Consider the following 54,214-nt stretch of genomic DNA (forward strand, 5'->3'; position numbering starts at 1 on the left):
TCGGCGTCCACACCAGGTGGTATTTGCAACGCCAGAACACATGTGATGAACTCCTGTATAAACCCATGTTGGTGATTTCCTTCTTACTTGTGGTGAGTAAGCTGGAATATTCCGGCATGTGTTTCCTTCAGGCTAGAGCCTCACAGGTTCAATCACCACCTCCTTAGGAGGTGGTTTAAGGCTTACAATAAAAAAGCACCCCGAAGGGTGCTTTTTTTGTGCCGAACATTTAAGTATCCGGCGTTAGCTTGTTGCCGACAAACAGGGTCAGCTTCAGACCTGGCTGCAGGTTGCCTTTGGCGAGCGTTGAATTCCAACGCATCACGTCGTTAATATCGACGCCGTGACGACGTGCGATACTGGCGAGCGAATCACCTTTACGAACCTGGTAGGTGATACTGCTGTTACTGCCAGTATTGCTGGCCACTTGCAGGGTTTGCCCAACTTTTATGGCGCTCTTGGCGCGTAAGTTGTTCCAACTCTGCAAATCGCTGGTCTTAACGTTCAGCCGCTTGGCAATGCCCGATAAGGTGTCGCCGGAGCGCACTTTATACGAACTGCCACCGGTCAAACCGCTGTTCTTCGCCAACTGCGTCGTTGGCTGAGTCACGGCGATCTGGCCATCGGCCAGCGAGTCTTTCAGTTGCTCGGCATGTCCTTTGGGAACCATGATGTAATGGGGCCCGTTGGGTGCCGTAACGCCTTTTTTGTAGCCTGGGTTATACGCTTTCATCTTGGTGACTGAAAGCCCTGCCATCTCAGCCGCCTGAGTCAGCTGGATCTGCTGTCCGACATCGATACGCGCCAGCGCACGGGTTTCATCCGTTTTCGGGAGTTTCACGCCGTACTTCTTACTGTTCTTGATGATGTCGCTCAGCGCCAGCATTTTCGGGACATAGATTGACGTTTCACGCGGAAGCGACAATGCCCAGAAATTGGTTGGCTTACCCTGGCGTTTGTTTGCCTTCACCGCTTGCATCACGCGGCCTTCACCACTGTTATAGGCGGCTACGGTCAGTAACCAGTCGCCGTTAAACATGCGGTTCAAGCGCTGCATCATGTTAAGCGCAGCGGTTGTCGAGGCGACGACATCGCGTCGGCCGTCATACCACTGATTGTTTTTCAAACCATAATTGCGACCCGTTTGCGGCACGATTTGCCATAGCCCTGCGGCGTTGGCACTTGACGTGGCGTGTGGGTCAAAAGCGCTCTCCACTATGGGTAGCAGTACCAGTTCCATCGGCATATTACGTTTCTTAATCTGCCCGACTATCCAGTACATGTACGGCTCTGCCCGTAATGTTACATCGTGGAGATAGCTCTTACTTTTTAAGTACTTTCTTTTCTGATCACGGATCCGGGAATTTTCCGGAACCTCCATCTTCAGCTCGTCGCTAATGAAGTTCCACAGGTCCTGTTGCGCGGCGGGACTGTTGTTATCCAACCACCGCGCCGAGCTCGCTCGGCCATTTGCTGTGTACTCTCCTGCTTCACCATCTTGACCAGCCGAAGACAAACTCTGTGCATGCTGTTCTGGCGCCGGTGCGTCCTGCCTGGACGACTGGCAACCCACTAGCAAGACCGAGGCGAGAAATATCGCTTTAGCCTTCATGTGTGTGTCAATGTAGTTGCTTAAAAGACGAGCAATAATACTTTGCTTCGCCAAATAACACAACTAAAAGCTTAGAAGTTATCTTTCCGCAGGCGTAATTCGGAAAAAACTGAATGAAGGCTTTTCGCTGGTGAATTAAAGCCTAATTTCTTTTGTAAATCAGTGTCATGGCAACGTAAAAACAGGTTAATTTTGCGCTCTAATTGCAATGTAGTCGGCACGCTGGCTTGGCCTTTTGCCCTTAACGCTTCAACATGTTGTTGATATGTTTCAATCTCTCGATCTTCCGGCAAAATAGCCCGCGCAAACTTAAGATTTGAAAGAGTATATTCATGCGCGCAGCAAATTAAGGTGTTATCGGGAAGTTGCGCGAGTTGTTGAAATGAGTCGTACATTTGTTTGGCGGTACCTTCAAACAGCCTGCCGCAGCCAGCGGAGAAAATGGTGTCGCCGCAGAACAGATAAGGGGCACTATAGAATGCCACATGGCCCAGCGTATGGCCGGGAACGGCGATAGTCCTGTATTGGCGGCCATCGATATCAAAGGTATCGCCGTCATGGACGATGTGGTTGGCGCCTTTGTCCGCGGTTTCCTGCGGCCCATAGACGGCCAGGCCAGGGTACTGCGCGACAATCTGCGCCACGCCACCGACGTGATCGTGGTGGTGGTGGGTCAGCAGGATCGCCGACGGCGCCAGTTGCAGGCGCTGCAGCGCCTCGAGCACCGGCCGCGCTTCACCCGGATCGACGATAATGCAGCGCCCCTGCCGGTCATCCAATAACCAAATGTAATTGTCCTGGAAGGCGGGAATGCTGATAAGATTCATGGTGTACCTCTCGTTGGCAACGGCTTGAAAGAAGATAATAAATCATGAAACCAGCCCATACTCTACAAAAGCTCACCGGCCCGCAGTCCTGGGCTGAGCTGCCGTGGGGGGAGTATTATCGTGAAGCGCTCGAGCGGCAGTTGCAACCCTGGTGGCCCAAGCTGTTCGGTTTCCATCTGTTGAAGATGGGCATGCTCAGCGCCGAGCTAGCCACGGATAAATGCGCAATCTCCCATCAGGTTAACGTAGGGCTGGAGGGGGAGGGGCTGCAGGTGGTCGCCGACGCTTATCAACTGCCGTTTGCCGCCAAGTCGGTAGATGCCTGCCTGTTGGCGCATACGCTGTCCTATGCGGACGATCCGCACCGCATGCTGCGTGAGGTGGACAGGGTGTTGATCGACGACGGCTGGTTGGTCATCAGCAGTTTCAATCCGTTCAGCCTGCTGGGGTTGGGCAAGCTGGCGCCCGGGTTGCGTCGTCGCCAGCCCTATGTCAGCCGCATGTTTACCCAGATGCGGCTGCTGGATTGGCTCAGCCTGCTGAATTACGAGGTGTTGCACCAGGCGCGTTTTCACGTACTGCCGTGGCACCGCAAGGGCGGCAAATTTTTATGCACCCATTTGCCGGCGCTGGGCTGCATGAGCGTGATTGTGGCGCGTAAGCGCACCTTGCCGCTGACGCCTACGCCGATGAAACTGGGGGCGAGAAAGCCGTCTCTCAGCCGCGCGGTGGGCGCGACCAAGAGCTATCGCAAGCTGCCTTAGGCTTCCGGTTGGTAACCGACGTCTTCCTGCGTCGGTTTACCGGCCGCTTCGCGCGCCAGCACGTCACAACGTTCGTTCTCCGGATGGCCGGCGTGGCCCTTGACCCATTCCCATTTCACCTCGTGGCGCTGAATGGCCTGATCCAGCCGCTGCCACAGATCGACATTTTTGACCGGTTTTTTGTCGGCGGTTTTCCAACCGCGTTTCTTCCAGTTATGGATCCAACTGGTGATGCCCTGGCGCACGTACTGGCTGTCGGTGCTGAGCGTCACGGCGCAGGGCACGGTCAGCGCTTCCAGCGCCACGATCGCCGCCATCATTTCCATGCGGTTATTGGTGGTCAGACGGAATCCTTCGCTGAAGGTTTTTTCCGTCTGCTTATAGCGCAGTATCGCGCCGTAGCCACCGGGGCCGGGGTTGCCAAGGCAGGAGCCGTCGGTGAAAATTTCTACCTGTTTGAGCATCTCTGGTAGACTCTTCCTATCAGTTTTATAAAAGCCAAGTCTGACATAAACGAGCGCTGTGAGCACTGCAATATGATCTCTACAACCACCAGACAGATTGTCCTCGATACCGAAACTACCGGTATGAACAAGCTTGGGGTGCACTACGAAGGGCACCGCATCATCGAAATCGGTGCGGTGGAGGTGATTAACCGCCGCCTGACCGGGCGCAACTTCCACGTATACATCAAGCCGGATCGGCTGGTGGATCCGGAAGCCTACGGCGTACACGGCATCAGCGACGACTTCCTGGCCGACAAGCCGACCTTCGATCAGGTTGCCGAGGAATTCCTCGACTTTATCCGCGGCGGCGAGCTGGTGATCCATAACGCGGCGTTCGATATCGGCTTTATGGATCACGAATTCCGCATGTTGCAGCAGGGCATCCCGAAGACCGAGACCTTCTGCACCATCACCGACAGCCTGTTGATGGCGCGTCGCCTGTTCCCGGGCAAGCGCAACAACCTCGATGCCTTGTGCAGCCGTTATGAGATAGACAACAGCAAGCGTACGCTGCACGGCGCATTGCTCGATGCCGAGATCCTGGCGGAAGTTTATCTGGCGATGACCGGCGGTCAGACCTCGATAGCGTTCCAGATGGAGGGGGATACCCAGCAAAATGACGCCGCGCAAGAAATACAGCGCATTGTCCGCCCGGCGACGGCGATGAAAGTGGTCTACGCCAGCGACGAAGAAGTGAAGGCGCATGAGGCGCGTCTGGATCTGGTGGCGAAGAAGGGCGGTAGCTGCCTGTGGCGCGGAGCGCCGGCGGAATAACGGCGTTTTTGCGTGAAAAAACCTCACCGGATGAATCTTCGTTGAAAAACTGTGCAAACGGTTCATTTGCGGAGAAAAAGGCGTTGACGGAACCGAGAGGCGTCCGTAATATGCGCCTCGTTCCCCCGCAAGAGGGAATGGCGCGGAGCGGTAGTTCAGTTGGTTAGAATACCTGCCTGTCACGCAGGGGGTCGCGGGTTCGAGCCCCGTCCGTTCCGCCACTATTCAGAAGCCCTGAGTTAGCGATAACTCAGGGCTTCGTCGTTTCCGTTCTCTGAAAAACGGCGCGGCCCAATGAACGGGGCCGGCAGACCGGCCCCTTATTCTCAGAATAACACCGAATAGTTCAAGCCGAAGGTGCGTCCGCGGCCTTTATAGCTGTACAGCTCAGGCGATCCGTAGGTCGGGCTGTACAGGATCGGCGCGCGTTGGCCCCAAACGGTGGTGTATTCCTTGTCCAGCAAGTTTTCCACGCTGAAGCTGATTTTCCCTACCGGCAGGGTATAGCTGCCGAGGAAATCGAGGGTGTTGTAGCCATCGATTTTGCGGCCCTGGGTGGAATTGGCCTTGGTGTAATCGCCATCGTCCGACACGTCGAAGGTTTGCTGCGACTGTAAACGCAGATTCCAGTCGCCCGGCGCCCAGCCGACATAAGCGGTGACTTTCGAAGGGCTGGCGGTATCGACCACCAGCTTCTTCCATTCGCCATTGACCTTGGTTTCGGAGCGGATAACGTTGAAGTTGGTGCCGGCGCTCCAGTCGCTGTCTTCAAAGAAGTAGTCCACCGCCCCTTCCAGTCCATAGATGCGCCGCTTATCCGCATTGACGTTAATGGTCATGTCGGTTTTGTTGATGGCGATGCTCTTGTCGGACAGCGAGTAGTAGGCGGCGATTTGCGTGCGCAGGTTATCGTCGGTATAGCGCCAGCCCAGCTCGTAGGCATTGACCTTGATGCCTTCCAGCTTGGAGTCGCCGACGTTGACACTCTTCAGCAACTGGTAATGTCCGCCGTTCAACGCGTAGGTGCCGTTACCGTAATATTTGCCCGGATCCGGGATCTCAAAGCCCTGAGAGAAGTTGAACCAGGTTTGCTGGCGCTCGGTCAGGTGCGCCAGCAGGCCGGCATTGAACAGCGCGTTGTTGTAGTCGGTTTTCCCGCCCGGTATAGCGTCGGCGGACGTCGCGGCGCCGGTGGCGATTGCCTGCTGCTGGTTATAACCGACGAAGTCATCAATCTTGTTTTCGGTGTACTGATAACGCACGCCGCCGCTCAGGGTGAAGATCGGGTTGATGTCGTAGCTGGCCTGCAGGAACGACGCCAGGTTGCTGGTGGTATAGCTCGGGTAGCGGCCGGTGCTGTAAGCGTTCTCCAGCGTCATGCCGCCCGACTGCTGAGCCTTCGCCAGGTTGAAGAACTGCTGGTTGGCGTTGAAGCTTTCATGCTCGGCGTCAATGCCGTAAGTCAGCGTCAGTGCGTCGACAGGTTTGCTGTTTAACGTCAGCTTGCCACCGTAGAAATCGGTTTTTTGCTGCGAAGCGCCAATGCTGCTGACGTAATAGTTCGGCGCTTTGCCCGCCAGCGTCGGGAACGGGTAGAAGGTCAACGTTTCGTCGCGGTAGTAGACCTGCGCCACCAAATCCTGGCCGAGGAAATCAGTGTTGGAATACTGCAGGTTGATGAGATGTCGTTCGGTGCCGGGGATGCGATCGGAGTTTAAGTTACCGCTGTTATATGCCTTGGCATTGCCGGTCACCGCCGCAAAGTTCTCTCCCAGGAACAGGCCGTGATCGCCGTCGGATTGGCTTTTGTAGTATTGGGTGGTCAGCTGCAGCTGTTGATGATCGTCGATGTTGAGGGTGCCGGTGCCCATCACGTCGAGGCGATCGGAATACTGCAGGCCGGTTTGGGTATTGTCGATCAATACCTCATTGCCTTTGCCGTCATACCAGTCGCCATAGCGCTGGTAAGAAACGGACAGGCGCCCAGAGGCATTGTCGTTGCCGCCGCTGACCGCCGCCGCCACGTTCTCGTCGTGATCGTTATGGCCGCCAAAGCCGGTTTTACCGCCGACCTGCAACTCGACCTGCTGTTCCTGTTGTCCTTTTTTGGTGACGATATTGATCAGGCCGCCGGTGCTGCCGCCGCCGTACAGCGAGGTCGCGCCGGAAATCACCTCGATATGATCGATATTGAACGGATCGATCGAATCCAACTGGCGGCTGTCGCTGCGCGATGAATTCAGGCGCACGCCGTCAATCATCACCATCATCGAGCGGCCGCGCATATTCATGCCATAGTTGGTGCGGCCCTGGCCGCTGACGTCCATGCCGGGGATCAGCTGCGCCAACATGTCCTTGATCTCTTTGCCGCCCTGAACCTGCTGTTCGATCTCCTGGCTTTCGATCACCCAGGTGGTCTGCGCCATTTCCGCCGTGCTGCGGTGTGAACGGCTGGCGGAGACCACCATCTGCTCTTCGGCGCCGGCTTTCTGATCTTCTGCCCAAGCCGTTGGCGCAAGCATCGCCAGCAGACAAGGATTCAAAACCCAAAGGTGTTTGCGTTTCATCGTTATTTATTTCCCAGGTGATATTGTTATTGCGTTATTTTTTGAGAATGATTCTTTTATCAATAACGTTTCTTGTTATCAATAAAATCATGATATGATTTTTTGCGATACATTAACGTAATTAATTAGTTTTATTAACATTTTACCCGCTGCGCGATCGAGCAACCCACGCCGTCAACACGGCAGCCGATCGGCCATACGTTCAAGCGACAGCCGTTGCCGGAGAATCGAGAACATGTCCGCCAGCTACAGAATTTTTGATATCACCTTGAAAAGCAAAACGCTGATTTCACCTTCGCTGGTGCGCTGCGTGTTTGAAGGTGCGGATATTCATCGGATGAAGTTGGAAGCGCCGGATCAGCGCATCAAACTGTTGTTCCCGGCGGCGGACGGCCAGATCCCGCAGTTGGCCAATAGCCCGGACTGGTATGGCGATTACATGGCGATCCCCAAAGAGCGACGCCCGGTGATGCGCACTTATACGCTGCGTGCGCTGCGCCGTGAGCAGAATCAGATGGACGTCGAGTTCGTGCTGCATGGCGTGAACGGCCCGGCCTCCGCCTGGGCGACTCACGCCGAGCCGGGTGATGCCATCCAGACCGTCGCCCCCAACGCTGACTTCGACGGCGACAGCGGCGGCTACGAATGGGCGCCGCCGGCGCAGTTGCAGCAGGCGCTGTTGATCGCCGATGAAACGGCCGTGCCGGCGGCGATGGGCATTCTGGAGCAATTGGCGCAGCAGACCAATCCGCCGCGCGTGCAGGCGTTCTTCGAAGTGCCGCAGGCGGGGGATTGCCTGGATTTGACCCGCTTCCCGTTCGCCGAGGTTTACTGGCTGCCGCGCGATGTGGGCCGCCAGTTGGCGCACGGCACGTTGCTGGTGGAAGCGGTGCGCCAGCGGGTGGATATTCCCGCTTCGGCGTGCGCGCAAGCGCAGTCTCTGGCGGAAAGCAGCCTGAGCGATGAGGTGTTGTGGGAGCGGGCGGCGGGCGGCAACGCTTTCTATGCCTGGGTGGCGGCCGAGTCTTCGGCGGTGAAAACCCTGCGCCGTTATCTGATCGGCGAACGCGATCTGGACCGCGCTACCGTTAACTTTATGGCCTACTGGTGCTGAGTCGGCCGCTGTCGCCGCGCGATTGCATCATGGGTTCTACCGCCTGGAGCCCTGTGAAGGCTAAGGCGCGTCGAGCAGGCTGACGTGCGCCGCTACGATGCGCCAGCCACAGGGCAGTTTGACCCAGGTTTGCATTTGCCGCCCCCTGCGATTGCTGCCCGGCCGATGAAATTCCGTGCTGGCCACCGCCATATCTTCACCAAAAGTCGTGATTTGGGTGTTTTCCAACAGCCGCTCCAGTCCGTTGGCCGGGCGCCGTTGACGAAAATCGCGGATCTCGTCGATACCGTAGAGGCTTTCGGTGGCGCCATAGCGCACCGTGCGCGCGTCGTGCCAGAACAACTCGTCCAGCACATCGATGTCATTGCTGATTAACGCCTGCTCATAGCGGTAAAAGGCGGCGTTGACCTCCGCCAGCACCGCCGGCCGATCGATATGTTCATTGTTCATTGATTACTCCTGTTTGCAGACGCAAGTGGCGATGCCGGCGCATTCCAGCGCATAGGCGGCGCGCAGCGCCAAATCTTCGCGCCACGGCGGGGCGATCAGTTGCAGGCCGATCGGCAGACCGGACGCGCTTTTCAAAGGAACCGTCACGACCGGCAGGCCAAGGAAGGAAATCGGCTGCGTCAGCAGGCCCATACTGGCGCGGATCGGCAGATCGACGCCGTTGATGCGCATCGTTTCCTGGCCGATCGGCGTGGCGCTGCATGGCGTCGCCGGGGCGATCAAAATGTCCCAGTGCTTGAACAGCGGCGCGGCTTGCCGGCGAAACGCGTGACGAAAGCGCTGTGCCTGCAAATACCAGGTGGCGGGGAGCATGGCGCCGGCCAGCAGTCGTTCTCGCGACAGTGGCTCGAAGCGTTCGGGTTGGCTGCGCAACTGCGGCAGATAGCGATGGCCGCCCTCTGAGGCGCTGAGGATAAAGGCCGCCGATCGAGCCAGCTCGGCCTGCGGCAGCTCGACTTCGGCGCTGGCTGCCAGCGCTTGCGCCACCTGGTTGACTGCGGCTTTGGCGTCATCATTGCACCATTGCAGGAAATAGCCGCCTAACACGGCGCAGCGCAGGTTCTGGCTGCCCTGCGTCAGCAACGTTTCGGTGCGGGTAATCGGCCGATCGCTCTGGAACGGATCTCCGGCGTCGATGCCCTGCATCGCGTCATACACCGTCGCGAGATCGTGCACCCGGCGGGCGAACGGGCCGATGTGATCCAGGCTGTCGACAAACGGCTGGCTGCCGCTGCGCGAAAGACGGCCGAAGGTCGGTTTCAGACCATAAATGCCGCACAGCGAGGCGGGCACGCGTATTGAGCCATTGGTGTCGCTGCCGAGCGAAAAGGTCACCAGGCCGGCAGCCACCGCTGCGGCCGAGCCGCCCGAAGAGCCGCCGGCGATGCGTCCGAGGTCATGCGGGTTTCGGGTGGCGCCGTAATGGCTGTTCTCGGTGGTGAAACCGTAGGCGTAGGCGTCCATGTTCAACATGCCGCAAAGCAACGCGCCTTGATCCGCCAGCCGGGAGACGCCCCAGGCGTCGCGGCCGGCCGGTGGCCGCTCGCTGAACAAGCGGGCGCCGGCCAGCGTGGTTTCACCGGCGACGTCGAACAGGTTTTTTACCGCATAGGGAATGCCGGCCAAAGCGGGCAGCGTTTGCCCAAGCGCGCGCGAACGGTCGAGGCGATCGGCTTCTTTTTGCATGCGTTCCCGGGTGATGTGCGTAAAGGCGTTCAGCGCGGGATTCTGACGGTCGATGTGATCGAGCGTATGCCGGACGATCTCGCGCGCCGAGAGCGCGCCGCGTTCAAGGGCCGTACGGATCTCGGCGAGCGACAGGGCGCTTAAGGGGTTCATGGGCGATATACCCCTGCGATTTCCTGGCGCGGATCCAGCGGTAAGGCCATCAGCGGTTCGGCCAGCGCGGCGATGCGTTCGATCTGTTTCAACAGTTCCCGGCGGCGGACATCGTCCAGTTCAACGGCCAGCACGGTTTCCATCTGGTGGATATAGGCCGCCCAATCGGCGGCGTGTTGATTGTTCATAAGCGATCCCGATAAACAAGAGAGTCAGAAGCCGGCGGCGCTGCCGTTGCTTCGTGGATCGAAAGCGCCTTCGAACATGCCGTTGGTGTGGCGTACGATGGCGCCGGCATGGCCGACCGTTTCGCTGAACGCCGGCAGCAGTTCAACGGCGTGGCCGCGCTGTCGCAGATAGTCGAGGGTCGCCGCGTTAAAGCGCCCCTCCAGCTTCAACGAGTCCGAACTTTCGCCCCAGGTTCGCCCCAGCAGCCAGCGCGGCGCGCTGATCGCCTGCTGCAGCGGCAGCCCTTGCACCACATGCCGCACGAATAACGCCGCTTGAGTCTGTGGCTGGCCGTCACCGCCCATCGAGCCGTAGATCAGCGTGCGTCCGTCATACAGCCGGGCGGCGGCCGGGTTCAGCGTATGGAACGGCTGCTTGCCCGGCGCCAGCGCCAGCAGATGATCGGCGTCCAGGCTGAAAGAGGCGCCGCGGTTTTGCCACAGGACGCCGCTGTTCGGCAGAACCACGCCGCTGCCGAATTCATGGTAGATGCTCTGAATGAAGGAGACCGCCAGCCCGCTGCTGTCCATCACCCCCATCCAGACCGTATCGCCGGGGCCTTTGCCCTGGCCCCAGTCGGCCGCTTTTTGGCCGTCGATGCGCCCGGCCAGCCTATCCAAATGGTCGGCCGCCAGCAGCGCTTGCGGATCCTGCGTCATGTGGCGCGGATCGGTGATGAAACGGTCGCGCAGATCGAACGCCAGCTTGGTGGCCTCGACCACGGCGTGCACCACGGCGCCTTCGCTCTGTCCGACCAGCGGCAGGCGGTCGGTCAGCCCGAGAATGGCAAGCGACACCAGCCCTTGGGTCGGGGGAGCCAGATTGAATATTTCACCTTTTTGGTGTTCCAGGCGCAGCGGAGGACGGCGGCATGGCCGATAACTCGCCAGATCCTGAGCGGTAAGCGGCATGCCCAACATCGCCATGTCCGCCGCCATGCTTTCAGCCAGCGGGCCGCGATAAAAACTGTCGAGCCCGTCCTCACTCAGTGCGATCAGCGTATCGGCCAGCTGCGGTTGGCAGAATCGTTGGCCGGCAAGCGGGATCTTTCCCTGCGGCAGGTAAATGCGGGCGAAGGGGGCGAACTCCTCCAGCTCGTGGCGTTTGCTGCGCGTCGCCGCCTCTTGGGAGGCGGTGACCGGAATGCCGTCGGCGGCGTAGCGTATGGCGTCGGCGAGCAGCCGCGACAGCGGCAGCGGCGTTTCGCCCAGTTCGGCCGAATAGGCCAACGCCTCCTGCCAGCCGCCGACGGTGCCGGCCACGGTCAACGCCGCTTTTGGGCCGCGCTGCGGGATGCGGCTTTCTCCGGCGTACAGCGCCGGCGTCGCCAGCGAGCCGGCGGCGCCGCTGGCGTCGATGGTCAGCGGCTCGCCCTGCGGCGGCACGATCAGCCAGAAACCGTCACCGCCGATGCCGTTCATGTGCGGATAGACCACGGCGATGGTCGCGGCGGCGGCCACCATCGCCTCAATGGCGTTGCCGCCTTCGCGCAGCACCGCCAGCGCGCTTTCGCTGGCGAGATGGTGTGGCGTGACCGCCATGCCCTGTGGCGCGGTATTGCTGTTAATCATGTTTCTGCCCTTGTCTGAGGTGAGCGTTTGGATAACAGAAGCAAGAGGCGTTCCACTTTTAATCAGGACGATTAATTGCTTGTCAGTGAGGGGCCGGGGCGTGCTATGTTCCGGTGAAACAAAAGTTACAGCGAGAGTGATGATGCAGCCCTTCGATGAACGCCTGCGCAACGAATATCCGCAATTGGCGCCGCAGGAACAGCGCGTCGCCGACTTTATCCTCGATCATTTCGATGACCTGATCAGTTACAACAGCGCCGAGCTGGCGCGCTTGAGCGGGGTTTCTAAAGCCACGGTCAGCAGGCTGTTCAAGCGGTTGGGGTATCGCAGCTACAAGGACATGCGCGCTGAGCTGCGCACCCTGCGCCAGAGCGGCATGCCGGTGACCGACGAGAGGCATGCGGTGCAGGGCAATACGCTGCTGGCGCGGCATTACAAGCAGGAAATGGCTAACCTCTCGCACTGGGTGAGCCATCTCGATGTGGAGCAATTCGGCGCGGTGATCGCCGCGCTGGCGCGGGCGCGGCGGGTCGCGCTGCTGGGATTTCGCAACAGCTATCCGATAGCCATGCATCTGCGTCAGCAGCTGATGCAGGTGCGGGAGCGGGTGCTGCTGATGCCGCAGCCCGGCCAGACGCTGGCGGAGGAGCTGGTCGATCTCGCGCCGCAGGATATGGCGGTGGTGGTGGCGTTTCGGCGCCGGCCGCGTCAGCTCAAGGCGATACTGACGCAGCTGCAAACTCGCCGGGTGCCGACGCTGTTGATCTGCGAACCGCAGGCGCAGGCGCTGATCCCGCTGGCGGACTGGCATTTGGCCGCCTCGCTGGACAGCGTCTCCGCCTTCGACAGCTATTCAGCCGCCATGAGCTTATGTAACCTGCTCAGCAACGCCCTGCTGCATGAGATGTTGGAGCAGGGGCGATCGCGTATTCATCATATTGCCGGTCTGTATCAGGATTTGGACGAACTGGAACCGCGCTAACCGGCGCTTTTTTGGTGCTGATGCACATTTTTGGTGCAGCTCTGGCCTGCCTGCCTTCCCTTTCTCCGTCGCCGGCCCGCTGAGGCCGGCAGGTTTTTTCTCGTTAATCAGCGCCAGTTAAGGCATGGGTTCGACGTATTTTCGATTGGCACATTAGTTGCAGAGGTTGTGGTGTAAGAATCTTTTGTTTCATCTTTTCACCATCGGGGATACGCTATGAACATCAAAAAAACGCTGTGGACGGTTTTCACCGGGATCGCCTTGCTGGCGCAGGCCGCGCCGACCATGGCGGATCAATTGCAGGAGATCCGGCAGCGCGGCGTCCTGCGCGTGGCGGTGCCGCAGGATTTCCCGCCATTCGGCTCGGTGGGCACCGATCTGCAGCCCCAGGGTTATGACATCGATATGGCGCGTTATCTGGCCGATAAGATGAAACTTAAGTTGCAGTTGGTGCCGGTCACCAGCGCCAACCGGGTGCCTTATCTGCAGACCAATAAAGTGGATCTGGTGATCTCCAGCCTGGGCAAAAATCCGGAGCGTGAAAAGACCATCGCCTTCAGCCGCGCCTATGCGCCGTTCTTCCTGGGGGTCTTTGGTCCGAAAGACGGCGCGTTGGCGAACATGGCGCAGCTCGATGGCAAGACCGTCGGCGTCACGCGCGGCGCGGTGGAGGATATGGTGCTGAGCGACGGCGCGCCTAAAGGGGCGCAGATCAAGCGTTATGAGGATAACAACACGACGCTGTCGGCCTATCTCTCCGGGCAGGTGCAGTACATCGCCACCGGTAACATGGTGGTGAGCGCCCTTGCGCGCCAGAATCCGGGCAAGGCGCCGGCCGCCAAGTTCATGTTGAAAGATTCGCCGTGCTTCGTGGGGTTGCGCCAGGGAGAACCGGCCTTGAAAGCCACAGTGGATGCGCTGATTGGACAGGCGCTGGCGGACAAGACGCTGAATGGCCTGTCGGAGAAATGGTTGAAGGCGCCGCTGCCCGATGGTTTTGGCGCATAACGGGAGCGGCGGATGACCTATCAGCTGAATTTCTCCGCGCTCTGGCCCTACATGCCTGAGCTGTTGGCGGGGTTACTGACGACGATGGCGCTGACGGCGCTGGCGACGTTGATGGGGGTTGCGTTGGGCATTTGCGGCGCGGCGATCCGCAGCGGCCGGGCCGGCGCGCTGAGCCGCCTCTGGGGCGTTTACGTCGAAGTGGTGCGCAACACGCCGTTCGTCGTGCAGTTGTTCTTCATCGTGTTCGGCCTGCCGAGCCTGGGCTGGAAACTGACGGCCGGGCAGGCGGCGCTGCTGGCGATGGTGATCAACCTTGGCGCCTACAGCACCGAAATTATTCGCGCCGGCATTCAGGTCACGCCGAAGGGGCAGTGGGAAGCGGGACGCGTGTTGGGGCTCAGCCGCAGCCAGACCTTTTTACGCATCGTACTGCCGCCGTCGCTGCAGCGTATTTATCCGGCGTTGGTGAGCCAGTGCATCATCGTGATGCTGGGATCCTCGGTGGTGTCGCAGGTCTCGTTCGAAGAGCTGACCTTCGCCGCCAACCTGATCCAGTCGCGCACCTTCCTCAGCTTTGAAGTCTATCTGGTGACGGCGCTGCTTTATCTGTTGTTGTCGCTGTTGATGCGTCAACTGTTGCTGGCCGCCGGGCGGCGTTTTTTAGGGAGCCGAAACTGATGCTGACGTTTACCGATTGGGACATCGTGCGCAATCTGCTGTTGGCGGCTCGCTGGACGCTGCTGCTGTCGTTGACGGCGTTCTTCGGCGGCACGCTGGTGGCGCTGCCGCTGGTGCTGATGCGCCTGAGCAAGCGCCGCTGGGCAATGCGTTTTGTCCGCGTTTACGCGGAACTGTTTCAGGGCACGCCGCTGCTGATGCAGCTGTTTTTAGCGTTTTTCGGTCTGGCGCTGTTCGGCGTCGACGTCAGCCCATGGACCTCGGCCGCGCTGGCGCTGACGCTATTCACCAGCGCTTTTCTGGTGGATATCTGGTCCGGCAGCATCGCCGCCTTGCCGAAAGGTCAGTGGGAGGCAGCCCGTTGTCTCGGGCTGAGTTTCGCGCAGACGCTGATGCGCGTCATCACGCCGCAGGCGGTGCGTATCGCCATTGCGCCGACCGTCGGTTTCTCGGTTCAGGTGATCAAGGGCACCGCCTTGGCGTCGATCATTGGCTTCGTCGAGCTGACCAAGGCCGGCACCATGCTGAACAATGTGACTTATCAGCCCTTCAAGGTGTTTGGTCTGGTCGCGTTGGGCTATTTCCTGATGTGCTATCCCTTGTCGCGTTACAGCCATTATCTGGAGAAGAAATGCCATGCCGATCATCACCATTAATCAGGTTCAAAAATATTACGGTCAGAATCATGTGTTGAAGGGCGTGGATCTGGATATCGACATGGGACAGGTGGTCTCGATCATCGGCCGCAGCGGGTCTGGTAAAAGCACGCTATTGCGCTGTATCAACGGGCTGGAAGGGTATCAGGAAGGGAGCATCAAACTGGGCGGCATGACCATCACCGAACGCGATTCGCAGGCGCGTGAAATCAGCCGCTCGATTGGCATGGTGTTTCAGAACTTTAACCTGTTCCCGCATATGACGGCGCTGGAAAACGTGATGCTGGCGCCGCGCCGGGTGCTGAAAAAAAGCGCTGCCGAGTGCCGCGAGTTGGCCGAACAGATGCTGAACAAGGTGGGATTGGGTGAGCGCATGCATTACGCGCCGGCCAACCTTTCCGGCGGGCAACAGCAGCGGGTGGCGATCGCTCGGGCGCTGGCGATGAAACCGAAGGTGTTGCTGTGCGATGAGATCACCTCGGCGCTGGATCCCGAGCTGGTGGGTGAAGTCCTGAAGGTGCTGGAACAGTTGGCGCGAGAGGGCATGACGCTGATTCTGGTCACTCATGAAATGAGCTTCGCCCGCGAGGTGGGCGACCGGGTGGTATTCATGCACCAGGGCAAGGTGTGGGAGCAGGGAAATAGCCGCACGCTGTTCGCCAATCCGCAAACGCAGGAATTGAAACAGTTTATCGCTTCTGTGCGCGGGTTGTCAGAAGCCTGATCTCGGCAAATAAAATGACAAGTTATTAAGCTGGTAAGGAAATAACATGCTAACTACTCCGCAGTTCGAACAGATTAACCCGCCGGCGCGCCTGTTGATGGGGCCGGGGCCGATCAACGCCGATCCGCGCGTGCTGCGCGCCATGTCGAGCCAACTGATCGGCCAGTACGATCCGGCAATGACCGGTTACATGAATCAGGTCATGGCGCTGTATCGCGCGCTGTTCCGCACCGAAAACCGCTGGACGATGCTGGTGGACGGCACCTCGCGCGCCGGCATCGAGGCGCTGCTGGTTTCTGCCATTCGTCCGGGCGATAAGGTGCTGGTGCCGGTATTCGGCCGCTTCGGACATCTGCTGTGCGAAATTGCCCGCCGTTGTCGCGCCGAGGTACACACGATCGACGCGCCGTGGGGCGAGGTGTTCAGCGCCGATCGCATCGAAGACGCGATTAAGCGGGTGCGCCCGCGTCTGCTGCTGACGGTGCAGGGCGACACGTCCACCACCATGCTGCAGCCGCTGCATGAGCTGGGCGATATCTGTCGCCGCCACGGCGTGCTGTTCTATACCGATGCGACGGCGTCCTTTGGCGGCAACCCGCTGGAGACCGACGCCTGGGGGCTGGATGCGGTCTCCGCCGGGCTGCAGAAGTGCCTGGGCGGCCCTTCCGGCAGTTCGCCGGTCACCCTCAGCCCGCAGTTTGAAGAGATCGTGCGCCGTCGCAAATGCGTGGAGGAGGGGATCCGCACCGCCGAACATGCCGACGGCGACGACGAGATGATCTACTCCAACTATTTCGACCTCGGCATGATCATGGATTATTGGGGGCCGGAACGCCTGAATCACCATACCGAAGCCACCAGCATGTTGTTCGCGGCGCGAGAATGCGCGCGGGTGATCCTCGAGGAAGGGCTGGATCAGGCCATTGCCCGCCACCGGCTGCATGGCGCGGCGATGCTGGCGGGCATCCAAGGCATGGGGCTGGCGGTGTTCGGCGATCTCGAGCACCGCATGAATAACGTGCTCGGCGTGATGATCCCGCCGCAGGTGCACGGCGAGCAGGTGCGGCAGATGATGCTGAACGATTTCGCCATCGAAATCGGCACCTCGTTCGGCCCGCTGCAGGGCAAGATCTGGCGCATCGGCACCATGGGCTACAACGCGCGCAAAGATTGCGTGCTGCAAACGCTGGCGGCGCTGGAGGCGGTGTTGAACCGGTTGGGCTTCGCCACGCAACAGGGGGAGGCCCTCCAGGCGGCCTGGAAGCTGTACGATGCAGGACGGCCAGAATGACGCCGCAGGAGGCGCAGCAAGCCGCCGCGCGGGTGATGGCGCGCTGTGACGAGCTGGCGGCGATCAGCGCGGAGCCCGGTAAACTGACGCGTCTTTATTTGTCTGCGGAACATCGGCGCGCCAACGTTCTGGTGGGCGAATGGATGCGCGAGAGCGGCATGCGGGTGTGGCAAGACAGCGTCGGCAATATCTGTGGCCGTTATGAAGGGCTAACGCCCGGCGCCCCCGCGCTGCTGCTCGGTTCGCATCTGGACACGGTGCGCAACGCCGGGCGTTATGACGGCATGCTCGGCGTGCTCACGGCGCTGGAAACGGTGGCGCAATACCACCGCCAGGGGCGCCGTTTGCCGCTGGCGCTGGAGGTGATCGGCTTTGCCGACGAAGAGGGCGCTCGCTTTGGCGTGACGTTGCTGGGCAGCCGCGGCTTGACCGGCCAATGGCCGCAGGAATGGCTGGCGCAGACTGACGCGGATGGGGTGAGCATCGCGCAGGCCATGCGCGACTTTGGGCTGGAGCCGACGGCGATCGCGCAGGCGCGCCGCGCGCCGCAGGAAATCCGCGCTTATCTGGAATTGCATATCGAACAAGGCCCATGTCTGGAGGCGGCCGACCTGGCGCTGGGCGTGGTGACGGCGATCAACGGCGCACGTCGGCTTAACTGTGTCTTTAGCGGGGATGCGGGGCATGCCGGTACGGTGCCGATGGGGCAGCGCAAAGACGCGCTGGCGGCCGCGGCGGAATGGATAACGGCGGTTGAAACGTTGACCCGCGCCGCCGATCCGCATCTGGTGGCCACCGTCGGCTGCATCGAGAGCCTGCCGGGCGCGGCCAACGTGATCCCGGGCGAAGTGCGATTGACGCTCGACGTGCGCGGCCCGCAGGATGCGCCGCTGGCGGCGCTGTTGGAGATGTTGCTGGCGCAGGCGCAGACGATCTGCGCACGCCGCGGAGCGCGCTTCGCCAGCGAGGAGTTTTACCGCATTGACGCCACCGCCTGCGATAGCGATCTGCAGCGCCGCTGGCAGGCTGCCGTCGAGCAGGTTCAGGGGCAGAGTCTGGCGCTGCCGAGCGGCGCCGGTCATGACGCCATCGCCGTGGCGGCGCAATGGCCGGTCGGCATGCTGTTTGTGCGTTGCGCCGGCGGCGTCAGCCATCATCCGGCCGAAGCGGTGCGGCAGGCGGACGTAGCGCTGGCGATCCAGGCCTATTGCCTGACGATCGCCGGCTGGGACCGCGTTTAATCAGTCAAGACGCAGAAAGCTGTCGGCGTCGCGCCAGGCCGGGAAGGCGCTGCGGTAACTTTGCAGGTTTTCCAGCGACAGCTCGGCGTCTAGCCGCGCGGCCGCGCCGGGCTCGGCATCCGCCAGGATCTCGCCCTGCGGGCTGATGATCAGGCTGTCTCCGCTGTAGTTCAGGCCGTTAGGGTCTTCGCCCACCCGGTTGCAGCCCGCCACATACACCTGATTTTCAATCGCCCGCGCCGCCAGCAGCGTTTGCCAATGGCGGCTGCGCGGCGCCGGCCAGTTGGCGACGTACAGCGCCAGATCGTAATCCTGCTGATAGCGCGCCCAGACCGGGAAGCGCAGGTCGTAGCAGATCTGCGGCAGGATGCGCCAGCCGCGCCACTCGAAGATTTCACGCCGGTTGCCGGCCTGGTAGTGCAGGTGTTCGCCGGCCATGCGGAACAGATGGCGTTTGTCATAGGCATGCACCTGGCCGCCCGGCTCCACCAGCAGGAAGCGATTGACCGCGCCTTCGGCGGTTTTCAGCGCCACGCTGCCGCCGATCAACGCGTGGCTTTTCACCGCCCAGCCGTGCAGCCAGTCGATCACCTGCTGTTCGGGCAGGGCGCTCTCGCCGGCATCCATGGCAAAACCGGTGGTGAACATTTCCGGCAAGACGATGAGATCGCGCCCGACGATCGGCGCCAGCAACGCGTCGAAGGCGGCCAGGTTAGCGAGGCCGTCGCGCCAGACCAGCGGTTGCTGCAACAGGGTAATTTTTAAAGTCGACATAACCGCTCCGCAGCTGCATCCAGCGTGGCGTCCTGTTTAGCGAAGCACAGCCGGATCAATTTATGAGGGAAAGGATCGGCACAGAAGACCGACAGCGGAATGGCCGCCACGCCCACGTGCTCAGTTAACCAATGGCAGAACGCCACATCGTCCAGATCGGAGATGGCGCTGTAGTCCGCCAGCAAGAAGTATGTACCGGCGCAGGGTAAAATTTCCAGTCGGCTGCTCGCCAGCGCCTGCACAAAGCGATCGCGCTTGGCGCGATAGAACGCCGGCAGCTGTCGCCAGTGCTCCGGTTCGGTGCGCAGGCTATCCGCCAGCGCCAACTGCGCCGGAGTATTGACCGAAAAGGTCAGGTATTGATGCACCTTGCGCACCTCGGCGCTCAGCGCGGCGGGCGCCACGCAGTAACCCACTTTCCAGCCGGTCATGTGGAAGGTTTTGCCGAAAGAGGAGACCGCGATCGCGCGTTGGCGCAGCTGCGGGTGGGCCAACACGCTGGCGTGGCCGCCTTTGGCGAAGCAGATATGTTCGTAAACCTCGTCGCTGAGTACGTAGATTTCGCGTTCGGCGATGGCGTGCCACAGCTGCTGCATGTCTTCCGCCTGCCAGGCGGTGGCGGACGGGTTGTGCGGCGTGTTGACGATCACCAGGCGGGTGCGCGGCGACAGCGCGGCGGCGAACCGTTGCCAATCCACGGCAAACGCGGGCGGCTGCAGGGCGAGGCGTTTGAGTACGCCGCCGGCCAGCGTCACCGCCGGCGCGTAGCTGTCGTAGCTCGGATCGAAACAGACCACCTCATCGCCGGGGCGCACCAGCGCCGTGATGGCGGCGAACAGCGCTTCGGTAGCGCCGGCGGTGACGGTCACTTCGGCGGTGGCGTCCGGCTGCCAGCCATACAGCTCGGCAGTTTTGTCGGCGATGGCTTCGCGCAGCGCCGCCACGCCGGTCATCGGTGCATACTGGTTGGCGCCCTGGGCGACATGCCAGGCCAGGCGTGCTTTCAGGTAGTCCGGCCCGTCGAAATCGGGGAAGCCCTGCGACAGGTTGATCGCCTGATGCTGCTGCGCCAGCGCGCTCATCTGGGTGAAGATGGTGGTGCCCAGGGCAGGCAGTTTACTTTCGGGAATCAATGCGGAAGTGCTCATAGCAGGTGAATACTCCAGGCGCTTATATTGCCGTCAATATAACACGATGCTAGTATTTGGCAATCAAGACGCTTAGATGGCTAAATGAGAAAAAGTGCTTAGCCTGTCGCGCAGCCGGCTAAGCCTCACCTGCTGACCGCTATACCGAACGGGAAACGATAACAATGACGGAGAATCCGCAACTTACCGCATTACTGGCGGTCTGCCACTGGATTGGCGACAAAGGCTGGTGTCCGGCGACCGGCGGCAACATGTCGTTGCGCCTCGACGAACGCCAGTGCCTGGTCACCGAATCCGGCAAAGACAAAGGCAGCCTGAGCGCCGCCGATTTTCTGCGGGTGGATATTGCTGACAATCACGTGCCGAGCGGCCGTACGCCATCGGCGGAAACCGGGCTGCATACGCTGCTCTATCGCTTGTACCCGCACCTTGGCGCGGTGCTGCATACCCATTCCGTCAACGCCACCGTGTTGTCGCGGGTGGAACGCGGCGATGCGTTGGTGCTGCAGGGGTACGAAATGCAAAAGTCGCTCGCTGGCCAGCGCAGCCACCTGGACAGCGTGGCGATTCCCATTTTCGATAACGATCAGGACATCCCCCGGCTGGCGGCGCGCGTGGCGGCCTATGCCGAGGTCACGCCGCTGCAGTACGGTTTTCTGGTGCGCGGCCACGGTCTCTATTGCTGGGGAAGCCAGGTGGCGGAAGCCCGCCGCCATCTCGAAGGGCTGGAATTCCTGTTCCAGTGTGAACTGCAACGTCGTTTGCTGGAGGCGAAATGATCCGCGCTATCGTGACCGATATTGAAGGCACCACCAGCGATATTCGCTTCGTGCATCAGGTGCTGTTTCCCTATGCCCGTGAACGGCTGGCGGATTTTGTTCGCCGTCACGCCACGGAGAGCGAAGTCGCCGCGCCGCTGGCGGCGCTGCGCGCTGAAATTGACCAGCCACAGGCGGATCTCGACGCTCTGATCGCCGCGCTGTACCGCTTTATGGATGAAGACCGCAAATCCACCGCGCTCAAGGCGTTGCAGGGCATCATCTGGCGTAGCGGCTATCGCGAAGGGGATTTCCGCGGGCATCTGTACCCGGAGGTCGCGGGGCAGCTGGCCGCCTGGCAGCGTCAGGGGCTGCAGCTTTACGTCTATTCCTCCGGTTCGGTGGAGGCGCAGAAGCTGCTGTTCGGCCACAGCGACGCCGGCGATCTGCAGCCGCTGTTTAGCGGCTATTTCGACACGCACGTCGGCGCCAAGCGTGAAACCGCGTCGTACCGCAACATTGCGCAGGCTATCGGCATCGCGCCCGACGAACTGCTGTTCCTGTCCGATATCCACCAGGAGCTGGACGCGGCGCAGGCCGCCGGCTGGCATACCTGCCAGCTGATCCGCGATGAGGCGGACGCACAAAGCCGGCATCCACAGGTCAGCCGTTTTGATCACATCGATTTAGGGGAGTTTGTCTCATGAGTGGATTGACCATTTTCAGTGATACAGCGCCGCAGCAGCTGCTGTGGCAGAGCCGCGACGCGCAGGAAATCCAGCGCCAGCTGGCGCAGATCGGCGTGCGCTTTGAGCGTTGGCAGGCGGATCGCGAGCTGGGCGACAATCCGCAGCCGGAGGCGGTGATCGCCGCCTACCAGCATGAGATCGACCGGCTGGTGGCGGAAAAGGGCTACCAGAGCTGGGACGTGATCAGCATGCGACCGGACCACGAACAGCGCCAGGCGCTGCGTGAAAAATTCCTGTCCGAACATACGCACGGCGAAGATGAAGTGCGCTTTTTCGTTGAAGGGGCGGGGCTGTTTTGCCTGCATCTGGACGGCAAGATCTTCCAGATCCTGTGCGAAAAGAACGATCTGATCTCAGTGCCGGCCAACACCCGCCACTGGTTCGATATGGGCTCGGCGCCGCACTTTACCGCGATCCGGGTGTTCGACAACCCGGAAGGCTGGGTGGCGCATTTCACCGGCGACAAGATCGCCGATGCCTATCCGCGTCTGGACTGATCGTTAACCGGCGGGCGTTAACCCAGCGTCCGCCGGAAAATCCCCGCTTCAACCTGTTGCGGCGTGATCACGCCGCTGTCGAACACCCACCCGCTGATGAGTTTTGCCGGCGTGACGTCGAACGCCGGATTGTAGACCGGCGCCTCGGCCGGCGCCCACTGGCAGGCGCCGAAGCTGCCTGAAACGCCGGTGACTTCGGCTGCTGCTCGCTGCTCGATCGGGATGGCGGCGCCGTCCGGACAGTGCGGATCGTGGGTGGTGTGCGGGGCGGCCACGTAGAATGGAATGCCATGGTAGTGCGCCAGCACCGCCAGGCTGTAAGTGCCAATCTTGTTGGCGACGTCGCCGTTGGCGGCGATGCGATCCGCGCCGACCCACACCGCATCGACCTGGCCCTGCGCCATCAGGCTGGCGGCCATCGAATCGCAGATCAGGCGATAGGGAATGCCCAGCTCGCCCAGTTCCCAGGCGGTCAGACGGCCGCCCTGCAGCAGCGGCCGGGTTTCATCGACCCATACCTGTTGCACCTTGCCCTGCTGGTGGGCGCGCAGCAGCACGCCAATGGCGGTGCCGACGCCGGCGGTGGCCAACCCGCCGGTATTGCAGTGGGTCAGCAGGCGGCTGCCGGGCTTGACCAGACCAGCGCCGCGATCGGCGATGCGATCGCACAGCAGGCGATCTTCCTCCACCAACCGCAGCGCTTCGTTCACCATCGCCGGCGCCCAGTCAGGCTCCGCCAGCGCCAGCTTCATGCGATCCAGATTGTTCATCAGGTTAACCGCCGTCGGGCGGGCGGCGCGCAGCGTGTGCAGCGCCTGCTCCAGCTCGGCGCGCGTCAGACCGCGTTCCGCCAGCAGCGCCAACAACAGGCTGGCGGACAGCCCGATCAGCGGTGCGCCGCGCACCCGCAGGCTGTGAATGTGCCCGACCAACTCCTCCACACTGTCGCAAGCGCGCCACCGCTTTTCCTGCGGCAGGGCTTGCTGATCGAGGATCCAAAGGCGGTTGTCCTGCAGGGTCAAACTGGTGGTGTTAAGCGCTTGCATCGGCGGTTAATTCCTTGTTGCGAGGTTATTGCATCTGAAACGCTATTCTGCCAACATGACTTCCAGATGTATAGACGTCCAAATGCTTTTACGTCTAAATAAACAGAATCGCTGGGGGCAGCGAGAGAGAACAGAGGGGTTGGGGAATGTCGCTTTATCGTACGTTTACGGCTGCCGATGCCGTTGAATACGCCCGCCAATACGGGCAGGTGGCCGATCCGCAGGCGCTGGTCAGCGCCGACGAGATCGGCGACGGCAACCTGAACCTGGTGTTCAAGATCCGCGATCGCGAAGGCGTGAGCCGGGTGATCGTCAAACAGGCGCTGCCCTACGTGCGCTGCGTGGGCGAATCCTGGCCGCTGACGTTGGATCGGGCGCGCATCGAAGCGGAAACGCTGTTGATCCACGGCGGTTTCTGCCCGCGGCATACGGTAAAAGTCTTGCATCACGATCCCGAGTTGGCGGTGATGGTGCAGGAAGATCTCTCCGATCATCGCATCTGGCGCAGTGAACTGGTGCAGGGGAACTATCATCCGCTGGCGGCCGGGCAGCTGGCGGAATACCTGGCGCAGACGTTGTTTCACACCTCCGATTTTTATCAGCCGGCGCAGCAGAAAAAGGCGGAAGTCAGCCGCTTCACCAACCCCGAGCTGTGCCAGATCACCGAAGATCTGTTCTTTACCGATCCCTATATCGACCATGAGCGCAATCAGTTCGAGGCGGCGCTGTTGCCGCAGGTGCAGGCGCTGCGTGAGGATGCGCCGCTGAAGCTGGCGGTCGCCGGCCTGAAACACCGCTTCCTCAGCAAGGCGGAGGCGTTGTTGCATGGGGATATCCACAGCGGTTCAATTTTCGTGGCGGAAGGGCGATTGAAAGCGATCGACGCTGAATTCGGTTTCTACGGCCCGATCGGTTTTGATGTCGGCACTGCGTTAGGCAATCTGCTGCTCAACTATTGCGGCCAGCCTGGGCTGTTCGGGCCGCGCGACGCCGCCGCCGGGCGCGAGCAGCGTCTGCAGGATGTGCGCGAGCTGTGGCTGATCTTTGCCGATCGTTTCCTGGCGCTGTGCCATCAGCAAAGCCGCGATGCGGCGCTGGCGACGCCGGGTTACGCCGAGCAGTTCCTGCTGCAGGTCTGGACTGATGCGATAGGGTACTGCGGTACCGAGCTGATTCGGCGCACTATCGGCCTGGCGCACGTCGCCGATCTGGACAGCATCGCCGACGCCGACATGCGCCTCGGCTGTCAGCGTCATGCGCTGGGCTTGGGGCGCACGCTGATCGTCAATGCGCCGCAGATCGAGCATATCGATGCGCTGTTGGCGCGTATTCGTCAGCAAGGCTGAAAAGGCGGGTGCTCGTGGATCCTGCCTGACATCATCAGCCAACGGGCGGGGCGAACCCCGCCGTTGGGTTGCCTTACCGTTCGGATTCGTAAGCCAAAGTGGCCGCAACCTCCGAGTCTCCCAACCTGATGCGCAGTTCGCACAGCGAACCGCGGGTGAGCCAGATGAACGCGATCAGCGTCATACAGACGATCACCAGTTTAAGCACGACCCGTTTTTGCTGCATTTTTGACCTCCCTATCCTTGCCTTGCGGCGGGTAAGAGGCTAACCTGATGTTGCTAGGCATCAGAGTGGCCTCGGGTTGATAATATCGACTCGGGGCCTTTCTCTTTCTCTCCTTTGCCAAGGCGCCGGACAGAAAGATCCAGAGCACCCGCGGCGCAGTCTACCCGAACTTCCTTCCCGTTAAATCCGCCGTTGCGCCAACCTGCGGCGCGGTGCGCAGTTTGTCATGAAAGCAAAAGAAAAAGGGGCGATGATGATCGCCCCTTGGATACGTGAAGTGAACCTTAAGCCGCTTCGGTCTGCTGCTGGCGCTTAGACTGCGCCGCCGGCTTTTCCGGCTTGGCGGCCGCCAGCGCATCCGGCGCAAAGTCGTCCACGTTGATGGAGCGCAGGCGGCTCTCTTCGGCTTTCACCAGGATCTTCGCTTCGTCGGCGCTGATCTTGCCTTCTTCCAGCGCGCGTTCCGCCAAACGATCCAGACGGGTGAACGGCAGGTTTTTGCCGACCGCCTTGCACAGGCGTTCGTGAATCGGCTCGGCGGCCATCACGTCGGCCAGCGCCGCTTCCAGCAGGCCGATTGGGTTATGCTCGCTCGGCGTCAGGTACTGGCCGCGCCCCAGACGGCTGCGGGTGGCGGAAGGCACCTGCAGGATCTTGGCCAACTGATGATCCAGGCGATCGGACGGTGCGGTATGCACGCGGCCGAACGGGAAGACCACGAAGCGCAGCGCGCCGGCGATAAAGCGGTTCGGGAAGTTGCGCAGCAGATCATCCAGCGCCTGTTCGGCTTTATGCAGGCTGTCTTGCACGCCCCAATGCACCAGCGGCAGATCTTCTTTCTGACGGCCTTCGTCGTCAAAGCGTTTCAGCACGGCGGAAGCCAGGTACATCTGGCTGAGGATATCCCCCAGGCGAGCGGAGATGCGCTCACGGCGCTTCAGGCTGCCGCCCAGCACGCCCATGGAAACGTCCGACAGCAGCGCCAGGTTGGCGCTCAGGCGGTTCAACTGTTGATAGTAACGGCGGGTCGCGTCCTTGGTTGGCGTGGCGCTGGTGCGGCCGTTGGTCAGGCCCAGCCAGAAGCTGCGTACCTTGTTGCTGCCGACGTGGCCCAGGTGACCGAACAGCGATTTATCGAAGGCGTTCAGATCGTTGTTCTGCGCCGCCGCCATTTCATCCAGCACATAAGGATGGCAGCGGATCGCGCCCTGGCCGAAGATCATCATGGTCCGAGTCAGGATGTTCGCGCCTTCCACCGTGATGGCGATTGGTGCGCCCTGATAGGCGCGAGCCAGGAAGTTGGATTCGCCCAGCATGATGCCTTTACCGCCGGCGATGTCCATGGCGTCAACGATCGACTGCTGGCCGCGGTGCGTACAGTGGTATTTGACGATGGCCGACAGCACGGCCGGTTTCTCGCCCTGCACCAGCGCATAGGTGATCAGCGAAGCGGCGGCGTCCATCACATAGGTGTTGCCGGCGATGCGCGCCAACGGTTCTTCGATCCCTTCCATCTTGCCGATGGAGATCTTGAACTGACGGCGAATGTGCGCGTAGGCGCCGGTCGCCAGGGCGATGGATTTCAGGCTGCCGGTGGAGTTGGACGGCAGGGTGATGCCGCGACCGACCGACAGACATTCAACCAGCATGCGCCAGCCCTGGCCGGCCATTTTCGGCCCGCCGATGATGTAATCGATCGGCACGAACACGTCGGTGCCGCGGGTCGGGCCGTTCTGGAACGGCACGTTCAGCGGGAAGTGGCGGTTGCCGATTTCCACGCCCGGCGTGCTGGTCGGGATCAGCGCACAGGTGATGCCCGGGGATTCGTTGTCGCTCAGCAGGCGGTTCGGGTCATGCAGTTTGAACGCCAGGCCCAGTACGGTGGCGACCGGCGCCAGCGTGATGTAGCGCTTGTTCCAGGTCAGGCGCATGCCCAGCACCTGCTTGCCTTGCCATTCGCCCATGCACACGGTGCCCACGTCCGGGATCGCGCCGGCATCGGAACCCGCTTCCGGGCTGGTCAGCGCGAAGCAAGGGATCTCGTCGCCGCGCGCCAGGCCCGGCAGGTAGTGGTTTTTCTGTTCTTCGGTACCGTAGTGCTGCAGCAGTTCGCCCGGGCCGAGGGAGTTTGGCACGCCGACGGTGATCGCCAGGATGCCGGAAACGCCGGCCAGTTTTTGCAGCACCATCGCCTGAGCGTAAGGGGAGAATTCCAGGCCGCCGTACTCTTTCTTGATGATCATCGCGAAGAAACGGTGTTCTTTCAGGTACGCCCAGAGTTCAGGCGGCAGATCGGCCAGTTCATGGGTGATCTGGAAGTCGTTGGCCATGCGGCAGGCTTCTTCCACCGGGCCGTCGATAAACGCCTGCTCTTCTTCCGTCAGGCGCGGTTTCGGGTAGCTGTGCAGCTTGTTCCAGTCCGGCGCACCGCGGAACAGATCGCCTTCCCACCAGGTGGTGCCCGCGTCGATCGCTTCCTTCTCGGTGGTGGACATCGGCGGCATCACCTTGCGGAAGGCGCGCAGCGCCGGCGCGGAGAGCAGAGAGCGACGCACAGAGGAAAGGTTCAGCGGCAGCAGCACGATCGCCAGCGGCAGCAACAGCCAGAAGCTCCACAGGCCGATCGCGCCCATGGCGGCGGTGTACGCCACCAGGATCAGGCTGCTGAGGGTAAGGTTCACTCGGTGGTAGAACACCACGCCGAGGAGCGCCAGTAAAACGACAATACTAAGAACCATCATAAGAAGCTCCGAAGTAGTAAGAGGTCTGACCTGTTGTGTGTATGTAATAGGTTTTAGTACAAGGCAGAATTTTTATCAATGCGTTTACAGTTTAATTACAACTCAGGTCACAAACTGACAGCACCAATCATCAAAAACCTCTCCGCTTCCTTAACCGGCGCGCTGTTTGGCTGAGAATGCTTCTCGCTGTTTCCGCGATCCGGTACACTGCGGAGCGGAAGATTTGACGATAACAAGAGGTTCCTCATGTACCACGACCTTATTCGCAGTGAACTGAACGAAGCGGCTGATACCCTGGCGAAATTTATCAATGACGACGCCAACATCGACGCCATCCAACGCGCGGCGGTGCTGCTGGCGGATTCCTTCAAAGCCGGCGGTAAAGTGATTTCCTGCGGCAACGGCGGTTCCCATTGCGACGCGATGCATTTCGCCGAAGAGCTGACCGGCCGCTACCGCGAAAACCGCCCGGGCTACCCGGCGATTGCCATCTCGGACGTGAGCCACCTGTCCTGCGTCAGCAACGACTTCGGCTATGAGTATGTGTTCTCGCGCTATGTGGAAGCGGTGGGCCGCGAAGGCGACGTGCTGCTGGGCATTTCCACCTCCGGCAACTCCGGCAACATCATCAAGGCTATCGACGCGGCGCGTGCCAAGGGGATGAAAGTGATCACCCTGACCGGCAAGGACGGCGGCAAGATGGCGGGTTCCGCCGATGTGGAAATTCGCGTGCCGCACTTCGGTTACGCCGATCGCATTCAGGAAATCCATATTAAAGCGATTCACATCTTGATTCAGCTGATCGAAAAAGAGATGGTTAAGGCGTAATAGCCTTCGGGGGGCTGCGGCTCCCCATGAATAAGACTGCGGGCGCCGCATGTATGCCGTGCCCGCACAGCCTGTGTCAGTGTGGTTAAGGAGTGCTGGCGATGTGTGAACTGCTCGGGATGAGCGCAAACGTACCGACCGATATCTGCTTCAGCTTTACCGGCCTGGTACAGCGCGGCGGCCGCACCGGGCCGCATAAGGATGGCTGGGGCATTACCTTCTATGAAGGGAACGGCTGCCGTACATTCAAGGATCCGCAGCCGAGCTTCAACTCGCCGATCGCCCGCCTGGTGCAGGACTACCCGATCAAGTCTTGCGCGGTGGTGTCCCATATTCGCCAGGCCAACCGCGGCGAAGTGGCGTTGGAAAACACCCATCCGTTCACCCGTGAACTGTGGGGCCGCAACTGGACCTATGCGCACAACGGCCAATTGAAAGGCTATCGCCAGCTGGATACCGGCACGTTCCGCCCGGTCGGCCAGACCGACAGCGAATACGCGTTCTGCTGGCTGCTGCACCAGCTGGCGCTGAAATATCCGCGCACCCCGAGCCAGTGGCCGGCGGTATTCCGCTACATTGGCCTGTTGGCGAGCCAGCTGCGCAAGAAAGGGGTATTCAATATGCTGTTGTCGGACGGGCGCTTCGTGATGGCGTATTGTTCCACCAACCTGTATTGGATCACGCGCCGCGCGCCGTTCGGCAAGGCGACGTTGCTTGATCAGGACGTGGAGATTGATTTTCAGCAACAGACCACACCGAACGATGTGGTCACGGTGATTGCCACCCAACCGCTGACCGCCAACGAAACCTGGCACAAGATTGAGCCAGGCGAGTTCGCGTTATTTCACTTCGGTGAGCGGCTTGTTCTGAGCGAAGGGGTTGGTGTTGGGCGTCGGGCTGGCTGACGCGTACTGCGTCATCATGCCGCCGCTGCTCATCAGCGGTTGGCCCAAGACGTACTGGCCATTGACCACGCCCATTGTCGGCGGTTGGCGGTTCTTCGCGAAGTAATCGTAGCCCGGCTTCAGCTGGCGCCAGAAGGCGATATAGCTGGATGACGCATGGCGTTTCAGGTTCTGTTCGGTCATGCGGAACGGGTAGATGCTGATGTCGACGCGGCTTTGGCCATAGGCGAAGGCGGCTTCGACGTAGCGATAGATCTCATCCATATAGGTGTTGGTCATCGCGTAACAGCCGATCGATTTACATTCGCCGTGGATCATCAGATAAGCGCCGGAATAGCCCTGCGACTTATCGTAATCGTTAGGGAAACCGATATTGATCGCCCGATAATACTTGCTGTCGGGTTTCAGATGGCGCGCGTCAACGCTATAAAAGCCTTCAGGACTTTTAAAGTCGCCTTCACGACGTTTAGGACCCAGCCCGCCGGAGAAATTACAGATCGGGAACGTGTTGACCAGGCGGAATTCATTGCCCATTCTGGCATACAATTCCAGCTTGCGTTCCTCTTTGAAGATCTGAATATAGACCGGCGAACCCAATAATTGCTGTTTAACTACCGGCGCTTCGGGTACCTGCTCGCTGGCGCTGCAGGCCGTGATCATCGGCATAGAAACAAGCATCGCAAACAACAGCGCGATTTTGCTCATTATAATTCCTGCTTATATTTATCTGCCGGCGCAATCAACCTGGCCAGCATGCCACTGATTATTGTTTTTACTGCTGCAAAACACCGCCAGATTACCAGCGCGTTTATTTTTAGCAATACGTGATATGTATAAAAAAACGACAAAGCTCGATAAAAGTGAAATGACCGGCAGATTTTAACGATAAGTAGTGAAAAACAGGCGAAATTTAATTGCGTTTGCTTGACCCAAGTCACGACGGAACGCAGAACAATGTTGCGAACAATGTTAATATTCTCTCTTCAATTTAACGCGCGGTAGCGATTGAAGCGGCGGGGGTTATGGCATATAACCCGGCCGTTTCGGTGGTTATTTGGCTACAGGCCGTTAACACATCGATTGTCACGCAAATAACGGAGAGGGGGGAATCAAGGGAATGCGCGTTACCCCATATATTCACTGCGAGAAAGTTCATGTTGGGCGTGCCGTCGTGCGCACTGCCCGGCAATCCTGGCATCGTCCGCACCCGCCTCTGGGGCCGGGCAGACGTGTAAACCAAACTACATCGTATAAATCCTATGATTAAGATCAGAAAAGGGTTAGATCTGCCGATAGCCGGGGTTCCGGTTCAGGCGATCCAAGATGGCCCGAACATTCAGCATGTCGCCCTGCTTGGGGAAGAGTATGTCGGAATGCGCCCCTCCATGCTGGTGCAGGAAGGCGATACCGTTAAGAAAGGCCAGGCGTTGTTCGAAGACAAGAAAAACCCCGGGGTTTTCTTCACGGCACCCGCCAGCGGCCGCATCGCCGCGATTAACCGCGGCGAGCGGCGCGTATTGCAATCGGTGGTGATTGCGCTGGAAAACGGCGGTGACGATCAGCTCGAGTTCGCGCACTACCCGCTGGGTGAACTGAGCCAGCTGCCGCGCGAACAGATCGAAAGCGAACTGATCGCCAGCGGCCTGTGGACCGCGCTGCGCACCCGCCCGTTCAGCAAAACGCCGAGCCCCGGCAGCGAGCCGCGCGCCATTTTCGTCACCGCGATGGATACCCAACCGTTGGCCGCCGATCCGCAGGTGATCATCGCCGAACAGCAGGCGGCGTTCAACGCCGGGCTGGTGGTGCTGGCGCGCCTGACGGCGGGCAAGGTGCACGTGTGCCATGCCGCCGGCGCCTCGGTTGGCCAGCAGAGCGGCCCGCAGATCGCCTACAGCGAATTTGCCGGCCCGCATCCCGCCGGGCTGGCGGGCACCCACATTCACTTCCTTGAACCGGTCAGCCTGAAGAAAACCGTTTGGCACATCGGTTACCAGGACGTGATCGCCATCGGCACGCTGTTCACCACCGGCAAGCTCGATACCCGCCGTGTGGTGGCGCTGGCCGGGCCGCAGGTGGCGCAGCCGGCGCTGCTGCGCACCCGCCTGGGGGCCAGCCTCGATGAGCTGACCGCCGGCCGCCTGAAAGGCGGCGAGAATCGGGTGATCTCCGGTTCGGTGCTGAACGGCATGCACGCCGCCGGGCCGAACGCCTGGCTCGGCCGCTTCCACTCGCAGGTGTCGGTGCTGGAAGAAGGGCGCGACAAAGAGCTGTTCGGTTGGATCGTGCCCTCGCCGAACAAGTTTTCCATTACCCGCACCACGCTGGGCCACTTCCTGAAGAACAAACTGTTCGCCTTCTCAACCACCACCAACGGCGGCGAGCGCGCCATGGTGCCGATCGGCAACTACGAGCGGGTGATGCCGCTGGATATTTTGCCGACGCTGCTGCTGCGCGATCTGCTGGCGGGCGACAGCGACAGCGCGCAGGCGCTGGGTTGTCTGGAGCTGGACGAGGAAGATCTGGCGCTGTGCACCTTCGTTTGCCCCGGCAAGTATGAGTACGCGCCGGTGCTGCGCGAGGTGCTGACCAAGATTGAGCAGGAAGGATAACCGATGGGCCTGAAGAATTATTTCGAGAAGATAGAGCATCACTTCACGCCGGGCGGCAAACTGGAAAAGTGGTACCCGCTGTATGAAGCGACCACCACGGTGTTTTACACCCCCGGCACGGTGACGCGCGGCGCTTCGCACGTGCGCGACGCCATCGATTTGAAACGCATGATGATCCTGGTGTGGCTGGCGGTGTTCCCGGCGATGTTCTGGGGCATGTACAACGTCGGCCAGCAGGCGATCCCGGCGCTGCACCATCTGTACAGCGGCGACGCGCTGCAACAGGTGTTGGCGGGCGACTGGCATTATCGCCTGGCGCAGTGGCTCGGCGCCTCGCTGGCGGCCGACGCCGGCTGGGTCAGCAAAATGGTGCTGGGCGCCTGTTACTTCCTGCCGATCTACGCCGTGGTGTTCGTCGTCGGCGGCTTCTGGGAAGTGCTGTTCGCCATTATCCGCAAGCATGAGGTCAACGAAGGCTTCTTCGTCACGTCCATCCTGTTCGCGCTGATCGTGCCGCCGACCCTGCCGCTGTGGCAGGCCGCGCTGGGCATCACCTTCGGCGTGGTGGTGGCCAAAGAGATCTTCGGCGGCACCGGGCGCAACTTCCTCAACCCGGCGCTGGCCGGCCGCGCCTTCCTGTTCTTCGCCTATCCGGCGCAGATCTCCGGCGACTTGGTGTGGACCTCCGCGGACGGTTTCTCCGGCGCGACGCCGCTGGCGCAGTGGAGCGCGGGCGGGGCGCACAGCCTGAGCAACGTGGCCACCGGCCAGTCCATCAGCTGGATGGACGCTTTCCTCGGTAACATTCCCGGCTCCATCGGTGAGGTGTCCACGCTGATGATCCTGATCGGCGGGGCGATTATCCTGTTCGGCCGCGTGGCCTCCTGGCGCATCGTCGCCGGCGTAATGCTCGGCATGGTGGCTTCCGCCATGCTGTTCAACGCCATCGGTTCGGACACCAACCCGATGTTCGCCATGCCGTGGTACTGGCATCTGGTGCTGGGCGGCTTCGCCTTCGGCATGATCTTTATGGCGACCGACCCGGTTTCCGCCTCCTTCACCAATAAGGGGAAATGGTGGTACGGCATTCTGATCGGCGTGATGTGCGTGCTGATTAGGGTGGTCAACCCCGCCTATCCGGAAGGCATGATGCTGGCGATCCTGTTCGCCAACCTGTTCGCGCCGCTGTTCGATTACCTGGTGGTGCAGGCCAACATCAAGCGGAGAAAAGCCCGTGGCGAATGAAGCGAAAAATGACGGCATCGGTAAAACGCTGCTGGTAGTGCTGCTGCTGTGTCTGGTGTGTTCAGTGGTGGTGGCGGGCTCCGCCGTCGGCCTGAAGTCCAAACAGCAGGAGCAAAAGCTGCTCGATAAGCAGCGTAATATTCTCGACGTAGCCGGCCTGTTGCAGCCGAAAATGGAGAGCGAGCAGGTCAAGCGCCTGTACAGCGAGCGCATCGAACCGCGCCTGGTGGATCTGAACAGCGGCGAGTTTGTCGCCGGCAAAGCGGCGGCGTTCGATCTGGGCGCCGCGCTGCGCGACGACGCCAAAAGCGTGGCGCTGGCGGCGGGCGACGATCCGGCCGGCATCAAGCGCCGCAGCAACCAGGCGGAAATCTACCTGGTGCGCGATGAAAGCGGCCAGGTGAACAAGATTGTGCTGCCGGTGTACGGCACCGGCCTGTGGTCGATGATGTACGCCTTCGTGGCGCTGGATAACGATGGCAATACGGTCAAGGGCATCACCTACTACGACCAGGGGGAAACCCCGGGGCTGGGCGGTGAGGTCGAGAACCCGTCCTGGCGCCAGCAGTGGGTCGGCAAGCAGCTGTTCGACGACAACGGCCAGCCGGCGATCCGCGTGGTGAAAGGCGGTGCGCGTCAGGGGGACGTACACGGGGTGGATGGCCTGTCCGGCGCCACGCTGACCTCCAACGGCGTGCAGCATACGTTTGATTTCTGGTTGGGCGAGCACGGCTTCGGCCCGTTCCTGAAAAAAGTTCGTGAAGGAGCGCTGAAAAATGGCTGATTCCAAAGAAATAAAGCGGGTCCTGCTGGGGCCGCTGTTCGACAATAACCCGATCGCCCTGCAGGTGCTGGGCGTCTGTTCGGCGCTGGCGGTGACCACCAAGCTGGAGACGGCGGTGGTGATGACCATTGCGGTGACGCTGGTGACCGCGTTCTCCAGCTTCTTCATCTCGCTGATCCGTCACCATATTCCCAACAGCGTGCGCATCATCGTGCAGATGGCGATCATCGCCTCGCTGGTGATTGTGGTCGATCAGTTGCTGCGCGCCTATGCGTTCGAGATCTCCAAGCAGCTGTCGGTGTTCGTCGGCCTTATCATCACCAACTGCATCGTGATGGGGCGCGCCGAGGCCTACGCCATGAAGTCGCCGCCGATCGAGAGCTTTATGGATGGCATCGGCAACGGGCTGGGCTACGGGGTGATCCTGGTGCTGGTCGGTTTCCTGCGCGAGCTGATCGGCTCCGGTAAGCTGTTTGGCGTGCCGGTGTTGGAAACGGTGCAGAACGGCGGCTGGTATCAGCCGAACGGCCTGTTCCTGCTGGCGCCGAGCGCGTTCTTCATCATCGGCCTGCTGATCTGGGTGCTGCGCACTCTGAAGCCGGCGCAGATCGAAAAGGAGTAAAGGCCGATGGAACACTATATCAGCCTGTTTGTGCGCGCGGTGTTCGTCGAGAACATGGCGCTGGCGTTCTTCCTCGGGATGTGTACCTTCCTGGCGGTGTCGAAGAAGGTCTCGACCGCCTTTGGCCTGGGCATCGCGGTGACCATCGTGCTCGGCATTTCGGTGCCGGTGAACAACCTGGTCTACAACCTGATCCTGCGCGACGGCGCGCTGGTGGAAGGCGTCGATCTGAGCTTCCTCAACTTCATCACCTTCATCGGCGTGATCGCGGCGCTGGTGCAGATTCTGGAGATGATCCTCGATCGCTTCTTCCCGTCGCTGTATAACGCGCTCGGCATCTTCCTGCCGCTCATCACCGTGAACTGCGCCATCTTCGGCGGCGTGTCCTTCATGGTGCAGCGCGACTACAACTTCGCCGAATCGGTGGTGTACGGCATCGGTTCCGGCACCGGCTGGATGCTGGCGATCGTCGCCATGGCGGGGATCCGCGAAAAACTCAAGTATGCCAACGTGCCGGCAGGGCTGCGCGGCCTGGGCATTACCTTTATCACCACCGGACTGATGGCGCTGGGCTTCATGTCCTTCTCCGGTGTTCAGTTGTAAAGGCGGGAAGAATTTATGGAAATTATTTTAGGCGTAGCGATGTTCACCGCCATCGTGATGGTGCTGGTGTTGCTGATCCTGTTCGCCAAATCGAAGCTGGTGAACACCGGCGACATCGCGGTGGAAATCAACGGCGATCTGGATAAGAGCTTCCATGCGCCGGCGGGCGACAAGCTGCTCAACGTGCTCTCCAGCCAAGGGATCTTCGTCTCCTCGGCCTGCGGCGGCGGCGGCTCCTGCGGCCAGTGCCGGGTGGTGATCAAAGAGGGCGGCGGCGATATCCTGCCGACCGAGCTCTCGCACATCAACAAGCGCGAAGCGAAAGAGGGTTGCCGCCTGGCGTGCCAGGTGAACGTGAAGCAGAACCTGAAGATCGAGCTGCCGGAAGAGATCTTCGGCGTGAAGAAATGGGAATGCGAAGTTATCTCCAACGATAACAAAGCCACCTTTATCAAAGAGCTGAAGCTGAAGATCCCCGATGGCGAAGACGTGCCGTTCCGCGCGGGCGGTTTCATCCAGATCGAAGCGCCGGCGCACGACATCAGCTACGCCGACTTCGACGTGCCGCAGGAGTATCGCGGCGACTGGGACAAGTTCAACCTGTTCCGCTACCGTTCGACGGTGAACGACACCACGGTGCGCGCCTACTCGATGGCCAACTACCCGGAAGAGAAGGGCATCATCATGCTCAACGTGCGTATCGCCACGCCGCCGCCGAACAATCCGGACGTGCCGCCGGGCATCATGTCTTCCTATATCTGGTCGCTGAAGCCGGGCGATAAGGTAACCATCTCCGGGCCGTTCGGCGAGTTCTTCGCCAAGGACACCGACGCCGAAATGATCTTTATCGGCGGCGGCGCGGGCATGGCGCCGATGCGCTCACACATTTTCGATCAGCTCAAGCGTCTGAACTCGAAGCGCAAGATCACTTTCTGGTACGGCGCGCGTTCGCTGCGTGAGATGTTCTATGAAGACGACTTCAACCAGCTGCAGGCGGAGAACGAAAACTTCACCTGGCACGTGGCGCTGTCGGATCCGCAACCGGAAGATAACTGGACCGGCTACACCGGCTTTATCCATAATGTTCTGCTGGAGAACTACCTGAAGAACCACCCGGCGCCGGAAGACTGCGAGTTTTACATGTGCGGGCCGCCGATGATGAACGCCGCGGTGATCAAGATGCTCAAAGATCTGGGCGTCGAAGACGAAAATATCATGCTGGATGACTTTGGTGGCTAAATTGCGCGCATTGGCGACGAATAACTGGCTGACGGGCGTGGCGCTGAGCGCCACCCTGCTGCTGACCGGCTGCGGGCCGGAACAGGTGGATCTGACGGGTAAAACCATGGGCACCTCGTATTCGATCCGTTACGTGACCGGCGACGATACGCCGTCGGCGCGCGAGATGCAGGCGGAGATCGACAAACGGCTGGAACAGGTGAACGATCAGATGTCCACCTACCGGCCGGATTCCGAGCTAAGCCGCTTCAACGCCAGCCGCGACATTGACCGGCCGTTCCCGGTTTCGCCGGCCACCGCCGAAGTGGTGCGCGAAGCGCTGCGCATCAACCGCGTCACCGATGGCGCGCTGGACGTGACCGTCGGGCCGCTGGTCAACCTATGGGGGTTCGGCCCGGAAGGGCGGCCGGACAAAGTGCCGAGCGAGGCGGAACTGGAGCACCGCCGCGCCTGGACCGGCGCCGATAAACTGGCGGTGCAGGGCAGCGCGCTGGTGAAAAGCATCCCCGAGCTGTATGTCGACCTGTCTTCGATTGCCAAAGGATACGGCGTGGACGTGGTGGCGGAGTATCTGCAATCGCAACACGTGAAAGACTACATGGTGGATATCGGCGGTGAAGTTCGTACCCGCGGGCGCAACGGCGAGCAAAAGCCGTGGCGCATCGCCATCGAGCGCCCGACCGCGGGCGCGCAGCAGCAGGCGCAGCTGGTGATCCAGCCGGGGGAGATGTCGATCGCCACCTCGGGTGACTATCGCAACTACTTCGAGCAGGACGGGGTGCGCTATTCGCACACCATCGATCCGGTCACCGGGCGGCCGATCCATCATCGGCTGGTGTCGATCACCGTGCTGAGCCCGACCTGCATGACCGCCGACGGCCTGTCCACCGGCCTGAACGTGATGGGGCCGGAGCGCGGCATGGCGCTGGCCAACCTGCTCGGTATCCCGGTGTTCATGATCGTGAAAACCGCCGACGGGTTTGAGGAGCGTTATTCGGACGCGTTCAAACCCTATCTGAAAAAGCGTTCGTGAGGTTGCTATGTTGACGGTATTCGCCGCTACCTTCGTGTTGTTCCTGCTGATCGTCGGCGGGATGTCGCTGGGTTACGTGTTCAAACGCAAAAGCCTGCAGGGCAGCTGCGGCGGCATCACCGCGCTGGGCATGGAGAAAGTCTGCGACTGCCCGGAGCCGTGCGATGCGCGCAAAAAGCGCGAAGCCAAAGCGGCGCAGCGGCGCGAGCAGTTGGACAAGCACCGCATTCTGTAGCGAAGCGAAAACCCGGCCTTGGCCGGGTTTTTTTATTTGGGGCCTTGCCGAAAGGCGCATGAACGTTTGGCTGGGCGCGATTAACAATGGCGTGAATTTCCAGGGCGTAACGGATAAAACGATCGCCAGAAAATACGAATATACGCTTTCTCAGTTTCTTAAGCAGAGGTAACAGGATGAACCGCATTATTTTGGTTGGAACTCTGGCTTTGCTGCTCGCCGGCTGTATGCACATGAACGATCCGAGGCCAAAAAACTACTTGGCCAACGCCACTGTCGTTGATAACCACGTTTGTGTGCGGGTTCAACCTGAAGGGGACGAGCGGTTGGCCGGCGTTATTATCGAAGAAATCGGCAACGCCAACGCTATCTTCGGCAAGCACTTCACGGATAACGAGATGCCTGCGGTCACCGCAGCTACGTGTATTCCCGACGATAATTATAAATTCGAAGACGGGAAGTCTTATGGGGTATCGGTGACGCTGTTGTCGCCGGATAAACGAAATAAAGGTCTTGAGCCTGCCGCCCGGCTATTCGGCGCTGGGTTTAGTGTTCGCAATGAAAATGGCATCATCCAGGTAGTTTCTGCTCACTAACGGATGTTGAAAGCCATAAGGGCATAAGGTGGGATGTCGAACCGCCTTATGCCGTAGCCGGTTATTTATTTCGCCTTGCGGAAGCTTTTCGCCTCGGCCGGCGAGTTGACCATCACGCCGTCGGCACCCAGCGCCAGCGCCTGCTGATACTCCTGCGGCGTGTTGACGCCGAACAGAATGATGTGCGCCGGGCCCTGCGAGCGGAAACAATCCATTGACTCTTTATCCCAGGTCAGAAACGCCTTCGAGCGCCCTTCGCCGAGGGTGTACTTCTCTACCACTTCCACCTCGCGCTTCAGCTCCAGCCCATACCAGCGCGGCTGTCGGTTGTCCGGTTTGACATCGCACTGGTGCGCCATGGTGACGTTGGCCAGCAGCGTGCGGGTCTCGTCGCGGCTTTCAAAGCGCGGGACGGCCGGCGGCAGCGCCTGCAGGTATTTGGCATCGGTAGAGTAAACGCGGGTGCGGTTCAGGCTGTCGGTGCTTTCCAGCGTCGCCAGCAGCGCCTGGCCAAACTGCGCCGGATCGGCGTCCGGGGATTTGATGTCCAGATAGAAGGTGACGTGCGGAAACGCCTTTAGCACCTCGTCCAGCCGCGGAATGCCGATGCCCTGGCCGCGGAACGGATGCGCATCGCCTTTGGCGAAGGTCCAGCCGGCATCGGTCTCGGCCAATTGCGCGGCGGTATACGCAGAAACCGGGCCCTGCCGGTTGGTCAGCGCCTTCAGATCCGAGGGGCGATACAGCACGATGACGCCGTCTTTGGATGCTTGCAGGGTGATCCAAACGGCGTCGGCACCGTTTTTCAGCGCGGTTTCGATGGCGATGCGGGTGTTTTCCGGCGCATCGGCGGTGCCGCCGCGATGGGCGACGATCGCCGGCGCGTGACCGGCGGCGCTGGCCGCCAGCGCGCTCAGCGACAGCGCGGAAGCCAGCAGCCAATGAGAAAATCTGTTCATGTAGAGTACCTTGTCGTTATCGTTGTGGTGAGCCGCACGGGATGGCGGAAATCATACTATTGAAAAATTAAGCTTTTTTAACAACGCGGAAATATCTGGCGGAAACGGCGCTTTCATCGAAGCCTGCGGCCTTGAGCTTTTGGTATATTACTGTATACTTATACAGTGTTACTGGAGGGTGCGATGCGTAAAATCATTCATGTCGATATGGACTGCTTCTTCGCGGCGGTGGAAATGCGCGACGATCCCAGCCTGCGCGATATCCCGCTGGCGATTGGCGGCAGCGCCGATCGGCGCGGGGTGATCAGCACCGCCAACTACCCGGCGCGGCGCTACGGCGTGCATAGCGCCATGTCTACGGCGATGGCGCTCAAGCTGTGTCCGCATCTCACCCTGCTGCCGGGGCGCATGGCGGCCTACAAAGAGGCTTCGCTGCATATCCGTGAAATCTTCGCCCGCTATACCCCGTTGATCGAGCCGCTGTCGCTCGATGAAGCCTATCTCGACGTGACCGACAGCCCGCAATGCAACGGCTCGGCGACGCTGATCGCTCAGGAGATCCGTCAGGCGATCGCCGATGAGCTGAATCTCACCGCGTCGGCCGGCGTCGCGCCGATCAAGTTTCTCGCCAAAATCGCTTCCGAGATGAACAAGCCGAATGGGCAATACGTGATCACCCCGGCGCAGGTGCCGGCGTTTTTGCAGCAGCTGCCGCTCAGCAAAATCCCCGGCGTCGGCAAGGTGACCGCCAAACGGCTGGAGGAAGTGGGGCTTATCACCTGCGCCGACGTGCAGCAATACGATTTGGCGCAGCTGCTCAAGCGCTTCGGCAAGTTCGGCCGGGTGCTCTGGGAGCGGTGTCAGGGCATCGATCGGCGCGAAATCTCGGCGGAGCGGCTGCGTAAATCGGTGGGCGTGGAGCGCACGCTGGCGGAAGACATTCACGATTGGGAAGACTGCGAAACGCTGATTATCGACAAACTCTACCCCGAGCTGGAGATGCGGCTGCGTAAGGTGAAGCCGGATCTGCACATCGCCCGGCAGGGCGTGAAGCTGAAGTTTCAGGATTTTCAGCAAACCACCCAGGAGCACGTGTTCCCGGTGCTGAACCGGCAGGATTTGCTGGCGGTGGCGCGGCAGGCGTGGCGCGAACGGCGTGAAGGGCGCGGCGTGCGGCTGGTGGGGCTGCATGTGACGCTGCTCGATCCGCAGCTGGAGCGGCAGCTGGCGCTGCCTTGGGAATAAAAAAGCCGGCGATCGCCGGCTTTTTGCGTTAAGCGCGCAGATTACGCGCGCTCAGGGATCGCTTTCAGCAGCGAGGTCAGCAGCTTCCAGTACAGACCGACGCTTTCGATATGCACCTGCTCATCCGGCGAGTGCGGGCCGGTGATGGTTGGCCCGATCGATACCATGTCCATGTTTGGATACGGCTTTTTGAACAGACCGCATTCCAGGCCGGCGTGGATCACCATGATGTTCGGCGTCTTGTTGAACAGATCCTGATACAGCTCGCGCACCAGGTGCATCACCGGCGAGTCAGCGTCCGGCTGCCAGCCCGGGTAGCCGCCCTTCGGCGCCACCTTGGCGCCGGCCAGCTGGCCCAGTGCGGTCAGCATCTCGACCACGTAATCTTTGCCGCTGTCGATCAGAGAGCGGATCAGGCAGATGATTTCCGCTTCGTTTTCGCTGGTGGTGACCACGCCGACGTTCAGCGAGGTTTCCACTACGCCTTTGACCGCGTCGCTCATGCGGATCACGCCGTTCGGCGTGCCGTTCAGCAGCGCCAGGAAGCGTTGCTGGCTGTCGGCGCTCAGTGCCTGCGAAGCGCTGGTGGCCGGCTCCAGCAGCACGGTGATGTTCTTCTCTTTGGCGGAGAGTTCGTTCTGCAGCACCGCCAGGAACTCCTGGCTCAGCGCTTTCAGCGCGTCGGCTTTTTCCGCCGGCACCGCAACCACCGCGGAGGCTTCACGCGGAATGGCGTTGCGCAGGGTGCCCCCGTTCAGATCCAGCACGCGCAGGTTCAGCGCCGCCGCATGGGCGAACAGGAAGCGCGCCAGCAGTTTGTTGGCGTTGCCCAGCCCGACGTGGATCTCGGCACCGGAGTGGCCGCCTTTCAGGCCCTTGAGGGTCAGCTTCAGGGTTTGATAACCGGCCGGCACCGCTTCGCGCTGCAGCGGCAGGGTGGTGATGAAGTCGATACCGCCGGCGCAACCCATGTAGATTTCGCCTTCTTCTTCGGAATCGGTATTGATCAGGATGTCTGCCTGCAGCCAGTTTGGCTGCAGCCCGAAGGCGCCGTCCATGCCGGCTTCTTCGGTCATGGTCAGCAGCACTTCCAGCGGGCCGTGCTCAACGCTGTCGTCGGCCAGCACCGCCAGGGCGGAGGCCATGCCGATGCCGTTGTCGGCACCCAGCGTGGTGCCGCGCGCTTTCACCCACTCGCCGGCGATATAAGGCTGGATCGGATCCTTGGCGAAGTCGTGCACGGTGTCGTTATTCTTTTGCGGCACCATGTCCAGGTGCGCCTGCAGCGCCACCGGCTTGCGGTTTTCCATGCCTTTGGTGGCCGGTTTGCGCAGCAGGATATTGCCGACCTGATCGCGCTCGGCGTGCAGGTTCTTCTCTTTGGCCCAGGTGAGGATGTGCTGCGCCAGCGCTTCTTCATGATAAGAAGGGTGCGGGATAGAACAGATCTTGGCGAAAATATCCCACAGCGGCTGTGGCGAAAGCTGAGACAATTCAGACACTATAAGTCTCCTGTGACGGCAGGCTCCGACAGGACGGGCGTGCCGCGCGGTTGAGGTGAGCGGGTATCTGTGCGTCGTGGCACGATCGTTAGAGAATATCACTTTATTTCCGGCGGCGCGCGCCCCGTATTGTGCGGTTTAAGCGCTTGATCACACGGCTTCGCGGCGGGAACGTTCGCTTTTTCAGCATCAATCACCGAAAAGCCGCGCGGCGGAAATCGCGAGGTTTTCCTCGGTACAGCTGGAATTCAACGCGGCCAGTCTCTATAATCTCGCGCAACCTTTTTTCCCCTGAACTATAAAGTAAGCCGCTTCACCAGCCGGCTGGGACACGATTCTATGAGCGAAAAATACGTTGTTACCTGGGATATGCTGCAAATACATGCACGCAAGCTGGCGCACCGCCTGCTGCCTGCCGACAAATGGACCGGCATCATTGCCGTAAGCCGCGGCGGCCTGGTGCCGGCGGGCCTGCTGGCGCGCGAACTGGGCATTCGCTATGTGGATACCGTCTGCATTTCCAGCTACGACCATGACAACCAGCGCGAAATGAAAGTGCTCAAGCGCGCCGAAGGCGACGGTGAAGGCTTCATCGTAGTGGACGATCTGGTGGATACCGGCGGCACCGCAAAAGCGATCCGCGACATGTACCCGAAAGCGCATTTCGTCACCATCTTCGCCAAGCCGGCGGGCCGTCCGCTGGTGGACGACTATGTGATCGACATCCCGCAGGATACCTGGATCGAACAGCCGTGGGACATGGGCGTCAGCTTCGTTCCCCCTATCGGCGGCCGCTAAGCCCAGCCAGTTCCAAGTCAACGCCCGGTTATGCCGGGCGTTTGTTTAAGGATAAACGTGATGGCGTTGTCAGGCTTACCGAAGACAAGATATAAAAAATAAGGAAAATCAATTTATTGATTTTCGGCCGTTGACCACAAAGGAGGAAAAACCACGCTTTTTCCTCCTTTGTCAGCCGCCTGACGCCCGGTTATGCCGGGCGTTTGCGTTATCTTGGTTTCTCCCGCCAGAGTTAGGTACACTACCTCCAGTTAAGTAGGCCTGTTGCGGCCTATCGCCAGATTTACGGAGGCTGTTGTTACCATGGCACAGGCCAACCTTTCTGAAATTCTTTTCAAGCCCAAATTCAAACACCCTGAAACCTCGACGCTAGTGCTGCGCGCGCGCAACAAAGTGAGCGCCGCCATGCATTCCGCATTGGAAGGCGACACCACCGGCAGCTGGTACCGCATGCTGAACCCGCTGCTGTGGGCCTGGCGCGGCGTCAGCCCGATCGAAATCCACGAAGTGCTGGCGCGCATCGCCGCCTCCGACGCCGAGCGCAGCAACCCGCAGCGGCTGGATACCGTGGTGGGCTACCGCAACGGCAACTGGATCTACGAGTGGATCCATCAGGGCATGCAGTGGCAACAGCGGGCGACGGAGCAGCAGGATCCGCTGCTCGGCGGCGAATACTGGCTGAAGGCCGCGAGCCTGTACAGCATCGCCGGCTACCCGCACCTGAAGGGCGACGAACTGGCCGAACAGGCGGAGATGCTGGCTAACCGCGCGTACGAAGAGGCGGCGCTGCTGCTGCCGTATCAGCTGAAAGAGCTGGAGTTTCGCATCGAAGGCGGCGGCAGCGTCACCGGGTTCCTGCACATGCCGGAGAAGGGCGAAGCGCCGTTCCCGACGGTGCTGATGTGCGGCAGCCTCGATACGCTGCAGACCGACTATCATCGCCTGTTCCGCGACTACCTGGCGCCGCACGGCATCGCCATGCTGACGCTCGACATGCCGTCGATCGGTTCTTCCTGCAAATGGAAGCTGACGCAGGACTCCAGCTACCTGCACCAGCAGGTGTTGATCCAGCTGGCCTCGGTGCCGTGGGTGGATCATCAACGGGTGAGCGCCTTCGGCTTCCGCTTCGGCGCCAACGTGGCGGTGCGATTGGCCTACCTGGAGCCGCAGCGGCTGCGCGGCGTAGCCTGCCTGGGGCCGGTGGTGCATCGCCTGCTGTGCGACAGCAGCACCCAGTTGAACGTACCGGATATGTATATGGACGTGCTGGCCAGCCGCATGGGCATGGCTAACGCCTCGGACAACGTGCTGAAGGTGGAGCTGAACAGTTACTCGCTGAAAATGCAGGGGCTGCTGGGGCGCCGCTGCCCGACGCCGATGATCTCCGGCTACTGGGAGCGCGATACGCTCAGCCCGAAAGAGGAGTCGCAGCTGATCGTCACCTCCTCGGTGAGCGGCAAGCTGATCGCTATCCCGCGCACCCCGGTCTACGACAGCTTCCACCGGGCGTTGCTGCAGATGTCCGGTTGGCTGAGGGACAAAATGCGTTAATTAGTTGCTAAATTTTAACAGTTTGTTAAAAAGAGTGGTCTACATTGAGGAGGTGAGAGAATGACGTTACCGAGTGGTCACCCTAAAAGCCGACTAATGAAACGTTTTGCCAGCTTGGGGCCGTACCTGCGTGAAGGGCAATGTGAAAACGACCGTTTTTTCTTTGATTGTTTGGCCGTCTGCGTCAATGTAAAGCCCGCTCCGGAGAAGCGCGAGTTCTGGGGCTGGTGGATGGAGCTGCAGGCGGAAGAGGCGCGCTTCACCTATTCGTACCAATTCGGCCTGTTCGATAAGGAAGGCGACTGGACGGCGCAAAACATTAAGGATGATGAAGTGAACGCCAAGCTGGAAGACACCCTGCGCGACTTCCATCGCCGCCTGGGCGAGCTGCTGGCGACCATGGAGCTGGGGCTGGAACCCGCCGACGATTTCAAAGAAAAACTGATCAAACTCTCCGCCTGACCCCGTTTGACCACGTATTGTGCTGATTTCGCGTTGTGCCTGTTGGCATAACGCGTCTCTCCTGTTACAAAGACCTTTGCACTCTTCTTCTCATCATTACACACGGCAGAAATACTATGAACGGCAGCCAGACATTGGTTGTGAAATTGGGCACCAGCGTGTTGACCGGCGGATCGCTGCGTCTGAACCGAGCCCACATCGTCGAATTGGTGCGCCAGTGCGCGCAGCAACACGCCGCGGGCCACCGCATCGTCATCGTCACCTCCGGCGCCATCGCCGCCGGGCGCGAACACCTGGGCTACCCCGAGCTGCCCGCCACCATCGCCTCCAAGCAGCTGCTGGCGGCGGTGGGGCAGAGCCGGCTGATCCAGCTGTGGGAACAGCTGTTCTCCATTTACGGCATCCACGTCGGGCAGATGCTGCTGACGCGCGCCGATCTGGAAGACCGCGAGCGCTTCCTTAACGCGCGCGACACCATGACGGCGCTGCTGGACAACCGCATCGTGCCGGTAATCAATGAGAACGACGCCGTCGCCACCGCCGAAATCAAAGTGGGCGACAACGATAACTTGTCGGCGCTGGCGGCCATTCTGGCCGGGGCCGACAAACTGCTGCTGCTGACCGATCAGCAGGGCCTCTACACCGCCGATCCGCGCAACAACCCGCAGGCCGAACTGATCCGTGAAGTGCACGGCATCGACGACGCGCTGCGCGCCATCGCCGGCGACAGCGTCTCCGGTCTGGGCACCGGCGGCATGGGCACCAAGCTGCAGGCGGCCGACGTGGCCTGCCGCGCCGGCATCGACGTGGTGATCGCCGCGGGCAGCAAGCCGGGCGTGGTGGCGGACGTGATCGAAGGCAAACCGGTGGGCACCCGTTTCCACGCGCTGGAAACCCCGCTGGAAAACCGCAAGCGCTGGATCTTCGGCGCGCCGCCGGCCGGTGAGATCACCGTCGACGACGGCGCGGTGGAAGCGATGATGGCGCGCGGCAGCTCGCTGCTGCCGAAAGGCATCCGCGAAGTGAAGGGCGACTTCTCGCGCGGCGAAGTGATCCGCATCCGCAACCTGGCGGGGCGCGATCTGGCGCATGGCGTCAGCCGCTACAACAGCGATGCGATGCGCATGATCGCCGGGCACCACTCGCAGGAAATCAGCGAAATCCTCGGTTATGAATACGGTCCGGTGGCAGTGCACCGCGACGATATGATTGTCAGTTAAGGAGTGAGCATGCTGGAGCAGATGGGGAAGGCCGCCAAGCAGGCCTCCTGGCAGCTGGCGGTGCTGAGCACGGCGAAGAAGAATCAGGTGCTGTCGGTAATGGCCGACAGGCTGGAAGCCAACAGCGAAGCGATCCTGCTGGCGAACGAACAAGACATGGCGCAGGCGCGCGCCACCGGCATGAGCGAAGCGCTGCTCGATCGCCTGCTGTTGACCCCGGCGCGGCTGGCGGCGATCGCCAACGACGTGCGCCAGGTGTGCCGCCTGAACGATCCGGTCGGCCACGTGCTGGACGGCAACCTGCTGGACAGCGGGCTGAAGCTGGAGCGCCGGCGGGTGCCGCTCGGCGTGATCGGCGTGATTTACGAGGCGCGGCCGAACGTCACCATCGATGTCGCCAGCCTGTGCCTGAAAACCGGTAATGCGGTGATCCTGCGCGGCGGTAAAGAGACGCACAACACCAACCAGGCGACGGTGAAAGTGATCCAGCAGGCGCTGGAACAGTGCGGCCTGCCGGCTGCGGCGGTGCAGGCGATCGACAGCCCGGATCGCGCGCTGGTGAACGAACTGCTGCGCCTGGACCGCTATGTCGACATGCTGATCCCGCGCGGCGGCGCCGGCCTGCACAAGCTGTGCCGCGAGCAATCGACCATCCCGGTGATCACCGGCGGCATCGGTGTGTGCCACACCTACGTGGATGCCGACGTCGATTTCGACAAGGCGCTGACGGTGATTGAAAACGCCAAGATCCAGCGCCCCAGCGCCTGTAACTCGCTGGAGACGCTGCTGGTGAACCGCAGCATCGCCGCCGAGTTCCTGCCGGCGCTGAGCGCCAAAATGGCGGCGGCGGGCGTGACGCTGCACGCGGCGGAAAACGCGCTGCCGCTGCTGCAGGGCGGCCCGGCGACGGTGGTGCCAGTGAACGCGGAAGATTACGACGACGAATGGCTGTCGCTGGATCTGAACGTGCTGCTGGTGGACGATATCGATCAGGCCATCGACCACATCCGCACCCACGGCACCAACCACTCCGACGCGATCCTCACCCGCTCGCTGAGCAGCGCCGAGCATTTCGTGCGCGCGGTGGACTCCTCGGCGGTGTACGTCAACGCCAGCACCCGCTTCACCGACGGCGGCCAATTCGGCCTGGGCGCGGAAGTGGCGGTGAGCACCCAGAAACTGCACGCCCGCGGCCCGATGGGCCTGGACGCGCTGACCACCTACAAGTGGATCGGCTACGGCGACGATCTGGTGCGCAGCTAAGGCCGGATTGCGGTCATAAAGAGGTCAGGGCGCAGCGTGCTGCGCCCTGATTGTTTTTGGGGAAGAGAACTTAAGCTGAGAATCCGTTTATCTGAGAAGCGGGCTCCCCTTTATCTCAGCTTTCTAGCGTTACGTCCAATGCGTTCCATAATTGGCCCGGTATTTACATCCAGTAACCGTGCGATCAAGGCAAATTCCACGACATCCAATTTCCTTTCGCCATTTTCAACCTTAGCGATAAAGGATTGTGGGCGGCCAAGTGCTTCGGCTAACTTGACCTGAGTGATGCCTTTTTCTATACGAGCGTCTCGAAGTATTTTTATAACCAATTGATATTCTGCTGAATAAACTGAGGTCATGACGTTTTCCGCGAGTGATATCCCAAAATCGAATATCTGCGATTGTCGTAATTATCCCAAAACGGGATAATTACGAGGCAAGGTAATCAGGAGGATTAAACATGATGGATAAACAAGATTGGCATCCGGCGGACGTCATCGCCGCTTTGAAGAAGAAGGGCACGACTTTGGCTGCTGTTTCCAGAAAAGCCGGATTGGCATCTTCTACGTTAGGCAATGCTTTGGCTCGACATTGGCCAAAAGGGGAGAGGCTGATCGCTGAAGCATTGGAGTTGGCGCCGGCGGAAATATGGCCTTCAAGATATGGCGGTATGAAGCGCCTTGAGTGAATGACGGGAGCTGCACGAGCCGCGTTGATGCTCGTGTGGTACGACCTTCAAATCGCCACTGATGATAAAACAACCAAACGCCCCGGCGGCTATTGACTCATTTCGTGCACAGGTCTACCTTGTTCAACGCACTTCCGGCTTGCCCCGCAGGCCCGGCTCGATGCCGATATAGCTCAGTTGGTAGAGCAGCGCATTCGTAATGCGAAGGTCGTAGGTTCGACTCCTATTATCGGCACCACTCCCTCTTCCTGTAACGTCCGTATTAATCCATAACAACTCTGTTTTATAAAGGTATTTTAGCTTTTTTAATCCGTATTAGTCCGTACTGTTCCGGTGGAATCCGGCATCTAATATGTATAGGATTGCGTATATGTTCCTGTTCGGTCTTGGATTCCTATACACATGCCTTTAAACGATATGCAGATTCGCCGCGCTAAACCTGAAGCTAAAGCCTATACACTTGGAGATGGGCAAGGGCTGTCATTGCTTATAGAACCTAATGGAAGCAAGAGCTGGCGCTTCCGCTATCGCTATGGCGGTAAACCCAAAATGATCTCCCTTGGTGTTTATCCAATTGTCACATTAGCAGATGCTCGTTCTCGCCGTGATGAAGCTCGAAAACTTGTGGCAGAAGGAAAGAATCCTAGTGAGGTTCGAAAAGAGCAAAAGCTAGCTCTGCAAACAGAGTCAGAGAACGCTTTCGAAAAGATAGCCAGAGAGTGGCACCAGCTTAAGTCTGCCAAATGGTCGGCAGGATATGCCTCAGATATCATGGAAGCGTTTAAGAACGACATTTTTCCTTATGTGGGTACAAGACCAGTAGGAGAGATTAAACCGTTAGAGCTGTTGAACGTACTGCGTAAAATTGAAAAACGTGGGGCGCTAGAGAAAATGCGTAAAGTTCGGCAGCGTTGTGCTGAAGTTTTTCGTTATGCCATCGCTACGGGGAGAGCTGAGTTTAATCCTGCGGCAGATCTCTCAAGCGCCCTCGAAGTACATCAATCTAATCACTTCCCGTTCTTAAAAGCTGATGAGATACCTGATTTTCTGTGTGCTTTAGACGGTTACACAGGTAGTAGGCTTGTCCAGATTGCCACGAAATTATTGATGATCTCGGGCGTGAGAACCATCGAATTACGTGCAGCATTATGGTCAGAGTTTGATCTGGATAACGCTATTTGGGAAATTCCTGCTGAAAGGATGAAAATGCGCAGGCCCCATCTTGTGCCATTATCGACTCACGCGCTAAAGTTACTAAGTGAACTCAAGATGATGACAGGAAACTATCGTTATGTTTTTCCGGGGCGGAACGATCCGAACAAACCTATGAGTGAAGCGAGTATAAATCAGGTTATCAAGCGTATTGGATATGGTGGTAAAGTTACTGGGCATGGTTTTAGACATTCCTTATCTACTATTCTCCATGAAAGAGGATACGATTCGGCTTGGATTGAAATGCAGCTTGCTCATATTGATAAGAATAATATCAGAGGTACGTATAATCATGCTCAATACCTTGATAAACGCCGGGATATGATGCAGTGGTATTCAAATTACGTTTTGATTAAGGGATGATCATGGACAATCCACGCAGTGCTATACATGCAATCAAAGGTTATTTTTATCAATTTGATAAAACTATTCTTGAGTTATTACGCCGTTCCGATAATGATATGATTTTGATTGAGGGGGTTGAAGATATTGATCTTAAAACCGCCAATGACAATACGGCGATACAATGTAAATATTATGAGAGTACAGAATATAATTCATCTGTCATAGCAAAACCTATTCGCTTAATGTTAAAGGATTTCGCTGAGAGAACGTTTAATCAAAAGGAATCTTATAGGTACACATTGTATGGATACTATTCTAAAGGGCACGATAAACTGACTCTTCCATTGACGGTTGAATATCTAAAAGATAATTTTTTGATATATAATGAATATGAAAAAAAAGACAAAAACAAAGAAGGTGATAAAGAAAGAAAAAAGAAAACCATCGAAACTCATACTGAGTTAGGTCTTACCGATCAGCATTTATCAGATTTCATAAAATTATTGACTATTGATATCCATGCACCGTCTTATGATGAACAAATAAGTAAAGTATTTGAAGAGATTCAGAGTGTTTATTCATGCTCTATGTTTGAAGCGGAATTTTATTATTACAATAATGCAGTTTCACTTATAAAGAAATATGCCGCCCTGGAAGGAGAGGAGAATAGGAGGATTTATCCGATTGAATTTAAAAAACATATAGACACTAAGAGTGTCTTATTTGATATTTGGTTTTCTATATTTAAGTCAGAGGCTGTTTACTGTAGGGAGTTAAGAGATAAATATTTCCCTTCGGTAATGAATACCAATAATTTTGACCGTTTTTTTATTATTGAAGATAACGGTTATAAAATTAACGAAGTGATTGAGTTAATTGGTGTTATTTTAAAAAGATGGTCTGCCACTAAAATAAAAATAAAAAAAGAGGATAGATTTTGTCCATACTTTTACATTCATGGAATGTCTTCTTCAGATTTATTGGAATTGAAGCTGGCATTAAGAAGAGCTGGCTACCCTCCGATGGATGGACATGATTTTCAAGGTGCAAATTTTAATTGTGATTCATTAATGAGAGATGTTAATGATATTTCTTTTTATAAAGTTAGGTTTATAAATGACATTAAAGTAATTGACGAGGTATTAGCAAGGTCAACTAAAACAAAAGAAATTTATCAATTCTATGTAAATAAGCCTGTTTACAATTATGAAAGTAAACAAGATAAGGTTGTTAAAATACAAGTTAAATCATTAGATATGTGTAAAAGGATATTAAAATGACTAATGAAAAATCAAACAACGTTAACGCTGAGGTTATATCGGTTTATCCAAATAATATTAAGATACTTGTAACTGATCTTAATGATTTTAAAGATGGTCAAAATTTGAAAGTTGGCTCATATATCAAGGTGCCCTCTGACGATGGGACTATGATGCTCATAGGCATTATTGAAAACTTCTCAATTGAGGCTAAGGATACTGGAGAAAGAAAGTATCTTATACAAGCTAACCCATTGGGAATTATTAAAGATGGGAGGTTTGAGCGTGGTGGTGATTCAATAGCATTACCTCCAAAAGAGGCTGCGCCTGCAACATATGAAGATATTAGTAATATCTACAAAGATTCTGTTGAAAAAAACAAGCATTTTGAGTTTTGCTCTCTTTCATATAACGAAGGTATAAGAATTCCCTTGGATGGGAATAAATTCTTTAACAAACATATTTCTATAATAGGATCAACAGGTTCTGGAAAGTCGCATACTGTTTCAAAAGTAATACAAACGGCAATTAATGGGAAGAGTGGTGATTTTAATTTAAATAACTCTCATGTGATTATTTTTGATATTCATTCAGAGTATCGTTCAGCCTTTCCTGATGCTAACTTTTTAGATGTCAACAACCTTTGTTTACCATATTGGTTGCTAAACAGTGAAGAACTAGAGGAAATTCTATTAGATACTGGAGAAAGGGATAATTACAATCAGTCTGCAGTATTTAGAATGCTGGTAACAGCAAACAAGAAAAAGCACAATAAGTCATTATCAAAAGTTTTTTATGATAGCCCTGTTTTCTTTAATATAGATGAAATTGAAAATGCTTTAAAAAACCTGAGAGATGAAACAAAAAACTCAAAGGCAAATGATAGGTATATGATTGTTGGCGAGTCTGGTGCGGCAGACGAAAAGGGAGATAGTTCAACAACCCAAGATTGCGGCTGCAAGCTTGATGATAAAGAACGTATTGAAAAGTATTTCGAGAAGAAATTCAGTTTTTACAATTCTAAAAATTCGAATGTAACAAAAGGATTTTACGCTGATGGAACGCTAGATAAATTCATTTCAAGATTTTCAGAAAAAATAAATCAAGATAGGCTATCTTTTCTTTTTTCTGAGAAATCTAGGAGCCAGCAGTTTGAAGATGTTATAAAGAATTTACTAGGAGCAAAAGGAGAACCGGGAGGCAATAAAAATGTAACAATCCTAGATCTTAGTGGTATACCATTCGAAGTGTTGAGTATTACGGTTTCCTTGATATCAAGACTTGTTTTTGAGTATGGTTATGTATATAAAAAGCTGAAGGAGTCTAAGGGGGAAGACACTGACTTTCCTATTCTTCTGGTTTATGAAGAGGCGCATAAATATGTTCCGAATAGCGACCTTGCGAGATATCGTTCTTCAAAGAAATCAATCGAGCGTATCGCTAAGGAAGGGCGAAAATATGGAGTTACATTACTTTTAGCTAGTCAAAGGCCATCCGAGATATCTGAGACTATCTTCTCTCAGTGCAATAATTTTATTGCCATGAGATTAACAAACCCTGTAGATCAAAATTATGTTAAGAGATTACTACCAGATACACTAGGATCCATTATTGATACTTTGCCATCCCTTAAAGCAGGTGAGGCCTTAGTAATAGGGGAGTCGATTGTTCTACCTTCTATAGTATCGATTGATCTGTGTCCTGAAGATAGGCAGCCATCTTCAAACGATATTCGATACTGGGAAGTCTGGAAAGAGCAATGGCATGACGCAGATTTTTCAGGTGTTAAAGATCATTGGCTTAAATAATCGCTTTAGATGTTGGTTAGATTCAGATTTTCTAAATGTACTTTGTGGATTGCCGCCTCCGGGCGGCTTCTCCCTCGTCTTGGCACCTCAGAAGCTCTCGATACTTGCAGAGGTTACTTCACCACCCTCTGGCATTATCATAAACCTGCACAGCGCAGAAAAGCCCTCAGGCCGCGAAAATAAATACGCTCATTACTGTTGGCGCGCAATACTTCCCCCGCCTCGCCTGCGCGCTTTATGTATCGCTTTTCATGCAGTTGCATGAACGGCCGCAGGCCGCGCCAGTACTAGTGCGGCAGGGGATGAAAAGTGCATTTTCTTGCATGCAAAATCATGCACCCTATGCATGCACACGCAATTTGAGGCTGGCTAGCCAGGAAAAAGGCTTTTTTGGGCGAGGCGGAAGGGGAATGCCCCGCGATGCTGTCAAGAGCGGCGGGGCGGAGTGTGATTAGTGCAGGGGATGATTGCTGTTGTAGCGGCGATAGCGGTTCAACGTCCGTTTCTCCGGTGGTTGCAAGGTGTTCTCATCGACCGGTTGCGCCTGTATCGGCTGGCACAGGATTTTATCGACGCTTTCCACCGTCTTGAATGTGCAAGAACAGGTCAGACTCTGACATTGGTAATACGCCTCTTTTGTCCGTTCCGTGATATAGCGACTGGTGCGAGTATAGGACGCATGGGTACACAGCGGGCAGCGCATCATGATTGAGCCCCTTTCTCTTGCAGCAGACGGCGTTTTTCCGCCAGTTCTCTTGACACTTGCGTCCGGCGAATTGGGCTGCTTTGCAGTTCCGGCAATACGCCCGTTTCTTGCGGTATCGTCAGGCCAATCTCATTAAGCACCGGGTGGTCGATATTTTGCGTAGCCATGGTAGCGCGAATGCGGCCTTGTAGCGTGCCCAGTACCTGTTGCTCAATCATTCTCATCGGATTGTCCGCATAGACGCCGTAAGCCCGTGAGGCCAGTGCGCACGCCTTGATAACGTCAGGGCTGATAAGCGCCTTGCTCAGTGCATCCACGGCCTGACGCATCGCGTGAGCTGCAAAGGTCGTGAGGGCGTCTTTGTGCGCGTCCACCACCTTCGGGGCCGTGCCGCCGCAGTTGGGGTGAAGCTGCATTTTGTCCAGCTCCATCTCCTCAATCAGGCCGTCGAACTCTTTCGCCAGCTCCCGCTTGGAAATCCGACTGTGGTGTTGCGCTTGCAGTTCCGGCGTCATTTCTCCGCGCAGTTTGCGAAACAGGGTGCGCCACTGGCTTTCTGCCTCCTGGCTCTGCACTTCGGTGTCTTTCTTCTGTTGGTGGCAGCGGGCAATGCCTGTCACGACGTCGGTCAATGCCTGGTAGTTTTTGTCGTGGGCGGCGCGAGCGTCACGCAGGGCTTGCAGTGTATCGGTGATGTATTTCGGTAAGGCGGTGGTGCTCACGGTCATGTCTCCGGTGTCAGTCAATGTGAAGCTATTCTGCTGACCGCCGTACAACATCGCCATTCATCCCGGTTGGACTATCCCCAGGACAACAGCCTT

The 54,214-nt window shown here is 58.5% G+C and carries 54 protein-coding genes, 2 tRNA genes and 1 pseudogene; 37 read left to right on the forward strand and 20 right to left on the reverse strand.

Features of this window, described 5'->3' with window-relative positions:
• The 3 genes and pseudogenes from ACJ8OK_RS22120 to gloB all read right to left on the reverse strand — a co-directional run.
• Window positions 1-67, reverse strand: a pseudogene (locus ACJ8OK_RS22120) (IS200/IS605 family transposase); the annotation flags it as partial.
• A 162-nt stretch (window positions 68-229) separates the two neighbouring features.
• Window positions 230-1,612, reverse strand: a complete 1,383-nt coding sequence (gene mltD / locus ACJ8OK_RS22125) for a murein transglycosylase D (RefSeq protein WP_004930188.1) — start codon at window positions 1,610-1,612, stop codon at window positions 230-232.
• Window positions 1,613-1,683: 71 nt separating this feature from the next.
• The gene (gene gloB / locus ACJ8OK_RS22130) at window positions 1,684-2,439 is read right to left on the reverse strand and encodes a hydroxyacylglutathione hydrolase (RefSeq protein ID WP_442531046.1); all 756 of its coding nucleotides are present in this window, start codon (window positions 2,437-2,439) and stop codon (window positions 1,684-1,686) included.
• Window positions 2,440-2,483: 44 nt separating this feature from the next.
• Here gloB and ACJ8OK_RS22135 point away from each other — a divergent pair, with 44 nt between their 5' ends.
• Window positions 2,484-3,203, forward strand: a complete 720-nt coding sequence (locus ACJ8OK_RS22135; RefSeq protein WP_004930191.1) for a class I SAM-dependent methyltransferase — start codon at window positions 2,484-2,486, stop codon at window positions 3,201-3,203.
• Here the strand turns inward: ACJ8OK_RS22135 and rnhA are convergent.
• Window positions 3,200-3,667, reverse strand: coding sequence for a ribonuclease HI (gene rnhA / locus ACJ8OK_RS22140; protein WP_004930193.1), 468 nt, complete (start codon window positions 3,665-3,667; stop codon window positions 3,200-3,202). The two genes, ACJ8OK_RS22135 and rnhA, sit on opposite strands and share 4 nt — an antisense overlap.
• Window positions 3,668-3,739: 72 nt before the next feature.
• Here rnhA and dnaQ point away from each other — a divergent pair, with 72 nt between their 5' ends.
• On the forward strand, window positions 3,740-4,483 hold the full coding sequence (dnaQ, locus tag ACJ8OK_RS22145; RefSeq protein WP_004930195.1) for a DNA polymerase III subunit epsilon: 744 nt from the start codon (window positions 3,740-3,742) through the stop codon (window positions 4,481-4,483).
• A gap of 144 nt (window positions 4,484-4,627) precedes the next feature.
• A tRNA-Asp gene (locus ACJ8OK_RS22150) sits at window positions 4,628-4,704 on the forward strand.
• 105 nt (window positions 4,705-4,809) lie between these two features.
• Here ACJ8OK_RS22150 and ACJ8OK_RS22155 read toward each other — a convergent pair.
• Window positions 4,810-7,050 carry a TonB-dependent siderophore receptor gene (locus tag ACJ8OK_RS22155; RefSeq protein ID WP_442531047.1) on the reverse strand — a complete coding sequence of 747 codons (2,241 nt, stop codon included), beginning with the start codon at window positions 7,048-7,050 and terminating at the stop codon, window positions 4,810-4,812.
• Between the two features lie 235 nt (window positions 7,051-7,285).
• On the opposite strand from ACJ8OK_RS22155, the gene ACJ8OK_RS22160 reads away from it, so the two are divergent.
• On the forward strand, window positions 7,286-8,164 hold the full coding sequence (locus ACJ8OK_RS22160) for a siderophore-interacting protein (RefSeq protein ID WP_004930199.1): 879 nt from the start codon (window positions 7,286-7,288) through the stop codon (window positions 8,162-8,164).
• Between the two features lie 60 nt (window positions 8,165-8,224).
• Here the strand turns inward: ACJ8OK_RS22160 and hpxZ are convergent, their stop codons facing one another.
• From hpxZ to ACJ8OK_RS22180, 4 genes are read right to left on the reverse strand one after another with little or no spacing between them, the layout of a single operon-like run.
• Window positions 8,225-8,614 (reverse strand): oxalurate catabolism protein HpxZ, encoded by a 390-nt coding sequence (gene hpxZ, locus ACJ8OK_RS22165; RefSeq protein ID WP_033634117.1) that lies wholly within the window; start codon window positions 8,612-8,614, stop codon window positions 8,225-8,227.
• Window positions 8,615-8,617: 3 nt separating this feature from the next.
• Window positions 8,618-10,012: an AtzE family amidohydrolase gene (locus ACJ8OK_RS22170; protein ID WP_049277497.1), complete on the reverse strand. Its 1,395-nt coding sequence runs from the start codon at window positions 10,010-10,012 to the stop codon at window positions 8,618-8,620.
• A complete protein-coding gene (hpxX, locus tag ACJ8OK_RS22175) occupies window positions 10,009-10,200 on the reverse strand; it encodes an oxalurate catabolism protein HpxX (protein ID WP_033634115.1) in 192 nt (63 codons plus the stop codon). The genes ACJ8OK_RS22170 and hpxX overlap by 4 nt, the downstream gene beginning before the upstream one ends.
• 24 nt (window positions 10,201-10,224) lie before the next feature.
• On the reverse strand, window positions 10,225-11,811 hold the full coding sequence (locus ACJ8OK_RS22180; protein WP_033634114.1) for a gamma-glutamyltransferase family protein: 1,587 nt from the start codon (window positions 11,809-11,811) through the stop codon (window positions 10,225-10,227).
• A gap of 142 nt (window positions 11,812-11,953) precedes the next feature.
• Here ACJ8OK_RS22180 and ACJ8OK_RS22185 point away from each other — a divergent pair, with 142 nt between their 5' ends.
• The 7 genes from ACJ8OK_RS22185 (at window position 11,954) to hpxK (ending at window position 18,391) form a co-directional block, all read left to right on the forward strand.
• Entirely contained in the window at window positions 11,954-12,793 is an 840-nt protein-coding gene (locus ACJ8OK_RS22185; protein WP_033634154.1) for a MurR/RpiR family transcriptional regulator, read from the forward strand.
• Between the two features lie 216 nt (window positions 12,794-13,009).
• Window positions 13,010-13,801: a transporter substrate-binding domain-containing protein gene (locus ACJ8OK_RS22190; RefSeq protein ID WP_033634113.1), complete on the forward strand. Its 792-nt coding sequence runs from the start codon at window positions 13,010-13,012 to the stop codon at window positions 13,799-13,801.
• 12 nt (window positions 13,802-13,813) lie between these two features.
• On the forward strand, window positions 13,814-14,479 hold the full coding sequence (locus ACJ8OK_RS22195; protein WP_033634112.1) for an amino acid ABC transporter permease: 666 nt from the start codon (window positions 13,814-13,816) through the stop codon (window positions 14,477-14,479).
• Window positions 14,479-15,135 carry an amino acid ABC transporter permease gene (locus tag ACJ8OK_RS22200; RefSeq protein ID WP_060558617.1) on the forward strand — a complete coding sequence of 219 codons (657 nt, stop codon included), beginning with the start codon at window positions 14,479-14,481 and terminating at the stop codon, window positions 15,133-15,135. The genes ACJ8OK_RS22195 and ACJ8OK_RS22200 overlap by 1 nt, the downstream gene beginning before the upstream one ends.
• Entirely contained in the window at window positions 15,116-15,859 is a 744-nt protein-coding gene (locus ACJ8OK_RS22205; RefSeq protein ID WP_033634110.1) for an amino acid ABC transporter ATP-binding protein, read from the forward strand. Before ACJ8OK_RS22200 ends, ACJ8OK_RS22205 begins: the two co-directional genes overlap by 20 nt.
• A 46-nt stretch (window positions 15,860-15,905) precedes the next feature.
• On the forward strand, window positions 15,906-17,150 hold the full coding sequence (locus ACJ8OK_RS22210; protein ID WP_033634109.1) for a pyridoxal-phosphate-dependent aminotransferase family protein: 1,245 nt from the start codon (window positions 15,906-15,908) through the stop codon (window positions 17,148-17,150).
• Window positions 17,147-18,391 (forward strand): allantoate amidohydrolase, encoded by a 1,245-nt coding sequence (hpxK, locus tag ACJ8OK_RS22215; RefSeq protein ID WP_060558620.1) that lies wholly within the window; start codon window positions 17,147-17,149, stop codon window positions 18,389-18,391. The genes ACJ8OK_RS22210 and hpxK overlap by 4 nt, the downstream gene beginning before the upstream one ends.
• On the opposite strand, the gene ACJ8OK_RS22220 is transcribed toward hpxK, so the two are convergent.
• Entirely contained in the window at window positions 18,392-19,165 is a 774-nt protein-coding gene (locus tag ACJ8OK_RS22220; protein ID WP_033634107.1) for an amidohydrolase, read from the reverse strand.
• Window positions 19,153-20,313 carry a pyridoxal phosphate-dependent aminotransferase gene (locus tag ACJ8OK_RS22225; RefSeq protein WP_048326838.1) on the reverse strand — a complete coding sequence of 387 codons (1,161 nt, stop codon included), beginning with the start codon at window positions 20,311-20,313 and terminating at the stop codon, window positions 19,153-19,155. Before ACJ8OK_RS22225 ends, ACJ8OK_RS22220 begins: the two co-directional genes overlap by 13 nt.
• A gap of 164 nt (window positions 20,314-20,477) precedes the next feature.
• On the opposite strand from ACJ8OK_RS22225, the gene ACJ8OK_RS22230 reads away from it, so the two are divergent.
• The 3 genes from ACJ8OK_RS22230 to ACJ8OK_RS22240 are packed head-to-tail and all read left to right on the forward strand — an operon-like array spanning window position 20,478 to window position 22,317.
• Window positions 20,478-21,092, forward strand: coding sequence for a methylthioribulose 1-phosphate dehydratase (locus ACJ8OK_RS22230; protein WP_033634104.1), 615 nt, complete (start codon window positions 20,478-20,480; stop codon window positions 21,090-21,092).
• Window positions 21,089-21,778 (forward strand): acireductone synthase, encoded by a 690-nt coding sequence (gene mtnC / locus ACJ8OK_RS22235; protein WP_021505012.1) that lies wholly within the window; start codon window positions 21,089-21,091, stop codon window positions 21,776-21,778. Before ACJ8OK_RS22230 ends, mtnC begins: the two co-directional genes overlap by 4 nt.
• The gene (locus ACJ8OK_RS22240) at window positions 21,775-22,317 is read left to right on the forward strand and encodes a 1,2-dihydroxy-3-keto-5-methylthiopentene dioxygenase (RefSeq protein WP_442531048.1); all 543 of its coding nucleotides are present in this window, start codon (window positions 21,775-21,777) and stop codon (window positions 22,315-22,317) included. The genes mtnC and ACJ8OK_RS22240 overlap by 4 nt, the downstream gene beginning before the upstream one ends.
• Window positions 22,318-22,334: 17 nt before the next feature.
• Here the strand turns inward: ACJ8OK_RS22240 and mtnA are convergent, their stop codons facing one another.
• Window positions 22,335-23,363 (reverse strand): S-methyl-5-thioribose-1-phosphate isomerase, encoded by a 1,029-nt coding sequence (mtnA, locus tag ACJ8OK_RS22245; RefSeq protein ID WP_033634103.1) that lies wholly within the window; start codon window positions 23,361-23,363, stop codon window positions 22,335-22,337.
• Window positions 23,364-23,509: 146 nt separating this feature from the next.
• Between mtnA and mtnK the strand changes: the two genes are divergently transcribed.
• The gene (gene mtnK, locus ACJ8OK_RS22250) at window positions 23,510-24,709 is read left to right on the forward strand and encodes an S-methyl-5-thioribose kinase (RefSeq protein ID WP_033634102.1); all 1,200 of its coding nucleotides are present in this window, start codon (window positions 23,510-23,512) and stop codon (window positions 24,707-24,709) included.
• Window positions 24,710-24,782: 73 nt separating this feature from the next.
• Here mtnK and ACJ8OK_RS22255 read toward each other — a convergent pair whose 3' ends face one another.
• The gene (locus ACJ8OK_RS22255; protein ID WP_004930217.1) at window positions 24,783-24,935 is read right to left on the reverse strand and encodes a Hok/Gef family protein; all 153 of its coding nucleotides are present in this window, start codon (window positions 24,933-24,935) and stop codon (window positions 24,783-24,785) included.
• A 284-nt stretch (window positions 24,936-25,219) separates the two neighbouring features.
• Window positions 25,220-27,676: an acyl-CoA dehydrogenase FadE gene (fadE, locus tag ACJ8OK_RS22260; RefSeq protein WP_044031891.1), complete on the reverse strand. Its 2,457-nt coding sequence runs from the start codon at window positions 27,674-27,676 to the stop codon at window positions 25,220-25,222.
• A 246-nt stretch (window positions 27,677-27,922) separates the two neighbouring features.
• Here fadE and lpcA point away from each other — a divergent pair, with 246 nt between their 5' ends.
• A complete protein-coding gene (gene lpcA, locus ACJ8OK_RS22265; protein WP_004930220.1) occupies window positions 27,923-28,504 on the forward strand; it encodes a D-sedoheptulose 7-phosphate isomerase in 582 nt (193 codons plus the stop codon).
• Between the two features lie 101 nt (window positions 28,505-28,605).
• Window positions 28,606-29,409 carry a class II glutamine amidotransferase gene (locus ACJ8OK_RS22270; protein ID WP_004930222.1) on the forward strand — a complete coding sequence of 268 codons (804 nt, stop codon included), beginning with the start codon at window positions 28,606-28,608 and terminating at the stop codon, window positions 29,407-29,409.
• On the opposite strand, the gene dpaA is transcribed toward ACJ8OK_RS22270, so the two are convergent.
• Window positions 29,344-30,114, reverse strand: a complete 771-nt coding sequence (gene dpaA / locus ACJ8OK_RS22275) for a peptidoglycan meso-diaminopimelic acid protein amidase (protein WP_004930225.1) — start codon at window positions 30,112-30,114, stop codon at window positions 29,344-29,346. The genes ACJ8OK_RS22270 and dpaA overlap by 66 nt on opposite strands.
• 554 nt (window positions 30,115-30,668) lie before the next feature.
• On the opposite strand from dpaA, the gene ACJ8OK_RS22280 reads away from it, so the two are divergent.
• The 9 genes from ACJ8OK_RS22280 (at window position 30,669) to ACJ8OK_RS22320 (ending at window position 38,375) form a co-directional block, all read left to right on the forward strand.
• A complete protein-coding gene (locus ACJ8OK_RS22280) occupies window positions 30,669-32,018 on the forward strand; it encodes a Na(+)-translocating NADH-quinone reductase subunit A (protein WP_261441204.1) in 1,350 nt (449 codons plus the stop codon).
• A gap of 3 nt (window positions 32,019-32,021) precedes the next feature.
• Window positions 32,022-33,263: an NADH:ubiquinone reductase (Na(+)-transporting) subunit B gene (locus ACJ8OK_RS22285; RefSeq protein WP_015376730.1), complete on the forward strand. Its 1,242-nt coding sequence runs from the start codon at window positions 32,022-32,024 to the stop codon at window positions 33,261-33,263.
• The gene (locus tag ACJ8OK_RS22290) at window positions 33,253-34,047 is read left to right on the forward strand and encodes a Na(+)-translocating NADH-quinone reductase subunit C (RefSeq protein WP_015376731.1); all 795 of its coding nucleotides are present in this window, start codon (window positions 33,253-33,255) and stop codon (window positions 34,045-34,047) included. The genes ACJ8OK_RS22285 and ACJ8OK_RS22290 overlap by 11 nt, the downstream gene beginning before the upstream one ends.
• Window positions 34,040-34,669, forward strand: coding sequence for an NADH:ubiquinone reductase (Na(+)-transporting) subunit D (locus ACJ8OK_RS22295; protein WP_004930232.1), 630 nt, complete (start codon window positions 34,040-34,042; stop codon window positions 34,667-34,669). The genes ACJ8OK_RS22290 and ACJ8OK_RS22295 overlap by 8 nt, the downstream gene beginning before the upstream one ends.
• 6 nt (window positions 34,670-34,675) lie before the next feature.
• The gene (gene nqrE / locus ACJ8OK_RS22300; RefSeq protein ID WP_015376732.1) at window positions 34,676-35,272 is read left to right on the forward strand and encodes an NADH:ubiquinone reductase (Na(+)-transporting) subunit E; all 597 of its coding nucleotides are present in this window, start codon (window positions 34,676-34,678) and stop codon (window positions 35,270-35,272) included.
• A gap of 15 nt (window positions 35,273-35,287) precedes the next feature.
• The gene (nqrF, locus tag ACJ8OK_RS22305) at window positions 35,288-36,511 is read left to right on the forward strand and encodes an NADH:ubiquinone reductase (Na(+)-transporting) subunit F (protein ID WP_033634097.1); all 1,224 of its coding nucleotides are present in this window, start codon (window positions 35,288-35,290) and stop codon (window positions 36,509-36,511) included.
• Window positions 36,495-37,544 carry an FAD:protein FMN transferase gene (locus tag ACJ8OK_RS22310; RefSeq protein ID WP_139792517.1) on the forward strand — a complete coding sequence of 350 codons (1,050 nt, stop codon included), beginning with the start codon at window positions 36,495-36,497 and terminating at the stop codon, window positions 37,542-37,544. Before nqrF ends, ACJ8OK_RS22310 begins: the two co-directional genes overlap by 17 nt.
• Before the next feature lie 7 nt (window positions 37,545-37,551).
• On the forward strand, window positions 37,552-37,779 hold the full coding sequence (nqrM, locus tag ACJ8OK_RS22315) for a (Na+)-NQR maturation NqrM (protein ID WP_004930244.1): 228 nt from the start codon (window positions 37,552-37,554) through the stop codon (window positions 37,777-37,779).
• A gap of 176 nt (window positions 37,780-37,955) precedes the next feature.
• Window positions 37,956-38,375: a putative T6SS immunity periplasmic lipoprotein gene (locus ACJ8OK_RS22320; protein ID WP_033634095.1), complete on the forward strand. Its 420-nt coding sequence runs from the start codon at window positions 37,956-37,958 to the stop codon at window positions 38,373-38,375.
• A gap of 65 nt (window positions 38,376-38,440) precedes the next feature.
• On the opposite strand, the gene ACJ8OK_RS22325 is transcribed toward ACJ8OK_RS22320, so the two are convergent.
• Window positions 38,441-39,334 (reverse strand): glycerophosphodiester phosphodiesterase family protein, encoded by an 894-nt coding sequence (locus tag ACJ8OK_RS22325; protein ID WP_033634093.1) that lies wholly within the window; start codon window positions 39,332-39,334, stop codon window positions 38,441-38,443.
• A gap of 183 nt (window positions 39,335-39,517) precedes the next feature.
• Here ACJ8OK_RS22325 and dinB point away from each other — a divergent pair, with 183 nt between their 5' ends.
• Window positions 39,518-40,579 (forward strand): DNA polymerase IV, encoded by a 1,062-nt coding sequence (gene dinB / locus ACJ8OK_RS22330; RefSeq protein ID WP_033634092.1) that lies wholly within the window; start codon window positions 39,518-39,520, stop codon window positions 40,577-40,579.
• 41 nt (window positions 40,580-40,620) lie between these two features.
• On the opposite strand, the gene pepD is transcribed toward dinB, so the two are convergent.
• Window positions 40,621-42,081, reverse strand: a complete 1,461-nt coding sequence (gene pepD, locus ACJ8OK_RS22335; RefSeq protein ID WP_033634091.1) for a beta-Ala-His dipeptidase — start codon at window positions 42,079-42,081, stop codon at window positions 40,621-40,623.
• 339 nt (window positions 42,082-42,420) lie between these two features.
• On the opposite strand from pepD, the gene gpt reads away from it, so the two are divergent.
• From gpt to proA, 5 genes are all read left to right on the forward strand, one after another.
• Window positions 42,421-42,879 carry a xanthine phosphoribosyltransferase gene (gene gpt, locus ACJ8OK_RS22340; protein ID WP_004930253.1) on the forward strand — a complete coding sequence of 153 codons (459 nt, stop codon included), beginning with the start codon at window positions 42,421-42,423 and terminating at the stop codon, window positions 42,877-42,879.
• Between the two features lie 303 nt (window positions 42,880-43,182).
• Entirely contained in the window at window positions 43,183-44,430 is a 1,248-nt protein-coding gene (frsA, locus tag ACJ8OK_RS22345) for an esterase FrsA (RefSeq protein WP_103687000.1), read from the forward strand.
• Window positions 44,431-44,490: 60 nt separating this feature from the next.
• On the forward strand, window positions 44,491-44,892 hold the full coding sequence (gene crl, locus ACJ8OK_RS22350) for a sigma factor-binding protein Crl (RefSeq protein ID WP_004930258.1): 402 nt from the start codon (window positions 44,491-44,493) through the stop codon (window positions 44,890-44,892).
• Between the two features lie 116 nt (window positions 44,893-45,008).
• Complete coding sequence (gene proB / locus ACJ8OK_RS22355) at window positions 45,009-46,112, forward strand: glutamate 5-kinase (RefSeq protein WP_015376738.1); 1,104 nt, start codon at window positions 45,009-45,011, stop codon at window positions 46,110-46,112.
• Between the two features lie 9 nt (window positions 46,113-46,121).
• Complete coding sequence (proA, locus tag ACJ8OK_RS22360; RefSeq protein WP_015376739.1) at window positions 46,122-47,375, forward strand: glutamate-5-semialdehyde dehydrogenase; 1,254 nt, start codon at window positions 46,122-46,124, stop codon at window positions 47,373-47,375.
• 110 nt (window positions 47,376-47,485) lie between these two features.
• Here proA and ACJ8OK_RS22365 read toward each other — a convergent pair whose 3' ends face one another.
• The gene (locus ACJ8OK_RS22365) at window positions 47,486-47,734 is read right to left on the reverse strand and encodes a helix-turn-helix domain-containing protein (RefSeq protein ID WP_033634088.1); all 249 of its coding nucleotides are present in this window, start codon (window positions 47,732-47,734) and stop codon (window positions 47,486-47,488) included.
• 104 nt (window positions 47,735-47,838) lie between these two features.
• Here ACJ8OK_RS22365 and ACJ8OK_RS22370 point away from each other — a divergent pair, with 104 nt between their 5' ends.
• The 5 genes from ACJ8OK_RS22370 (at window position 47,839) to herA (ending at window position 52,687) form a co-directional block, all read left to right on the forward strand.
• Window positions 47,839-48,063, forward strand: a complete 225-nt coding sequence (locus tag ACJ8OK_RS22370; RefSeq protein ID WP_082997678.1) for a helix-turn-helix domain-containing protein — start codon at window positions 47,839-47,841, stop codon at window positions 48,061-48,063.
• A 162-nt stretch (window positions 48,064-48,225) separates the two neighbouring features.
• A tRNA-Thr gene (locus ACJ8OK_RS22375) sits at window positions 48,226-48,301 on the forward strand.
• Between the two features lie 164 nt (window positions 48,302-48,465).
• Complete coding sequence (locus tag ACJ8OK_RS22380) at window positions 48,466-49,638, forward strand: tyrosine-type recombinase/integrase (RefSeq protein ID WP_151429050.1); 1,173 nt, start codon at window positions 48,466-48,468, stop codon at window positions 49,636-49,638.
• Between the two features lie 2 nt (window positions 49,639-49,640).
• The gene (locus ACJ8OK_RS22385; RefSeq protein ID WP_407573219.1) at window positions 49,641-50,900 is read left to right on the forward strand and encodes a DUF4297 family anti-phage-associated protein; all 1,260 of its coding nucleotides are present in this window, start codon (window positions 49,641-49,643) and stop codon (window positions 50,898-50,900) included.
• On the forward strand, window positions 50,897-52,687 hold the full coding sequence (gene herA, locus ACJ8OK_RS22390; protein WP_151429048.1) for an anti-phage-associated helicase HerA: 1,791 nt from the start codon (window positions 50,897-50,899) through the stop codon (window positions 52,685-52,687). The genes ACJ8OK_RS22385 and herA overlap by 4 nt, the downstream gene beginning before the upstream one ends.
• A 451-nt stretch (window positions 52,688-53,138) precedes the next feature.
• Here the strand turns inward: herA and ACJ8OK_RS22395 are convergent, their stop codons facing one another.
• A complete protein-coding gene (locus tag ACJ8OK_RS22395; protein ID WP_151429046.1) occupies window positions 53,139-53,393 on the reverse strand; it encodes an ogr/Delta-like zinc finger family protein in 255 nt (84 codons plus the stop codon).
• Window positions 53,390-54,178 carry an NAD-dependent aldehyde dehydrogenase gene (locus ACJ8OK_RS22400; RefSeq protein ID WP_407573220.1) on the reverse strand — a complete coding sequence of 263 codons (789 nt, stop codon included), beginning with the start codon at window positions 54,176-54,178 and terminating at the stop codon, window positions 53,390-53,392. The genes ACJ8OK_RS22395 and ACJ8OK_RS22400 overlap by 4 nt, the downstream gene beginning before the upstream one ends.
• Window positions 54,179-54,214 lie beyond the last annotated feature (36 nt).

It is taken from the genome of Serratia sp. CY71090, assembly GCF_052166845.1.
GTDB classification, from domain to species: domain Bacteria; phylum Pseudomonadota; class Gammaproteobacteria; order Enterobacterales; family Enterobacteriaceae; genus Serratia; species Serratia nematodiphila.

Bases quoted from the DNA above. Each gene is read 5' to 3' on its own strand.
- ACJ8OK_RS22195 (WP_033634112.1), top strand. From the start codon at position 13,814: ATGACCTATCAGCTGAATTTCTCCGCGCTCTGGCCCTACATGCCTGAG.
- nqrE (WP_015376732.1), top strand. From the start codon at position 34,676: ATGGAACACTATATCAGCCTGTTTGTGCGCGCGGTGTTCGTCGAGAAC.
- herA (WP_151429048.1), top strand. From the start codon at position 50,897: ATGACTAATGAAAAATCAAACAACGTTAACGCTGAGGTTATATCGGTT.
- proA (WP_015376739.1), top strand. From the start codon at position 46,122: ATGCTGGAGCAGATGGGGAAGGCCGCCAAGCAGGCCTCCTGGCAGCTG.
- crl (WP_004930258.1), top strand. From the start codon at position 44,491: ATGACGTTACCGAGTGGTCACCCTAAAAGCCGACTAATGAAACGTTTT.
- ACJ8OK_RS22385 (WP_407573219.1), top strand. From the start codon at position 49,641: ATGGACAATCCACGCAGTGCTATACATGCAATCAAAGGTTATTTTTAT.
- hpxK (WP_060558620.1), top strand. From the start codon at position 17,147: ATGACGCCGCAGGAGGCGCAGCAAGCCGCCGCGCGGGTGATGGCGCGC.
- ACJ8OK_RS22310 (WP_139792517.1), top strand. From the start codon at position 36,495: ATGACTTTGGTGGCTAAATTGCGCGCATTGGCGACGAATAACTGGCTG.
- ACJ8OK_RS22170 (WP_049277497.1), bottom strand. From the start codon at position 10,012: ATGAACCCCTTAAGCGCCCTGTCGCTCGCCGAGATCCGTACGGCCCTT.
- ACJ8OK_RS22180 (WP_033634114.1), bottom strand. From the start codon at position 11,811: ATGATTAACAGCAATACCGCGCCACAGGGCATGGCGGTCACGCCACAC.
- gloB (WP_442531046.1), bottom strand. From the start codon at position 2,439: ATGAATCTTATCAGCATTCCCGCCTTCCAGGACAATTACATTTGGTTA.
- ACJ8OK_RS22135 (WP_004930191.1), top strand. From the start codon at position 2,484: ATGAAACCAGCCCATACTCTACAAAAGCTCACCGGCCCGCAGTCCTGG.
- dnaQ (WP_004930195.1), top strand. From the start codon at position 3,740: ATGATCTCTACAACCACCAGACAGATTGTCCTCGATACCGAAACTACC.
- mtnC (WP_021505012.1), top strand. From the start codon at position 21,089: ATGATCCGCGCTATCGTGACCGATATTGAAGGCACCACCAGCGATATT.
- frsA (WP_103687000.1), top strand. From the start codon at position 43,183: ATGGCACAGGCCAACCTTTCTGAAATTCTTTTCAAGCCCAAATTCAAA.
- ACJ8OK_RS22220 (WP_033634107.1), bottom strand. From the start codon at position 19,165: ATGTCGACTTTAAAAATTACCCTGTTGCAGCAACCGCTGGTCTGGCGC.
- ACJ8OK_RS22230 (WP_033634104.1), top strand. From the start codon at position 20,478: ATGACGGAGAATCCGCAACTTACCGCATTACTGGCGGTCTGCCACTGG.
- ACJ8OK_RS22395 (WP_151429046.1), bottom strand. From the start codon at position 53,393: ATGATGCGCTGCCCGCTGTGTACCCATGCGTCCTATACTCGCACCAGT.
- ACJ8OK_RS22160 (WP_004930199.1), top strand. From the start codon at position 7,286: ATGTCCGCCAGCTACAGAATTTTTGATATCACCTTGAAAAGCAAAACG.
- ACJ8OK_RS22155 (WP_442531047.1), bottom strand. From the start codon at position 7,050: ATGAAACGCAAACACCTTTGGGTTTTGAATCCTTGTCTGCTGGCGATG.
- ACJ8OK_RS22255 (WP_004930217.1), bottom strand. From the start codon at position 24,935: ATGCAGCAAAAACGGGTCGTGCTTAAACTGGTGATCGTCTGTATGACG.
- hpxX (WP_033634115.1), bottom strand. From the start codon at position 10,200: ATGAACAATCAACACGCCGCCGATTGGGCGGCCTATATCCACCAGATG.
- hpxZ (WP_033634117.1), bottom strand. From the start codon at position 8,614: ATGAACAATGAACATATCGATCGGCCGGCGGTGCTGGCGGAGGTCAAC.
- nqrF (WP_033634097.1), top strand. From the start codon at position 35,288: ATGGAAATTATTTTAGGCGTAGCGATGTTCACCGCCATCGTGATGGTG.
- ACJ8OK_RS22370 (WP_082997678.1), top strand. From the start codon at position 47,839: ATGGATAAACAAGATTGGCATCCGGCGGACGTCATCGCCGCTTTGAAG.
- ACJ8OK_RS22205 (WP_033634110.1), top strand. From the start codon at position 15,116: ATGCCGATCATCACCATTAATCAGGTTCAAAAATATTACGGTCAGAAT.
- ACJ8OK_RS22210 (WP_033634109.1), top strand. From the start codon at position 15,906: ATGCTAACTACTCCGCAGTTCGAACAGATTAACCCGCCGGCGCGCCTG.
- ACJ8OK_RS22285 (WP_015376730.1), top strand. From the start codon at position 32,022: ATGGGCCTGAAGAATTATTTCGAGAAGATAGAGCATCACTTCACGCCG.
- ACJ8OK_RS22200 (WP_060558617.1), top strand. From the start codon at position 14,479: ATGCTGACGTTTACCGATTGGGACATCGTGCGCAATCTGCTGTTGGCG.
- ACJ8OK_RS22320 (WP_033634095.1), top strand. From the start codon at position 37,956: ATGAACCGCATTATTTTGGTTGGAACTCTGGCTTTGCTGCTCGCCGGC.
- mtnA (WP_033634103.1), bottom strand. From the start codon at position 23,363: ATGCAAGCGCTTAACACCACCAGTTTGACCCTGCAGGACAACCGCCTT.
- mtnK (WP_033634102.1), top strand. From the start codon at position 23,510: ATGTCGCTTTATCGTACGTTTACGGCTGCCGATGCCGTTGAATACGCC.
- rnhA (WP_004930193.1), bottom strand. From the start codon at position 3,667: ATGCTCAAACAGGTAGAAATTTTCACCGACGGCTCCTGCCTTGGCAAC.
- ACJ8OK_RS22325 (WP_033634093.1), bottom strand. From the start codon at position 39,334: ATGAACAGATTTTCTCATTGGCTGCTGGCTTCCGCGCTGTCGCTGAGC.
- ACJ8OK_RS22270 (WP_004930222.1), top strand. From the start codon at position 28,606: ATGTGTGAACTGCTCGGGATGAGCGCAAACGTACCGACCGATATCTGC.
- proB (WP_015376738.1), top strand. From the start codon at position 45,009: ATGAACGGCAGCCAGACATTGGTTGTGAAATTGGGCACCAGCGTGTTG.
- ACJ8OK_RS22380 (WP_151429050.1), top strand. From the start codon at position 48,466: ATGCCTTTAAACGATATGCAGATTCGCCGCGCTAAACCTGAAGCTAAA.
- ACJ8OK_RS22190 (WP_033634113.1), top strand. From the start codon at position 13,010: ATGAACATCAAAAAAACGCTGTGGACGGTTTTCACCGGGATCGCCTTG.
- ACJ8OK_RS22365 (WP_033634088.1), bottom strand. From the start codon at position 47,734: ATGACCTCAGTTTATTCAGCAGAATATCAATTGGTTATAAAAATACTT.
- ACJ8OK_RS22280 (WP_261441204.1), top strand. From the start codon at position 30,669: ATGATTAAGATCAGAAAAGGGTTAGATCTGCCGATAGCCGGGGTTCCG.
- lpcA (WP_004930220.1), top strand. From the start codon at position 27,923: ATGTACCACGACCTTATTCGCAGTGAACTGAACGAAGCGGCTGATACC.
- fadE (WP_044031891.1), bottom strand. From the start codon at position 27,676: ATGATGGTTCTTAGTATTGTCGTTTTACTGGCGCTCCTCGGCGTGGTG.
- ACJ8OK_RS22225 (WP_048326838.1), bottom strand. From the start codon at position 20,313: ATGAGCACTTCCGCATTGATTCCCGAAAGTAAACTGCCTGCCCTGGGC.
- ACJ8OK_RS22295 (WP_004930232.1), top strand. From the start codon at position 34,040: ATGGCTGATTCCAAAGAAATAAAGCGGGTCCTGCTGGGGCCGCTGTTC.
- ACJ8OK_RS22240 (WP_442531048.1), top strand. From the start codon at position 21,775: ATGAGTGGATTGACCATTTTCAGTGATACAGCGCCGCAGCAGCTGCTG.
- dinB (WP_033634092.1), top strand. From the start codon at position 39,518: ATGCGTAAAATCATTCATGTCGATATGGACTGCTTCTTCGCGGCGGTG.
- ACJ8OK_RS22400 (WP_407573220.1), bottom strand. From the start codon at position 54,178: ATGGCGATGTTGTACGGCGGTCAGCAGAATAGCTTCACATTGACTGAC.
- gpt (WP_004930253.1), top strand. From the start codon at position 42,421: ATGAGCGAAAAATACGTTGTTACCTGGGATATGCTGCAAATACATGCA.
- mltD (WP_004930188.1), bottom strand. From the start codon at position 1,612: ATGAAGGCTAAAGCGATATTTCTCGCCTCGGTCTTGCTAGTGGGTTGC.
- dpaA (WP_004930225.1), bottom strand. From the start codon at position 30,114: ATGAGCAAAATCGCGCTGTTGTTTGCGATGCTTGTTTCTATGCCGATG.
- nqrM (WP_004930244.1), top strand. From the start codon at position 37,552: ATGTTGACGGTATTCGCCGCTACCTTCGTGTTGTTCCTGCTGATCGTC.
- ACJ8OK_RS22185 (WP_033634154.1), top strand. From the start codon at position 11,954: ATGCAGCCCTTCGATGAACGCCTGCGCAACGAATATCCGCAATTGGCG.